Below are 53,074 nucleotides of genomic sequence, written 5' to 3'. Positions count from 1 at the left end.
AGACTTCTGCGCGCCTGTGGGGGTGCTTTCCTTCGAGCCTTCCTATAACGCATTTTCCGAGCTCTTCGAGGGAGGTATGGGTTTCCAATACTTCCTCCTCCACGGCTTCGCTCATTGCTTCGGTCACGCTCTCGATGAGCCTGCTCATGTGGATTCCTTTCTTCTCGGCTGGAACGTCTATGGTGACTTCGATGAGCGGAATGAACGTGTAAACCTTTCCTTTCCAGTTTATCTTTGCCACCGTTCTGAGGTTGGTTATTCCGACCCTTCTCAATGGTTCTTTTATCCTGGGAGTTTCTTCCTGTGTCTCGACTGACATTCTCTCACCCAGAGGTAGTACGCTGACAGGTTTTTAAACCTCTCCCGGAGAGCAAAGGGCGAGGATGAAGGATCTCAAGTTTTCGGCTGTGTCCTCATTAATAACGACGGAGTTTCTTCTGAGTAGAATCTCCTCTCCTATTACTGAAAGCTCGTATCCAAAGACTCCCACCCTTGTCCCATCGAAGAACTCGAAGGTGTCCTCCATGCGCGCGCTGAAGAGGTCCGGAATCCAATGATTGTAAATGCCCTCAAGCCGGGGGTATATAAGGATAACCGGAACCTTTTCAGAACCCCTGTACTCGCTGACGAGGCGGGAATACGTGTAAGCTTGGTACAGTTCATTACTGTTCCTAACGAGCTTTCTGTAGAGTCGATTTTCAGCCTTGTGATACACGTAGAGGTTTCTATACTTCACCTCCACGACGCATGTGCCGTTTCCCGTGCTCACTACTATATCCGGGAGTGGGTTACCCATCATGAAGAACGCTCCAAACCTTGCCTCGATTTCGTTTGCATTCTTTATAACATGGGGGAGCTGGACCTGAAACCTTACCTCCGCATCATGACCCAGGGCCGTCTTCAGCGTCTTATAGACGAGGGTTTCAAAGAGTTCATCCATTCTAATGAAAACTCCTGGAAGGAACCTCCTTGAGCCTCCTGTGCCTAGTTCGGAGTACATTACTCTTGCAAGCCTAAAGACTGTTCTAAACCTCTCGTTGAGGTGGTTGAATGATACCTTTCCAAAATCCCCTGGCCTGGGGTCATCAACATCCCCGAAGAGGTCAAGGAGCACCCCACCGACCTTCCTCGTCTCACTTAGGCGAGCCGATTTTACGGCAACTTCCAGTGCCCCTTTTAGAACCCTGTTGAGGGGGTTATCTTCGAGCAGAACGGAGTACCTGATCGGTAGATCCGCCTTCCAGGGTGGTCTTCGAGCAAGTTCACCCAACAGGATCCTGCCGCGGACTGTCTGAGAGCTCTCTTCGAGCTCCCCATATTCATAGTAAAGCCCCCTAGATAATGCCCGCGAGAGCAACAGGACGTACAGGTACCTGAAGATTTCATCTAGGGCCTTTTGTCTGCTGTATTCAAACACTATATCCTTTATTTCGCTTGGTTCTAGGCCCATCTGGTAGTACATGTTGAAAAGCTGCAAGAGGAACAGAAGGGAGTGGCCATCCTCCCGCTCGTATCTGAAGGGCTTTGGTAGGACCTGCACAAGCACAACTCCTTCATCGCTGAGATAGTATGCGAACCCAACGCTTCCGTGAGTTCTCAGGTAGTACTTGTCCCTCCGAGGGTCGTAGGTGACGGTAAAGACGGGACTGTCCCCACCGTAGAGGGCGTTTATTCCCTCGGCGAACTTTATAATCTCTCGTTCATCCACTTGAAGTCCGAGGCTCTTCAGCTCGGTTAGTGGTTTGTTCGCAAATTCGTAGAGGGTCACGATTCTAAAGTCCCTCATTTCTCAGTCACCAGCTTGCGCAGGGCCTCGATGAACTCGTCGTCGTCCATCTCGATTATCCTTCCTTTCTCGTCTATGAATCCGAACCCCGGCAGGGAGCGCCTTATTGCCTCCCAGTTCCCGTAGAAGTATTCCTGGAGCAGGGGAAGTATCTTGTAGTAGAAGATATCCTTGAGTGCCTTGGCTCTCTCCTCTGGCCTTGCCTTTGCAACCTCTCGGAAGTAGCCATGTCCTATCGTGTAGTCCTTTCCGCGTTCCTCTTCGATCACCCTGTTAAGGGTTGACAGAAGGTGCTGGAGGTTTACGTTGCCAACTTCAATGTCCCCGAGCTCCTCCGGGCGGGGCAGAATTTCAAGGAACGCGAAGCGCCTCCTGAGTGCCATGTCAAGAAAGGCAATGCTCCTGTCGGTTGAGTTCATAGTGCCGATTATATAGAGGTTGGGCGGCAGTGCAAAAGGCTCCCTTGAGTATGGCAGAGTTATTTTCGTTTTGTATTCCATACCCAGCCTCTTGTCGGGGTCGAGCAGGGTTATGACCTCGCCGAGGATTCTCGAAATGTTCCCCCGGTTTATCTCGTCTATTATGAGGTAGAATTTTCCGCGTGGTTTGAAGCTTCCTTTTTCAGTTCTAAGGTACTCAAGGACGGCCGCTTTTTTCGTCTTGTAGTCACTCTCTCTGGCATTGGGATGGAGGCTGTGGAAAATTGCCTCAACCGCAAGTCTCTTCAGAATGCCATCCTCAACAATGTAAAGCAGGTTGCCACCCTTTTCCACTGGCCTGAAACCCTCAACAAAGTCCTCGTAGCTATAAGATTGGTGGAATGTGACGATTTCCACCCTGTCGGCATCCTTTGAAAGGTCAAGGGCCAGTTTTGTCTTCCCAGTTCCCGGCGGGCCGTAGAGGATGATCCCTTTGAATCTTTTGAGCGTTTCATCAAGCTGGGTGAGCTGGCTATACGTAACTTCCCCCTCCTCAGAAACCGTCTGTGCAGATACAAAAGAGTACAGGTAGTTTGAATCCGGGCGGACGTAGTAGTAGAACCTGCCGCTGGCGCTTATTTTTCCTGAGGACTTACCCAAGATGAGAATTTCACCGTTCCTTGAGATTCCTGAGAACTTGGGATCGACGGCCTCTGGGTTGTATCTTCCAAAAACAGTCCTGTCCCTAACCTCTTCCAGTTTGAGGGAACTCTTCTGGAAGAGGTCGTCATACTTAACGAAACCTCCGTATAAGTACCCTCTGAATTGGCCAATGAGTAAAAAGAGGCCCTTCTCGGTGAACTTTGCGAACACAAGCTCACCTGGGAGTGGGATTATCTTCGCTTTCTTTGGGGTGAGGAGGTACAGCTCCTTTCCAAGCTTCGTCCCAAGGACGCCTATTGGTTCCTGATCAATTAATATTATGTCCCCTATCGCCCCCTTTGTTGGGGGTGCTGGGGAGTGGGCTGATATTGTCTTCACGCCGTCCCAGAATTCGAGGGTGGAATAGTATGGATGCGGAGGGTAAGTAATCCTCCCAAGTCTCAAAACTGGGGTATTTTTCCCTGGTTCTTTGAACGTGTGGAGGATGTAAATCTCGTCCTCGGTGTCGTGGATGGCGTGGAAAAAGGCATAGCCCCCCTGGAGCTTTGGAATAAAAACGGTGCTTACCTCCCCGGGAGCGTTGAAGTCAAGGTTCATGTCCCCGAATACAACGAGCCTTTCCATGTTCGTCAGGTTCACATATATGGGGAGCCTTGAGAAAGTTATCCTCATGACGTTTTCTTTTGGGTTTTTGTCCTTAAATGGATAAATGGTTACTTCTCCTGTTCCGCACTTCATAAACACGGCGACGTTTTCAGCGCCTAGAAAGATGACAACGTCCTCTTGGCAGGGAATCCCGATTCCGCTCTCCCACCCAGGAAGGGAATTTCCCTTCGTGTCAAAGAGGTGGAGAAACCGGGAGTCATAGTCATCCCTTATCAGTATCGAGATGTACTCCCCATTCCTTGAAATTTTCATATCCTCAATGACGTAATCAATATTGCTTCCTCCGTATTCGTCCCTGAGCCTTTCAGCTATTTTTTTCACTGCATTTTCGGAGATTTCAAACCTGCCCATAGGAAACCACCGGGATAACGTGGAAGGGCCCATATATAATTATAACTGCTAAAACTCACTTCCTCTGGGGAGTGGAATGAGGGGGAGTATCCGGGTTTGCCAGGTAGTATACCGTCCTGAGGGGAATCCCAAGGTGTTGGCTTATTTCTTTCGCGGGAGTTCCCTTTCTGAGGAGCTCTTGAACCTGCCTGACGGTTCTCTCGTCGTATTTCCTGGGTCTGCCGCGTGGGTATCCTTCGGGAACGAGCTCAACACCGAGCTGCAAGAGGGCGTTGATGACCTTCTTTGACACCTTGGGGTAGAGGCTGGGAGGGCAGCTTATTCTCCTCACGTTGGGAGCTCTCTCCAGAATGTGGACAACTATCTCCTTGGTGGGGCGGAGGTTGACGTAGACCTCAGTAACGCCGTCGTGGAGGCTCTCATCCAGCCTCCTGAGGAGTTCAAAGTTGTTCTTCGCCTTCACCTCCACCCTCATGACATCACCCCTGGAGGAGCTCCAGGAACTGCTTTGCCCTGTCGCTCTTTGGCATGAACTTTCTGAACTTCTCCGTGTCTGCGAACAGGGTCGTGTGGAGACCGGACAGCACGAACCTCCTTATGGCCTCTTCGAGCTCCTTCTCGGGTATTCCAAGGAGCTCCGAGACCTTCTTCTCATCCCACGGGCTCATTCCGTACAGGAGAACCCCCCCGAGTAGGTAGTTGGGAATCCTGTTTATGTCCACTCTCCTGCCCTTCAGGAGTTCCTCCATCTCGCACTTCCTGATTATCATCATGCTGCCGTATCCTGTCCTGAAGTCGGGCTCTTCCCTGAACGGCAGGTCGAATATCGAGTAGTGGCAGTCTATGCAGAGCCTCATATCAGGGTAGATACCCAGCCCTTCCCTCTCAGTGGAGGATGTGAGGAAGTAGTAGCGGAACAGGTCGAGGCCCAGCTTTTCGGCCCCGCTCTTTGGGTCGAGGATGGCGTACGCGAGGGCCAGATTGTCCACGGTGTAGTGGTTGTTTATGAGAACCCCCCTGGTCTTGACGAAGCTCAGAACCCTCCAGCGGAACCGTCTGCCGTAGCGCTTCCTCAGTTCCCCCTCTATATCGGAGTCCGCGGGGAGGTCCAGCCGGGCCTTCTTCAGCCTGTTGTTCTCCCAGTATTCAACTTCAATCCTCAGACCCTTTGTCTGAACCGTGCCCCTTTCCCTCAGTCTTCCCTTTATGCCCTTGAACCTCTCCCTGACCGAGAGGTTCTCCCTCGCGAGCAGGCGGAGCACGTCCCCTGAGTATGCCAGATGGGGGAGTATCTCAAGCCTCCCCAGTGTTATTGGCTTTTTGATGACCTTTACCTTTCCGAGTTCCTCTTTCTTCAGCCCCTCCACTGGAATTGGTGTCTTTCCTAGGCGGAACTCGTAGTTTGCTGTTATTGTGGAGAGGGCCATCCTGTGGGCTGTTATAGACGCCCTGAGCCTTTCGAGTGCAAGAACCCTGTTCCTCTTCTTTCGGTATATCCACTGAAGGTGAGGGTCGCGGCTTTTCTCAGATACCCCGCCGGTTGAGGGTGTTGTTTCCCCAACGCGTCTCTCAAGCTCCCCCTCCAGCTCAGACAGGAGCGTGAGGTTCTTCTGCAGGGTGTAGGAGAGGACAGGGATGTTGGGTTCCTCGAATAACCCGGCCATGTCTATCCCGATATCGTCAAGTATCTTGTTGACCTGCGCGACGAGTTCTTCCGTCGTCGTCATGGCAGGAGATCACCACTGTTTATCTTTTCGGGCAGGTATCTCCTCGCGACGAACTCAAGGGACTTGTTGGCCAGAGCCTGCTGCTCAATCCTAACCCCCATCTTGAGGGCCATCTTAAGCTGCCTCTGCCATTCTTTGTTCTGGAACCAGGGGTAGTTCATCTCCTCGATGATCCTCTTGTAGTCCGCGGTCGGACCGCCTTTTTTGTTCGGCGGGATACCCTTGAGCTTCTCAGTGACGTTCTCCAGTCCGTAGCGCTTTATGTCGTCCATCGTCATGCCGACGAACTTGGCCTCCGGCGTCGCCAGCTTGTCGCTCAGATATGCTAGATTAATGGAGCCCTGCTTTATCGTGGAGTAGATGTACCAACCGTAGGGGTCACCATCGGTGAAGACGATGATGGGCAGGCCTTCCTCGTAGTGGAGCCTGTGTATAAGCCTTCTAACACCACGGGATGCCTGTCCCTGGGACGCTATTATGAGTGCGTTCTCCTTCTGGGCGAACTTTTCCTCTATGAGACGGTCGGCCATAGCCGCGGTCTCGACGACCAGCGCGTAGTCAACGTTGACCTCCGGGAACTGGATGTGCTCAACCGTTCCTGGGACGGCCCAGCCACCGCTTCCGAGCTTGCTCGCATTGAACTCGTCCTCTCCGTCCTTGATGACGATGTCGCCGTAGATGTAGCCGCGCCTGTCCGCCGTCAGGTGCATCTCCTCACGGAGGACTCCAAACATCCTCTCCAGGTCCTCTATGATGGGGTCGCTCTCGCTCTGGTCTTCAAAGGTGTTCTCCTTGGTGCCCGGAATCGTGTGCTTGTTGGCGTAGTAAGCTTCACGAAGGCTCGCGTGTTTGCTCTCGCTTACGAGTCTCTTCACGTAGGCCATTATTACGAGGGTCTGCATGAACTTCCTCGCGTGGGCCACGTTGAGGAAGTAACGCCTTGAGAGTTTGTCACCCATTCTAATGACGCGCTTTTTCTCGTCGAAGTAGACGTTACTCAGTCCGCGCATGGGGATGTCGAAGTATGGGTTCTTTCCGGATTTAATCTCCTCAAGGATGTGCCTTCCGTACTCCTCAAGCTTCCCCAGAACCTTACTTGGGTCGTATGAGAACCTCTCCTTTGGTTTTTCGCGGTGGATGGCCTTGCGTTTAGGCATTCTCACTCACCTCCGCTGGGTTGGTCTCGCTTTCCTTCGCGGCGAAATGGCTCTCCACAAGGCCGATGAAGTAGCTGCCGACGGCTTCTTCCGGCTCACCGGTGAGCACGCTGAGGGCCCGGGCTATCTCGGGGATGTACTTCTCGAACGTCTTCCTCCTCTTTGCCTGCCTGAGGTGCCTGTGTTTTCCGCTCAGGTATGTCTGGAGCCTTCTGGCGGCGTCCATGATGGCAAGCCTTATCTCGTTGTAGATATCCTCATCGCTGGCTATGCTCTGCTTTCCGGTTCCTGTGTAGGGGACGTGGACGCTGACCACGTTTATCATAACGACGAGGGGCGTCCTGTCCGGGTCGTCAACCTTGTAGCGCTTCCAGTCTACTGAGCGAGCTGCTATTGTTGTAACACAGGAGCCTGCATCAAAGAGGAGAGGAACCCTGTTGGCGTAGCGGAAGACGTCAAAGCCCGGTGAAATCTGGCCTCCGTAGGCTACTCCAACCTCCACCTGGAAGGGGATTCCACCGGAGTAAACCTTCGGCGGCCTTGTAACGGCAGTAACGAACTCCGGCTTGAGGATGCCCTTCAAACCCCTCTCGATGTTCTTCTCGCCTATCGGTCTCAGGCCGTGAGTTGGAGGTGCCAAGAACTTTATGTACTTGAAGGCCTCGACTATCTCCTCCGCCTCGTGCCAGGTGAGCTTCTCCGGTGGCTTTTCCATTATCTTGGCCACCTGCTTGACGACCTTCGTGTACCCCCTGAAGGAGCGGAGAACCGCCTTAACATCCCCCTTGGCCAGCCTCTCGTAGAGCTGTTTCTGGACGTTCTTGTCCTTCTCAGTTTTTATGAGCCTCAGTGCAGCGACGTACTCCACCAGCTCGTCGACCTTCTTCTCACTTATCCTGGAGAACTCGCCTATGAGGAAGCGCTTCACCGTGTTCCTTCTGGTCTTCTTGGCCATCCTGTAAACGTCGTCCGTGAGAACTCCGCGCGGGTGGGGCTTCATCTCAACCGGCGGCTCCGGCACTTCCTCACTTGAGCGCGGGAAGATTATGAGCTTTCCATCGGGCTCTATGAGATCTATATGGGCGTGCGGGTTGGCTATTGCCGTTAGCTTGAGGTACCAGTAGACACCCTGCTTCGAGCGGATGTAGCGGACGTTCTTCACCTCGAACTCTATCCTGGTGCCCCTCCATCCCTTTGGATTCGGGTGCTTCTCCTTCTTGACGATTTTGCCCTCGTTCTTGTCGACGTCGATTTTAACCCACGCCTCTATGATTTTGTCATCTCCGGTGGAGGTGATGACGCGCGTTGCTTTTCCGCTCGTTATCTGGGCGAACATGACGGCGCCGCTGATACCTATACCCTGCTGCCCCCTGCTCTGGATGTTCCTGTGGGCCTTCGTTCCGGCGAGCATCTTTCCAAAGACATGGGTTATGTACTTCTCAGGGATTCCAGGGCCGTTGTCCTCGATTATAATCCTGTAGCGTTCGCTTCCGAGTTCCTCAACTTCGACCCTCACGTACGGTGCTATCCCTGCCTCTTCACACGCGTCCAGCGAGTTGGTAACTGCTTCGTGTACGAGGGTAGTCAGGGAGCGGACTTTGCCCGTGTAACCGAGCATTGCCGCGTTTCGCCTGAAGAACTCGCTTACGCTCTGGATTTTGAACTCCTTAAACAGCTGGTTCGCCTCGGCCATCTTCAATCCTCCCAAAAGTCGTCGTCTTCAAGGTTTTCTTTGGTATCAGGGGCCTTCCCCTCGATTGTCTCGTAGTATGCGGTGCTCTCAAGTTCAAGATCTTTCTTCCGCCTTTCAAGGTATTTGTACACAACTCCATGGGGGGAGCCCCTGGCGAGCTTTTCAACCGCGGTTTTGGCCATCTCTACCTGAATCGGATTGCCGATTATCGCGACGGTCTTTCCGTAGACGCTTACCTCCGCCCCGCTCATCTCCTCTATAATCTCCCTCGTCCTACCTTTTCTCCCTATAATTCTTCCTCTGATGCGGGGCAGGGCGTTCTTGTCGTTTCCTATGATTACATCGGTCAGGTTCACAACTTCAAGGGTCTCACCCTCGTTCAGCAGGCGGAACGCCCTCTGCGGTGAGAAACCCCTACCTATCGCAGTCACAATGTCTCTTGCCTTCCATACGGCCAGGGGGTCTTCGGTCTTTTCCGTGGAGCTTATGAAGACCTCCCCCGTCTCGCTGTCCACCTCAATTTTAGTCCCCGTTCTCCTCTCTATCTCCGCCTTGGTACTTCCCTTCTTTCCGATTAGGACGGCCGTTCTCTCCTTGGGTATCCTGACGAACTCCTCCTGTTCACCGTTTGAGACATAGCTTATGCCCTTCTCTTCCCTCTCTCTGGCACCGTCCTTATCAACGCGTTCGTACTTCTTGAGTAACCTCTCGAACTCGTCCATAATCTCACCCCTAAATCCCGGCCAGTTCCCTGAACTTCTCATCAGGGTCGTAGGTTCTCACTCCCTTTCTCGCGAAGTAGTTCACAACGTTCCGTATGTCCCTTCTGAGGAGTTCCAGACTCATGCGGTTCCTCTTAACGGTTGCCTGGGACCAGTCTATTACAACGGGGTCATCATGGAGCAGCACGTTGTACTCGCTCAAATCCCCGTGGACCATCTCCCCCCTCTTCCAGAGGCGCTCTATAACCGACATGAGCGTGTTGTACAGCTCTTCAAAGTCCCTTCCTTCGAGTTCTCTCTCGACGTCCTTCAGGCGGGGAGCTGGTGAATCGTCACCTATGAACTCCATGACCAGGACGTTGTTTCGGAAAACTTCCGGCTCCGGGATCCTAACTGCGTATTTCATTGCCCTCTGGAGGTTCTTGAACTCCCTTCTCGTCCAGACGAAGACGAGCTTTCTCATGTCCTTCGGGAGGTAGCCGACCCTCGGGTCCGATGCCAGGTACTCCCACATCCTCCGGAACTCGGTGGTGTAAGTCCTGTAAACCTTCACAGCTATCCTTTTCCCCTCTCCGTCCACGCCCGCGAAGACGTTGGCCTCTTTTCCTGTGCTGATAACGCCGCTGAGGGCTCCAATTTTGTCCCTCTTGTGGAGGTAAGCCAGCGTCTCCCTGGTCGTTCTGTCAAAGACCTCGTTGGCTATCTTGTAGAGCTCACTGTCCTTCTCCCGTCGTTCCTGGAGACCCAGCATGCCCTCTATTTCTCGCTCGATGACGTCCTCCCGCATGGCGCCTCACTTCGCCGTCAGAAGAGGGCTTCGCCGCCGCTTATGAAGTCCCTGCTTATCTTGCCCCTTCTGAGGAGCCAGTCGACCTGGGTTCTGGTGTATCTGTAGACAATATCCCCGCGCTCGTCGCTCTGAACATCCCAAGGTTGGACTATGACAACGTCGCCAACGCGCATCCACATCCTTCTCTTGAGCTTTCCGGGGATTCTGCATCTCCTGATCTTTCCGTCCGAACAGCGGACATCCATCCAGCCGGAACCGAGGGCCTGCTCGATTATTCCAAACACCTGGCCTTCCCGGGGGAGTGGGACGCGGATTATCTCCTCGCCTCCAGTGTTCCCTCCCCTCCCACTTCCTTTCTTCTTGTTACGGTTTCCACCACGCTTGTGGTAAGCCATGAGCATCACCTCCCAAAACTCATCGTGGCCCTTTATAAACCTGAGCCTTGCAAAAATTCTGCACTGTTGTCTCCTTGAAAGTTTTTAAATTTTTTGCACCGCGCAACTGTTATATAATCCTCACTCCCATCTCAGCCAGGGAGAGATATGGTTGTGTACCTCTTTGACTTCGATGGAACGCTCGTTGACAGCACCCAGGCCGTTGAAAGGGCCCTGCGTTTGGCGATAGAGAAGACGATGCCCGCGGTCATTGAGAGCGACCTCTACGATGAGTACTATCAGGCACTCTTTCTCTTCATCAAGGGGAAGCTCACCTATCGTCACCTTGGAGTCATACATGAGCTCGTGGCCCAGGGGACGATCCACGAGTACTACCGCCTGATGCCGGAGTTCATTCAGGACTTTCCCAACGCGCGGAGGGTCGTCCGAAGCCTTAGGAAACGGGGGAGGAAGGTCATCAGCTTCTCCGGACAGCACACCTATCCTGGGGGAAAGGTTATCTTCATGCGGAAAACGGGCTGGTACGACGAATTTGACTCCGTTGTAACCTTCAAAACGACCAGAGACATGCTGCAGAAGTTCGAGAACATACGCGACCTCCACCCTGACGAGCCGATAGCCTGGGTCGACGACAGTCCTGGTCGGTTTACCTACGTCATGGACGACAACACGCTCCTCATTCAGAAGGCCTCGCCCTACAAGCACGACGTTGCACTGCTCTTCGAGAGGGAGAACTTCATTAAGATAAAGAACCTGCGGGAGCTTCTTGAAATCGACGACGGCCTTGCCGAGCTGGAAGGTTGATTCTTTGGTAAAAACCTGCTGGGGGTTATAAGAATGAAGGTTCTTGTTCTCGGTGCTGGAAACATCGGGAAGGCAGTTGCGTGGGATTTGAGGGATGATTTTGAGGTCCATATAGCGGATATAAGCCGGGAGAAACTGGCGGAGGTCTCGGAGTTCGCGGTTCCGCTGGAGTTGGACGCGTCGAACTTTGAAAAGCTCGTCAATGTCATGAAGGGCTTCGATCTCATAGTCGGAACTCTTCCAGGTAATATGGGATACAATGCGGCCCGGGCGGCCATCGAGGCGGGAGTGGATATGGTGGACGTGTCATTCATGCCGCAGAACCCTCTTGAGCTCAGGGATCAGGCCGAGAATGCAGGAGTAACAGTTATATTTGACGCCGGCTTTGCACCGGGTCTCAGCCACGTTTTGATGGGCAGGATCTGGGGTGAGATAGACACACTCGAAGCAGGCCGCATCTACGTCGGGGGTCTACCGAAGGTTCCCAAATCTCCACTTTATTACAGAATTACATGGTCACCTAGAGATTTAATTGAAGAATACGTCCGGCCGGCGAGGGTGATAAGGGGTGGGGAGCTCACCTCCATGGATCCGCTTGGGGAAACCCAGAAGGTTACGATAGGGGATTTTGAGTTTGAGGCGTTTCCGAGTGACGGCCTCAGGAGCCTCCTTGAGAGTGTGAGGGCGGAAACTCTAGAAGAGTGGACCCTCAGATGGCCGGGGCACCTGGAGAGGATGAGGGTTCTGAAGGAGCTCGGCTTCTTCAAGGAGGAGAACGTCGACTTCACCCTGAAGGTGATAACACCCCTGATGACCTACGAGAGCCCCGACTTCTCGATAATGCGCGTGGAAGGCCTCGGTCTGCTCAACGGTGAGAGAACGAGGATGGCTTACACTGTATACGATGAGGAGAGGGGTGGGTTCACCTCAATGTCAAGGCTGACGGGTTTTACGGCTGCTTCTGTTGTGAGGCTTGTTGCCGAGGGCAGCTGCATTCACGACGTTATCCCGCCGGAGATACTCGGAATGCGCATAGACACGTTCAGGAGGATAATCCAGGACCTGAGGGACAGGGGAGTTGAAATAACGGAGGAGACCGGGAATGCTCCATCTGATACTGGCTGAATCCGAGCTCGAACTGGTTCCCCAAAGGATTGCGGGTCACCCGGCCATCCAGAGCCACGCCTGGAGGAGGAGAAAGAAGCCCATGGGGATGCTGCTCGATGCAACTTACCATCACGCCGCTATAAAGGGGCTTCCAGAGGCTGAGCGTCGCGGGAGACCTGATATAATCCACATCTCCCTCCTGAACGCCCTGGAGAGCATCCTCAATAGGGAGGGTCACCTCCGGATTTACGTTCACACGAGAAACGACGAGGTGATAACTGTAAAGCCAGAGACTAGGATACCCCGGAACTACAACAGGTTCGTTGGACTGATGGAGAAGCTGTTCGTTGAGGGGAGCGTTCCAAAGAAGCTGGGCCTTCTCAGGATGGAAAAAAAGACACTGAATGAGCTGCTGAAGGAGTTAGCCCCAGATGCGATCTTCGTCATGCACGAGGGCGGAAGACTAGTCCGGGGGCGCGAACTTGGGGAAATACTGGCGGAGATTGAGAACCCCGCGGTCATCATCGGAGGATTTCCCCACGGGGACTTTAGGAGGCTTCCACCTGGAGAGCTGGTGAGCATCTACCGGGAACCCCTGATGGCCTGGACGGTTGTTAACGAGGTGATAGTTAACCTTGAGGCGGCCATAGAATCCAATCGAAAGCCTTTTCTAGTTCAAAGTTGAACATCCAAGGGCGGTGAGTGAGATGGGCAGGTTCGAGGAGTTCCTCAGGCTGGGCAACTACAGGGGGGCCTTTGCAGAGGCGCTGAAGGAGCGGGATCCCCTCAAGAGGATTGCGCTTACGGTGGAAGTCATATCTCGCTCTTATAGAGAAGATTTTATTCCACCCCTTTTGGAGATGCTGAGAGAAGTAAAGGGCCTCAAGGAGAAAGCTGTTGCGGAATCGTACGTTGGAATGGCATTCTACGCCCTGGAACTTGAGAAGGAAGGGGAGGAGCATTTTGGAAGGGCCTTTGAGTACCTCGAAAGAATATCCTCCCCCATGGTTCGGGCGGGAGTCCTTCGGGTAATCGGAAATACCCTCGTGCTCTCCGGGAGGTACAGCGACGGTTTGAGAGCCTTTGAGAGGGCCTTTGACATACTTCAATCGGGCAGGGCTCTTTACTCAGAGGTCGTGTCAGAGATGGTCAGGCTGGCGAGGGATATAGAGCATTCCGCGGAGGAAATACCCAACGAGAAGGCCATCGACTTCTACCGCCTTGCGCGGGGCGTTTACGAGGCCCTTGGGTTCAAGCTCCAGGCGAAGGAGATAGACAATAAAATTGAACTCGCCTCGGAGGTCTTCAGGCGCGGCTCCCTTGCCGTTACCGAGCTCCTTGAGAGGGGAGAAGCCGCCACGGCACTTCAGATGGCCCGATTCCTCCCGCCGGTCGACAGAGCGATCACGATGCTGAACGTCTCTTACTGGCTTTTTATCCACGACATGAACGACCTGGCCAGAACGGTTTTCGAGGACACTACTGAAATGCTGCTGGTAGGCAAGTTCCCCGCAGGTGAGAGGGAACTAGAGGCGGTTGCCTACAAGTTCCTTAGGATAGGGAAGGCCAAGGAGGCCCTCATTCTGGCGGGGCTCCTGAGGGATGAGCGCAGAGTCTCCGAGCTCCTTGGAGAGATAGCCATCTTCCATGCCCGCCGGGGAAACGTGGATGAGGCAATGACACTTGCCAATAGAATAGGCGATATCCTTATTAAGGATAAAGTCATAAAGGCCATCAAGGAAATAAGGGGCATGCAAGAAAAGTAAGGTAACGGCGGTTGAGTGTGACGTTATGCTCCTCCGGATGGCTGCAATGGTGCCCCCGCTCTAATCAGGGTTTCCGGGGGGTGTGCCGATGATTGATCTTGACGGTTACGTGAGATACGGCCGCGTTGAGGCGGCCCTTAACGCCATCCGCGAGGAGAAGGATGGCATAATTAGAGCGGAGCTTTTGGCGGAGCTTCTAAAGCGTGTTGAAAAGAGCGCGGACTACTTTGAGGTTCGCGATGGGCTTATCAACTCCAGGCTTTTTGCCGATGACCGCAAGACTAAAGCGATAATTCTCTCTATAATAGGTGAGGCGCTGTTTTCAACCGGAGATGAGGACAACGGGTTCAAATTCCTGGAAGAGGCCGTATCCACGGCCAAAAGGATAGCCGTTCTCATGTGGCGCGCCGAGGCGTTGGTGGGGGTTGGCCTGAACCTTCTCAGGGCAGGCCTCTACGAGGATGCCTACGATCTCTTTAACCGTGCCTTTGAGGCCCTTACTGCGAGCAGAAAGGACGAACCGGACGTTGCCATAAAGCTCATCTCCAAAGCCGCCGGTTCCCTCGTGATGGGCACGGACTACGTTGAAGATGGTGAGTGGGCCGCGGCGTACCTTGAGCTCGCTGCCACCATGTACGAGAGCATAGGCCTGGAGCTACCTGCAAGAAACACCAGGGCAAGGGCAGAGCTGATACGGGCTGCTGTAGATGGTAACCTCGGCCTCATGCGCCGTCTCCTAGCTGACAACCGGGTAGACGATGCGGTTCTCATGGCCCGTTACATGCCGGGGCAGTTCCGCGGGCTGGCCATGATGGAGATAGCCTTCTGGCTCTACGCCAACGACCATCCAGAGCTTGGGAAAGATTTGTTTGAAGACGCCTACAGCCTCTTCAACTGGGCTGAGAGAAGCGGTTACGCCATCGGCGATGATAGCGTCTTCAGCCTAGCGATGGACTTCGTGAAAATCGGGGAGCCTGAACTGGCCTCTAGGCTGGCCAACTTCATCCACGACGATAAGCTCCTCTCAAAACTCCTGCACAGGATAGCCAGGGAGTACTACAAGCAGGGTGACGAGTTCCTTGCGGTCAACGTGGCACGCGCTATACCCGACGAAACCATTAAGAACATGGCCCTCCATGAACTCGGCGGTGAAGTGCATGTGGGATACAAGCAAGGACTATCGATTATCCGTGGCGGAGAAAAGCGTTGAGCTCTTCCTAAAAACCGTGGAGGGCGCCAGGTTCAAGGGTAAATGGGACAAGAAAAAGGCCGTTCAGCTCGCCAAGGAGATGGTTCCGGAAATTCAAGCCATGCGCTATTCTTACGTTGACCCGCGCGACCTCGTTGGAACTCCACAGATGAAGGCTTTGAAGGAGAAGGCCAACGGAATAGTGGAGGCCCTCGGCGGCGAGGACTGGTACCATAAGCTTCTCAGCCTGGCGGACAAGAGCGAGCGGGGGAAGGTAGAGGAAGCGGTAGCAAAGATCAAGTTCTTCCTCAACACGATTCTGAACCTTGACAAAAGGCTCGCCCTGGGAAAGATAAACGATCCGGTTATAGCGGTCGACATAAAGGTCGGGGAGGTTATGAGCGTTGCCAAGCATCCGAACGCGGACAGACTGCTGGTCACCAATGTCAACATCGGCGACAGAGCAATAACCGTCGTCACGAACGACCTTACGGTCAAGGAGGGCAATAGGGTTGCGGTGGCTCTCTTACCGCCGGCCAACTTCAGGGGGATAGTCAGCGAGGGAATGTTCCTCGGTGCCGGGGAAGGGGTCCTCAAAGACGTTAATGGTGAGGTAGGCGGCCTTCCGAAGGGAGTTCCACTGGAGGCCTTTGTCGAAACGAGAAACCTCGTAGAGGCTTTTCTGAAGGGTTGATTTTTTGCTTTTTACTCGAGAGTGTATTTGTTAGGCTGCCCAATAACTCCCCTTCCTTTCGGATTTTTATTATTTAGAATGAGAAAGATTTGTATGTCCTAGCATTAGTAAATATAATAAAAGCTCCTCACGGTGAAGCACTTGAAGTGAAAGTCTCTCTTGGTGGTCCTCATTGGCCTGCTAATGGTTGGAATGGCTACCGGGAGTTCCTACGTCTCAACCCAAAAACCCGTCCACCTTACCCAACCACAGAGGCCACTGACGAAAGTCTTCACGGGTCCTGAGGCATCACCCTATGCTCATTCTTTCGTTAAGGAAAAAGCGGTAACTCTCGCTATAAACTTCAGCGCCATTAAAGATGCAACTTTCATTGGGATAGCCTTTTGCTTCAGCTATTGAGCCCAGTGTAAACTGGAACTACGCGGGCTCGATATACTGGATAACTTCGACAACGTCATCCTCATTTGGTCAAAAGGGTGTCCTTGAGCTCAAAGGTTTTTATTATTACCACCCCGTAGACTCCAGTACGACCGAGTACTATGCCAAAACAAAGGTTCGTGGAGATGTTTCCTCATCAGACCTTGCCCTCAAGGATCTACATTTACGCGTGAGCACGCAGGGGGCACATGAGGCAGTCGATGATTTTCTCCCCGACGGATATATGGGCCCAATGACCAGCAGCTACTCAGAGGTCATAACAGTGGAACTGGATTCAGAGAAAACAGCCAAGATAAGTGCCAGTGCAGGTTACTCGGTGAATACCAACGATGGATACTATCTTAGAATGGACACACATACGCTGGATCCAAACAACTACGTGGATTTTCATGCATACGATTTTAAAAAGGACGTGCCCTGGCTACCCGACCCTCCAGCGTTTGGTAAGTCCTTTTTCTTTGAGAGCGCCGTGACAATGAAAGTTAAATCTCCCACCAGCAATGCCTGCTACTTCGGTATCTTCAACTACGACGCAAGCGCTGAGTTTTATGTGACAAATCCGCTCATAGGCATAGTACTTGCAACCCCCCTTGGCTAGTGACAGCCCCCAAAGACATAAAAATATCGGTATTCGTTTACCCACCCCATACCGTGTTCCACAGTTAGATTCCTTTCTATTTTCAATTCAGCACTCAAGATCTTCATCATCCTGCCGTCAGGGTCGCCGAGCTCATCATCTCTCATATTAACTCCATTTTTCCCTTTAAGAACTCTCTTTTGAAATCCATCGAAACGTTAAACTTTTAAGCTTACCATTTGCACCATTGATCATGAACACGCTCATCCCCGGCTCTCTCGCGGCGCTGGGTTCGGCCTTCGGATGGGCCATCGCAACCATTCTCATAAAGGTTGGAATGCGCTCAAAGAGCCCCGTTGCCGTGAACCTGATTCGGCTCTACCTAGTTTCCGTCATGTATCTAGCGGTTCTAATCCCCGCCGGGAAGCTCGGGGAAATCCTCTCCTCCAGGCTGGAATACCTCCTGGCCGCTTTCATTTCGGCCCAGTTTGGCTTCGTTATAGGGGACTACTTCTACTTCAATGCCCTCAACTGGATGGGTGTTTCGAGAACCGTCCCGATAACGTCAACCTACCCCCTCTGGACGATGCTGTGGGCCGTTCTCTTTCTCGGCCGCAGGGTTTATCTCCACAAGGTTCTCGGGGCCGTTTTGATAGTCCTCGCCATTGTAATCGTTAGGAGGGCAGAGGTTAAGGAAAAGGTCGATCCAAGAGGATTTCCCTTTGCCCTTCTCGCTCCCCTATCCTGGAGCATCGCGATAGTCATAATGGACTGGCTGACGGGCTACTTTGACTCCTTTACCCTCGCTGGCATTAGGATGCTCTCCGCGGCTATAGGGGCGAGCGTTTTCCTCCCCTCTAAGTTCGGTGAAATCAGGAACACGACGGCCAGGGAGATAACCGTCTTGACCGGGGCGGCTTTCTTCGGTCTGCTCCTCGGTCAATACCTCTTTGTCTATTCCACAAAGCTTGTGGGCTCTCAGGTTTCGGCGCCGGTTTCGGCTATAAACCCAATCATAACGGCAGCCCTCGCCATCCTTTTCCTGAAGGAGCCCCCAAATTCGAGAATAATGGAGGGCCTTCTCTTGGCGGTCGTTGGAGTTCTCTTAGTTTCCCTCTAACTCCGTTTCCATAATCCTTTTAACCTTTCGAAGGGGACTTCTCCCGGTGGTTCTCATGGTTGCGATAATAGTCCACGGCGGTGCCGGCACGATAAGGAACGAGGAGCGGATTCCGAAGGTCCTCGATGGCGTCAGAGAAGCCGTTCTCGCGGGCTGGCGCGAACTGAAGCGTGGTTCGGCCCTCGATGCGGTTGAGGAGGCAGTAAAGGCCCTCGAGGACAACCCCATCTTCAATGCCGGAACCGGGAGTGTCCTCACCCTCGACGGAAAGGTTGAGATGGACGCGGCCGTAATGCGCGGCAAAACGCTGGAGGCTGGCGCCGTTGCTGGAATCTGGGGGGTTAGGAACCCCATAAGCGTCGCCCGTAAGGTTATGGAGAAGACCGACCACGTCCTTCTTGAGGGGGAAGGTGCCGTCAAGTTCGCCCGCCTCCTCGGTTTTGAGGAGTACAATCCGGTAACCGACGAGAGACTGAAGCAGTGGGAGGAACTCAGAAAGAAGCTCATCGAATCCGGTGAGACGAAGCACTGGAAGAAACTCAACGAGCTGATAAAGGAGTACCCCGAAGTCCTGAGGAGCACGGTTGGAGCTGTGGCCTTTGACGGTGAGGAAGTCGTTGCCGGAACCTCAACGGGGGGAGTTTTCCTCAAGATGTTCGGCCGCGTTGGTGACACACCGATAATAGGAGGAGGAACCTACGCAAACGAAGTTGCCGGAGCTTCCTGCACCGGCCTGGGTGAGGTAGCCATAAAGCTGGCCTTGGCAAAGAGTGCTACCGACTTCGTCAGGCTCGGTATGGACGCTCAAGCGGCAAGCGAGGCCGCGATAAGTCTTGCCACCAAATACTTTGGCCCGGACACGATGGGCATCATAATGGTGGACTCCAAGGGCAACGTCGGCTTCGCCAAGAACACCAAGCACATGAGCCACGCCTTCATGAGGAAAGGCATGAAGGAGCCGGAGGCTGGTGTTTAGTGGGGTCATGGAAGGACATCTGGCTGCTCAATCTGGCCCTCTTCATGTATTTCCTGGGGATAAGCGTCCTCTCCCCTGTTGTTCCCCCATTCTTAGTTAGCCTACACGCCGACCCATTTCTGGTAGGCCTCGTCACGGGTTTGACTTCCGCCCTCTCCGTCCTCTCGAAGCCGATAGGCGGCCTCATTGGGGACAGGGGTTACCGCTTCCACGCCCTCATGGGTGGCACTCTATTCGGTGCCCTCTCCGGCGTTCTCTACGTTGTATCTGCCCTTACTGCCAACGTCTACCTGTTCGCCTTTGCCAGGGCATTCCACGGCTTCTCCATGGGCATATTCTTCCCGTCGAGCCTCGCGGCGGCGGTTGATTTGGCACCCGTTGGAAGGATGGGTGAGACACTGGCTTGGCGTGGCATGATGTTCTCCGTTGGCAACATAGTCGGTCCCGTTCTCGGTGGATACTCCTCGGACGTTACTGGCTTCGCAGGGGCCTTTGCCCTTACCGCCCTCTTCTCCCTCACGGGTTTTGCCTTCGCCTTCTGGGCCTGGCGCGAGGCTCCCCCAGTGGTGGCCGAGGAGCATCACAGCGAGGGAAGCTATCGGGAGCTTCTAAAGCCAACTTTCATAGCCGTTTCTTTGACACTGTTCTTCTTTTCGGTCAGCTACGCGGGCGTCACCACCTTTCTACCGGCATACTACAAGTCAATCTCGCTTAAGCAGAGCCTCTTCGGCTACTACATGATGGTCATAGGGACGTTCTCCCTCGTCACGAGGCTGATTGGAGGAAAGAGCGCCGACAGGTTCGGCCCGCTGATTCCGACGGTTATCGGGCTCTTGAGCGTCCTTGCCGGCTACATCTCCCTCCAGCTCTCCCTCCTGCCCCCCGGCTCGTACATAAGCGCCGCGCTGATAGGAACGGGCTTCGGCCTCTCCGTTCCCGCGATGCAGCTTATGGCGCTCGGCGACCTTCCCCAGAGAATAAGGACGATGGGGTCGAGCATATACACCATGTTCCTTGACCTCGGAACGCTGGCCGGACAGATAAGCCTCGGATACGTCGCCCAGCTCAGGGGTTACACGGGCGTCTTCCCGGTTCTTCCCCTCATCCTGGGGGTTTCATTTATAACCCTCTTCGCACCCTACCTACGGAGGTCTGGGGATGGTTAAGCTGGTAAGGGTCTCCTATGGAACGGCCATAGCAATGGGTCTAATCAGGGCAAAGCTGCTCGCGAGACCGACCACCGCTTACCTCATGACCTACTGGCCTGGAAGATGCTCCAACGACTGCGCCTTCTGCGCCCAGGCCCGCTCCAGCAGAGCCGACCTGGAAAAGCTCTCCCGCGTCGTGTGGCCGGCCTTCCGGGTTGATGAAGTAGTGGAGCGCCTTAAAAACGGCGATTTCGCGAGAATCTGCCTCCAGACGATTGAGTATCCCGGAATGCTGGATGATGTTTTTGAACTCCTTGAGGCATTTTCCACCATTAACCTACCCGTTTCGATCTCGGTAACGCCAGTCGATTCCGAGACCCTTGAACGCTTCAAATCCCTTGGTGTTGACTACATTGGTGTCGGCCTCGATGCCGCCAGCGAGAGGATTTTTGGGGACATCAAGCCCGATGCCTCCTGGAATGAACTGTGGGATTTTACGGCAAGGGTAGTTAATGTCTTCGGGCAGGGAAGGGCGGTTATACACATAATCGTCGGCCTCGGTGAGACGGATAGAGAGGTCGTTGATGCCTTCATCAGAGCGAGGAGGATAGGTGCCGACGTCTCACTCTTTGCCTTCACGCCGATAAAGGGAACCAGGCTTGAGAACCTCAAGCCGCCGAGCGTAGAGCGCTATAGAAGAATCCAGCTGGCGAGGTACCTCGTGAGCATCGGAGGGGAGGATACTATAGTCTTTGAGGGGGACTCTATCAGGGGGTTTACCCTTTCCGAGGAAAAGCTGTTGATGATACCCCCGACGGTTTTCATGACGCACGGCTGTCCAGGTTGCAACAGGCCCTACTACAATGAGAGACCTGGAAAAGAGCCCTACAACTACCCGTTTCCACCAAAAAGGGAAGAAGCAATGAAGACCCTTGGGCTCATCCTTTGAATAGCTGGAGGGCCTCGTTCATTTCCTCTACCGGGAACTCAACCTCCACTTCCTCCCCATTTGCGACCTTCACAAGAGCATCCAAGAATGAGCCGAGGTTCTCGTCCTCCTTAAGCAGCACCCTCATAGTGTCCATGTTCTCGGCGAGCTCCTTCTTTTTCCCGGCCTCTTTTATCAGGAACAGCATGTTTCCGAGCCTCTTGAAGCCGAGGCGGAAGAGGTCGTCGGTCGGAGCGTAGTATATAGCCCGCAGGGCACACTTGATGGCGCCCCTGTAGTTGTCCTCCTGGAGGAATATCTCCCCCAGCCTAAAGCACGCCTCAAAGTAGAGTTCCGGTTCTTCTTCCCTTGCGAGCTCCATTATCTTGTCCAGCTTCTTCTTGGCAGCGTCTAACTCTCTCCTGTTCTCCGCTTCTATCGCGTCACGGAAGAGCCGTGCTATCTCCTCACGTCTGTTTATGGGCTCATACTTAATCACCATCTCTCTCACCCCTGCTCTCCTTCCAGGCGGATTCAAACTCTCCCCAGACATCCTCAAATTCTTTCTCAACCCGCCACCTTCTCCTGAAGGCGTTTATTATAACTGTTAAGTCCCTCCTCAAGAGGTCAAGGCTGTTTGGATCCGCGGTTGTTACGTACTGGGCCCAGTCTATGATAAGGACATCGCCGTCGGTTACAACGACGTTGAACTCGCTGAGGTCGGAGTGAACTACCCCAAAGCGCACTATCTTGAGGTACTCCTCCAGAACACGGTTTAATATTTCTTCCGCTTCCTCCCTCGTGAGGCCAGAGTCCCTCATTTCCGCCAGTTCAGTCCCATCGATGAACTCCATGACGAGAACGTGCCTGTTCCACGCTAGTGGCCTTGGTACCCTGGCGATTGGACTGAGCAGGACGAGGGCATCATATTCTTTCTTCGCTATCAGGCGTGAGATGTAGAGCCAGCTCGTGTGCTTCTTGTTGGCAAAAACGTCCGAGTGGTACGCCGCTTTCCTTGAGGCGGTTCTCCCCCCAATTCTGTTGAACTTAACGGCTACCTTCTCCCCTCCTGGGGTCATCCCAACGTAGACGTCGGCGTCCTTCCCCACACCGATGTGCACGGGGCTTATTCCCTCTATAACACCTTTCTTTGCCAGCGCCCTTATCGCCAGCGTGTCGTAGCCGTGTATCGTGAGCTGGTAGCCAATGTAGCCAATATCGCTCCTCCTAACGACCAGTCCCCAGTTGTCGAGCTTTCCAAGGCGGAAAGAGGCAGTTTCGACGTCCGTTCTCGCGAACCTGGCGATGTCCTCAAGCGGCACCCACCGGTGGTGGCGCATGTTGAGCTCGACTCCCCTGAGTATCCTGAAGTCGAGGTCGCGCAGGTTTGGATAAGCATCGAGGGCGAGGAGTTTGCTGACCATGTTTCTCTCCGGGTTCTTATCGGAGGGGAGATTTATAAATCACTCGGAGGGGTTTGGAACCACGAAGTCCCACTCTCCCCCGTAACTCCTAGACCCCCTCTTCGCCACCACCTCAACGTGGAGAGAAATCACCTTCTCCAAGATTTCTGGGACTCTATCCATGAGGATTAGCTCCACGCTGCCCCTGCCGAGGTCTTCCTGAGGAAAGCCCTCAATTACCATGGCCCCGCCGTTTCTCGTTTTCTCACGGTATATCTTGAGGTTTCCTGCCCCAAGTCCGGTATCTACATAGAGGCCGTTGCCGTACTGCCTGTAAACCAGTACCTTCAACCTCTCGATGGTGTAGCCCTCTTTTGGTTCCGCTCGGACTATTATTTTCCCGGAATCCTTCATGACGCTTATCACGAAGGCATTGCTGAAGTTGGCCCATGCCGTGCCGTGGGCGGGAACCGGTGTGGGATAGAGGTGCTCGCCGCTGGAGGAGTGGTACTCGGTGGGGCGGAGGTTTACCGTGCTCTTGGAGTAGAGCATCGCGGAGGCATTTATGACAACAGCGATTATCAGGATTGCCAAAAGGAAATATTTCCTTTTCATGTTATACCCTCAAATTAAAAACATACTCATTATACAAAAACGTTACTAAGAACTCCTAAATTCGGACTATGAATTAACCGTTATCAATGAGAAACGACCACCCGTGTTGTAGAGCCTCAGTCCATTCCTCACATTGCCCCTACTCCCACCTCAGCGGGGGCTTTATCGAAGGTAAACGTTAGGATGACGCCGCTTTCTCTGCATCCGTCCAGTCCATCAATGTCGAAAACGTACTTCCCCTTCTGTGTATAGACTTTAGCAGGGGTATCTCACGGCAGTTCCAGTTTCCAGTAAACGTTACCGTTGGAGGCGGGTTTTATGGTGATCCTCGCGACTTAATGTTTGCATTCTTGATGGTGCTCAGCAGAACTCGAACGCTGTCCCCGGACCTCTGGACTCCAAGTGGTGTAACATTCTTAAAGTTCACGTAGACTGTTCCCTTTTTCACTATCGTTGCGTTGATTTAGGGAGCCGTGCTTGAATACGTGGCCGTGAGACTGACCGATATCATTATGTATGCGCTTGTGAGAACAACGACGAGTATGGCCTTCAGTGTAACCAGAGTCTTTCCCTTCTTTATCACGTTATCATAAGGATACTTAAGAAAGGGATATAAAAAAGTTGAGATCAGCCGTACATGACCTCGTGCATTGCTATCTGCTGGGTTAGCCTCTGCTCCGAACCGAAGACCTTCTCCACCGCCTTCAGGAAGTCTTCCTGCGTGATGTACTCCCTCCTGCTCCTGATGGCAAACATTCCTGCCTCCGTTGCGATGGCCTTCAAATCCGCCCCGCTTGCTCCTTCTGTCATCTCCGCTATTATGCGGAGGTCCACATCCTTCAGGTTCATCCTCCTTGTGTGAACCTTGAGTATCTCAAGCCTGCCGCGGAAGTCCGGGAGGGGAACCTCTATGAGTCTGTCAAACCTTCCAGGCCTCAGGAGTGCCGGGTCGAGGATGTCAGGTCTGTTGGTGGCTGCTATTATCTTGACGTTCCCGCTGGGGTCGAAGCCGTCCATCTCGGCCAGGAGCTGCATGAGTGTCCTGTTGACTTCCCTCTCACCGCCAGTGGTTTCGTCCATCCTCTTGGCGCCGACGGCGTCTATCTCGTCTATGAATACTATCGTCGGGGCCTTCTCCCTCGCCAGCTCAAAGAGCTCGTGAACGAGCCTTGCTCCCTCGCCTATGAACTTTCTGACCAGTTCGCTTCCAACCACGCGGATGAACGTAGCGTTCACGTGGTTGGCAACCGCCTTGGCCATGAGAGTCTTCCCACAGCCGGGTGGCCCGTAGAGTAGAACCCCCTTTGGTGGCTCTATTCCGACCTTCTCAAAGAGCTCCGGGTGCTTGAGCGGAAGTTCGACGGCCTCTCTCAGCTCTGCCAGCTGCTTCTCCAGACCGCCGATGTCGCTGTAAGTTACACTGGGTCTATCAATGACTTCAAAGCCGAGCACACTGGGGTCTTTGTCGCTTGGAAGAAGCTCCACGACCGCCATCGTCCTCTGGTCGAGGGCAACCCTAGCGCCGGGCTTGAGCTTCTCCCTCTCTATCCACGGAGCTATCCTGACGACGAACCGCGGACCGTTGTAGTTCTGGACTATGGCCCTGTCGTCTTCCAGGAGTTCTATGACCGTCCCCGCGAAGGCCGGTGGCTGCCTGAGCCTGGACATCTCCGTTCTCATATGTGAAAGCTCCCTCTCCAGCCTCTCTTTGTCGGCTTCGAGGGTTCTTATTTGGAGCTCCAGCTGCCTTATGCGTCTCTTCAGGAAGGTGATGTAGTCATCATAATCTGAATTTGAAGTTTTCACATCATCAAAACTGGACATTTCATCTCACCCTGTTAAATACTCTAAGACGACCCCTTTTTAACTCTATCCATCGTGAGAATAACCTCAGAAAAGAATGGAAAAACGAAGAACTCTTTTACTCCCCCATCCTGTCGGTTCTGGAGGCCTCTTCGTCGATTACTTTGACCATGCCAAAGCCGTACTTGGTCTTCTCGCCGAAGCCGAGGTCGTAGCCGAAGCGCGCTATCTCCCTGGAGCCGAAGTAGCGGAATATCATGAGGGAACCGCGGTAGTAAGTGTCCGCCACAAGTATTCTAACGGGCTTGAACTTTATGACCTCCATACTGAAGCTGCTGTCATCCGGTGTTCTTCCGTAGAGTTCTGAATAGCGGAGTATCATCACCTTGCGGAGCTTGTCGAAGAAGGCCGGCTCACTTGGGTAAAGGTCCCATATCTTCATCCTGTCGTTGGTGAACTTTACTGTCCTTACCATTATCGGGCTGAGGGTTGAGAATAGCATCCCATCTTTTATGACAGGCTCCTTTATGGGCTTCACGTCCTCGGCTATAAAGTCGGTCTTCCCTATCCTAACGGCTGGGCTGGCCATGAACCCCTCCACTATCGACTTGATGACTTCTGGGGAATGGGAGGCAATGTACAAAGAAACGGTGTCTGAGAGTATTCTTATTCCCCTGTCCGGGAGAAGGTCTCTCTTCCTCACCAGAACTCGGGAGAAGGTAAAGTGATCAACGTGACTTATCTCGACCTCCCTTGCCATCTCGGGGTCAACGGTGTTTATCTTCCCAACTATCTGTCGGTATACCTCGTAATTGTAGTTGAAGGGCAGTATGGGATCTTCCCCCACAGGCCTGAGCTTGACTTCAATTCTCATTTTAACCCCCTCCGGGTCTATCTACGGCCATGTTTTAGTGTACTGTTCCTAATAAGGCTTTCGAATTGAACCAGTATAGCGAAAAAATGAGCAATTCTGTGATTTATCCGATTGTGGCCATTGTAATTTTGAAAATGTCCAGCCGTTGGAAAAGTGCTGGGAAAAGAAAACTCAGGGGGGTACCCCCTTCAGCGGGGCCCCAAAGGCCCTGTCTCCAGCATCTCCTAGTCCGGGGAGTATATAGCCCCTCTCATTGAGCTCCCTGTCGATTTTAGTCACGAACATCTCAACGTCCGGGAACTCGTTCTTTATCCTTGAGATCCCCTCCGGGGCGGCAAGTACGCCAAGTACCAACGTTCTCTTGGGCTTTCCGTACTTCCTTACCTCCCGGAGCACCTTGATGATGGTCGACCCTGTGGCTATCATTGGATCCGCCACTATCACCGTGTCCTCAGGCGTGACCTTGGGTATCTTGATGTAGTTCATCTCTATCTCGAACTTCGGTGCCTTTCCGCGGGAGGCGGAGACTATGCCGACCCTCGCGTGTTCTAAGACTTTTATCAGACCCTCCATAAAGGGAATTGCCGCGCGGAGGACAGTTATTATGACCACGTTCCTCCGGTCCTTGACGACTGTCCCCCTGGTCTTCTCCAGGGGTGTCTCGATCTCGACCTCCTCCGTCTCCATGGTCTTCGTGAGCTCGTAGCCCATGTACCTTCCTAGCTTAACGAGCCCCTTCCTGAAGGATATGCTGTCGGTGTTTTTGTCCCTTAGCTCCGTCAAAATCTCCATTATGAAGGGCGAGTCCTCGAATGAGTAAACGCCCTCCCACCTTTCATCCACTCTCATCACGACCACCTCAATATCCCTCGAGTTCCCAGTAGTCCATTCTCATTATCCGCCTTTTAACGTACTGGCCGTAGGGGTAGCCCAGCGCCAGCCCGGCCAGCAGACCTCCAAGGTGGGCCACCCAGTTCACGTGGGGCATCCAGCTGTTCACGAGAAACAGGAAGAAGGCGTTGGCCAGTGCTACCTGCATGTTCCTCTTGAGGACTCCATCTATCGTGAGGAGGGCCCCGGCTATTCCGAAGATGGCTCCACTTGCACCTGCGCTTATGGTCATCGGCCCCATCATTCCCAGTGTCAGGACGTTGCCGAAGAGACCGGCCACCACGTAAACCAGGAGGTACCTCCACCTCCCAACGAGGAGCTCAAGCTGACTTCCCAGGTATATCAGGAAGAACATGTTCATCGCTATGTGTATCCAGCTGACGTGAACGAACATCGCGGTGAAGAGCCTCCACCACTCCCCGTACTCCGTCACCAGAACGTTAACCTGTGCAAGCTTTAGAAGTGCATAGATGCTTACTGTGGGGCCGCCGCTGAGGTAGAGTTCGTACCCGAAGACAGCGAAGTTGATGGCTACCAGCAGGTATGTCAGCCATGCATGCATAATCGAACGTAAAACGCTCCCCATCACCTTCCCCCCAGCTCTTCCAGGATGATCTTCAAAAGGGCCTCATCAGCTGCTGCAACGACGTTCATGTTCTCCTCGGCGCTCAGATGAACCCTCAGCTCTTTTCCCCTCTCATCAGTTACTATCCCACCCGCTTCCCGTACCAAGAGCACTCCAGCGGCTATATCGGTTGGACGGACGTAGTTCCTGGCATCCACGACCGCCTGGATGGCCCCCCTTGCGAGGTAGGCGAGCTCCACCGCTATGGCCCCAAGAACCCTGACGCGCTTTACCCTGCCTATTAGACCGGTCCCTGCACCGCGAGTGTAGAAGCTCACCGCGGCCCTTTTCGGCTCGCTGGGTGAGACGTGAATGGGGCTTCCGTTTAGGTAGGCCCCCTCTCCAGGGATGGCCTCGTAGTACCTCCCGGTCGTGAACTCGTAGAGGGCAGAGTAGACTGGCTTCTCCGTCCTGAACAGCGCAAAGCTGAAAGCGAAGATGGGTATCCCCACCGCGAAGTTGTAGGAACCGTCTATCGGGTCTATTACCGCCGTGTATTCGCTGCCCTGGTCTATTAAGCCCACCTCTTCGCTGACTATGTTTATCCCCAGGGGTTTGAGCCTCTCGATGGCCGTTTCCTCGGCAACTTTGTCAACGTATTTTGTGACATCCCCGCTGACGTTCGTTCCGATGTTCCTCCCTCCCTCTGGTGTCCCAAAGAGGGGCTTAACGAGACCCTCAATGTCCTTCGCCAGAGAATAGACAACTTCGTTCCAGGGGAGGTCTCCCCCAACTTCGTAATCTCTCCTTTCCATTTTCATGCCCCCATAAACGCTATAAGCAGGTTTCTCGTTCCCGGCCCGAATCCGAGTATGAAAATGGCCATCTTCACGAAGTTTATCAGCTCTGGATCCTCGTCCTTCATGTAGACGTCCAGGAGCCAGACTATCGGAACCAGCACCACGAGCTTCTCTATGTACATCGCCGCGGGAGTTCCAAAGAGCCCCATGAACTCCCTTGCCAGTACGTGCTGCTCCCAGAACCCAAAGAACTGGATTCCGACGAACGTTGTGGTGGCATCGTAGAAGTGGGTGTAGAATAACACCTTGTTGTTCTTAATGAGTTTGAACTTCTTTCCAAGGGCCCATATGCTCAGCTCCGCCACGAAAAGGATCGGGATAAAATATCCAAAGTAGTTCCAGTGGAATTTTGCCTTGTTCAGGTTGATGAGGAGGAGAAAGATCAACCCTCCGACAAGTACCCAGCCAAAGTCGCGGTAGATGGGGTAGAGTTTGTCCACTGGCCCAAGATGCCTCCAGACAACGAAAAGCGCGGCTATGGCAAACGCAGCTATAACGAAGTACGCGCCGGGACTCACCGTGAGGTACGTCCTGGGGAGCATTCCGGTGTCCGTCTCAGCCCTCATAAGCGGTCCCAGGATTATGTACGGCATGAGAGCGACGAAAAAGCGCTCGTCGATTTTTATTCCCATCCTTTTGAGCATTCTATAGAGGAGGAGGACGGCTATTCCAAGGATTATTGCGTATACCGTCGTGTTCACGGCGTTGTAGCCCTGGTTGTACTTTATCGGGTCAACGAAGTATTTCTGAAAGAACTCTCCTGGTCCCATTAAACCACCGGTGGAAGTAGGGAAAGGGGGTTAAAGCTTTTCCTCTCATCATCACCCAATCACTTTTAAGGTCGCCGGTCGTAATTAAGAAAGGTGAGAGAAGTGCATCTGATGGAGCTCCCCAGGGAAGTTCTGCTTGGAGAGAACCTAACGGGGGAAGTTGTCAACGTAGCCGAGAGGTTGAGGCTCGGTTCGAAGGCTCTCATTCTCTACGGCCCCCGGACGAAGGAGATAGCGGGTAAAGCTGTTGAGGAGTCCCTCTCAGAGAGGTTTGAGGTTGAAGGTGTGGTCGTCAAAGCTGCCAGTATGGAGGAAGTGGGGCGCGTTGAAGGGTTGGCAGGTGAGTTTGGAGCCGACTGGATGGTGGCGGTTGGTGGGGGAAGTATAATAGACGTCGCCAAGCTTGCATCGCATCGCCTCGGTCTTCCCTTCATTAGTTTTCCGACGACAGCATCGCACGACGGCATAGCGAGCGCCAACGCGTCTATAAAGGATTTGGGGGTCAAAACCTCCGTCAAGGCCAGACCTCCGGTGGCCGTTGTTGCGGATGTTAACGTTATAAGAACCGCCCCCTACCGCTACCTCGCCGCGGGAGTAGGAGACATAATAAGCAACCTCACGGCAGTTAAGGACTGGCAGCTCGCCCACAGGATAAGGGGGGAGTACTACAGCGAGTACGCGGCTTCCCTCTCCCTCATGAGCGCCAAGATGGTTATGAAGAACGCGGACATCATAAGGCTCGGCAATGAGGAGAGCGTGAGGAAGGTCGTCAAGGGCCTTATATCGAGCGGCGTTGCCATGAGCATAGCCGGCTCTTCCAGGCCTGCGAGCGGCGCGGAGCATCTCTTCAGCCACGCCCTCGACCAGATAGCCCCGAAACCTGCCCTCCACGGCGAACAGGTTGGAATTGGGACGATAATAACGGCCTATCTCCACGGCCTGAAATGGGAGCGGGTTAGGGAAACCTTAAAGAGGGTGGGCGCACCAACTAACGCATACGAACTTGGAATCGAACCCGAGACAATAATCAAGGCCCTCACCATAGCCCACACAATTAGGCCGGAGCGCTATACGATACTCGGGCGCGAAGGCCTCACCTGGGAAGCGGCCGAGAAGGCCGCCAGGATAACAGGGGTCATCTGATTCGATTTCACTATCATGTCTCACGGAGGTGTACGAGATGGTCATCACGCTGGTTGGAGAAAAGCTGGCAAAACCTGGGCTTGAGTTCATTTATGAGGGACCCGCCGAGCCATGTAAGACCTGCAGGCTTGCCAGGGTCTGCGTTGGAAACCTCGAACCCGGAAGGAGATACCGGATAGTTAGGGTCAGGAACATAGAGCACTCCTGCCCGCTTCACGAAGGAAAAGTCCGCGTCGTCGAGGTCGTTGAGCCCCCGATTGAAGTCCTCGTGGATCCAAGGATTGCGATAGTGGGCTCCAAGGTAACCCTGAAGTTCGTGGACTGCGACGATCCGTCCAAGGAGGAGGTGGTGAGGCCTGCTGGCCTCTTCGAAGGTGACCGCGTTAAGGTTATGGAGATACTTGAGGACGTGGAGTGTGGAGAAAAGAGGTACAAGCTCGTCAGGGTAGAGCGCGAAAAGTGATCAGTCGGCGTACTGGGCGTAGTACGCAAGCCTCTCAATGAGCTCGTTGAAGCCCTCATAAGTGACGAGCGACAGCGGTATCGCCTCCTGCTCCAGCCTCTTTTTTATGATTTTTCTGATTTCTTCCACCCTCTCCTGCGGCACGAGGTCAATTTTGTTTATCACGACTATAATCGGCTTCCCATACCTGAACTTCAGCATGTGGTGGAGCTTCTCCATGCCCCTGTGCAGTCCAACGGTCGCGTCCACCATGTGGATGATAACGTCCGCGGAGGTTATCTCGTCGAGGATTCTCCTGAACTTGTCCTCGCTGAGCACCTTACCCCTGAGCTCCCTCTGTGGGTCGAAGAGGCCGGCGGTGTCTATTAGGACGAACTCGTCCGCGCCCCCTAGCGGGTTCTTCATGCTCTTCGGTATCTTCAACGTTCCAAAGCGCCTCCTTATAACCCCCTTAGTCGTTCCGGGGAGGTTCTCAACCTCGCTGATTTTTCCGCCGATTAGAGCGTTCATGAGCGTGGATTTGCCCGCGTTCTCTGCCCCGATTATCGCAACCTTTATCACCGCCATCCCTCCGCAAGGTTTATCTTTCAAAGTGAGTATCACGTGGGGAGATAAAAAGATGTGGGGCGGGGAACATGTCCACGCGGGTTAAACTCGGCCACCATTTTTATTACACCGTAACGGTGGAGGACCTTAAGTCTGGCAGAATGCGCGGTAAAAACGTCGTTCTTGAGGGCACCGTCGAGGACAAGCCGAGGATTGAGTTCCTCCCGATGGAGCTCCCAGGTTACAGAACTGTTTTCTCAGTGGCGGGTATTCGTATAGAGTTTTCAGGCAGCCCCTGCCTGGGGAAGGGGGACAAAGTCAGGGTCTACGGCCGTTTTCTCGCTGGGGATTTAATAGCGATGGCGATAGAGACGGAGAAGGCCCTGTTCATTGCGGAGGAGTGAGCATGTCCCTCCTGAACCTGTTTTTCGAGGCAGGAAACCTTAAAAAACTGAAGAGAACGGGCTGGCTCCTTCGCGGGGTACCCGTTCCGGAGAGCATAGCGGACCATTCGTTCAGGACGGCCCTGATAACGATGTTTCTTGGGGACGAGCTCAGGAGAAAGGGAGTTGAGGTAGACGTTGAGCGGGCCGTTAAGATAGCCCTCATTCACGACCTCGGTGAGGCCAGGATAACTGACATCCCGCTCCCCTCTCAGCGCTATTTTGACAAGGTTGAGGGGGAGAGAAGGGCCATCTCCGAAATGCTGGGGGAGAACGGAATGGGAGAATACGCCCAGCTCTTCGACGAGTATGAGAACGAATCCACGCCCGAAGGGGGCCTCGTCCGCTTTGCTGACAGGCTTGAGATGCTCATCCAGGCGATTGAATACGAGGAATCTGGCTTCAGGAACCTCGACGAGTTCTGGGGGGCGCTTGATAGCCTGAGGAGGAGCGAGTTTTATCCATATTTTAAGGACATCGTTGACGACCTGGAAAAAAGGAGAAAAGGAAAGAAGGTTGTAACCCCCTGAAGCGAACCTCTGGAATGAAGCCCCTCTATCTCTTCTTTCCCCAGCTTATCTTTGCCGTCAGAACCTTCTCGCTTGAGAATATCCGCGCTGCCAGATAGAGCGTCAGCCCGGCGGCGGCGGTTAGATACGCGATGCTGATAATCAATGGCCCGTACGCACCCGTCAGGGCGTAGCGGTATGCCGCAACGGGGTATGTGAACGGTATCGCCAGGAGCCCGTAGCGTGCCGCGGGGGGCAGCTGACTGAGGTCGACGAACATCAGCAGGAACGCCGGGAAGGCTAGGGGGAGTATCACCGAGCTGACGACGGTGTTTGCGCTCTGGACGTCCTCCGCGAAAACCGCCAGTACCATCGCTAGGCTGAGGGCAAAGACTATCGTGAGGAACACCACGAGGGAAAAGAGGAGCATTCCCGTTGGAGTCATCCCAAGGCCAAGCTCGCTCAGGCTCACACCTGCCTTCGACTGGAACGTCCCCATGTAGCTCTTCAGCCCTATCATGTAAGCTAAGGCCGCGATAAGGCCCATAACGGCCGTTCCGCTTATCTTCGACGCCACTATCGTGGTCCTTTTGACGGGTAAAGTCAGGAGGGTCTCGAGGGTCTTGTTCTCCTTCTCGGCCGCCACTGCCCCCGCCGCCATCTGGGCGGTTATCGTGACCATGAGGAACACTATTAGGGGCAGGCTCGTTGACTGTGACGCTAAAACAGAGGAGACAACTGAAGGGGGAACGTTGACGATTCTACCCTTTATCACGGACTTGCTGACGGCTCCGACGGGGTTTAAAACTGCGTCCGGGTTTTCAAACCCAGCTTTCTCTATCTTTATCTTCGCCAGCTCCTGGGATAGGATATCGATGACCGCATTAATCCTGCCCTCGCTGACGCTCTCGCGGATTCCCGAGCCTATCGCGTTGAATATACCGTAGACTTCGACCTCTGCCCTCTCATTTTCCTCTATGCTGGCGCTGAAGTTCCGGGGGATTACCACAAGCACGTTCTGTTTTTGCTCCGATGCACGTTGCAGGGCCTCCCCAATAGAACCCGCCTGGATGAGCGTGACTGTGACGTTCGGAGTGGCGTTCAGCGCCTTTATCAGGGTCATTCCGTACTTTCCGTCGTCGAAGCTCACGATGGCCACGTGCGTCTCCCCCTGGGCCTTCTCAATCCCGACCTGCATCATCTTCCCCATCGCAGGATAGAGGATGAGGGGGACTATTATCAGGCCGAAGAGGAGCTTCTTGTCCCTTATCAGGTTCATTATCTCTTTTCTCGCTAGTATCCAGAAGTCGCTCATGAGCCCTCACCCCCGACGGGCTCGGGAATCTCAACCCCTATCGCCCTCATGAAGACCTCCTCAAGGTTCTCCGCGGAATACCTCTCCTTCAGCTCCGCCGGTGTGCCCGACTCAACTATATGTCCTTTATTGATGAAGGCCACCCTGTCGCAGAGGTACTCGACCTCGAGCATGTTGTGGCTGGAGACGAGGAAGGTGACGCCCTTCTCTCTTGCAAAGGCCTTTATCGTCTTCCTTATCGTGTACGCGTTGACTATGTCCAGACCGCTCGCGGGCTCGTCCAGTATGGCCAGCTTCGGCATCACCATTAGCGCCCTCGCGAGGAGTAGTTTCCTCGTCATTCCCTTTGAGTACGTGGCAACCTTGTCCTTCAGCCTCTCTCCAAGGCCCGATATCTCAACTCCGACTTCCACCATTCTCTTGGCCTTCTTCTCGTCCTTCGCGTACAGCCCCGCCATCATCCTTAGGTACTCCATCCCAGTCAGGTTTTTGTAGGCCCCGGCCTCCTCCGGGAGATAACTTATCAGTTCCCTGACCTTGTCCGCATCCTCAACGACGTCGTATCCTGCTATCCTGGCCTCTCCAGCGGTGGGCCTGAGCAGCGTGGCGAGTATCTTGAGTGTGGTGCTCTTCCCGGCCCCGTTTGGGCCGATGAGACCGAAGATTTCCCCCTCTTTGATGGAGAAGCTTATTCCCTTCAGGGCCTTGACCTTCCCGTAGTCCTTCTCAAGGCCCTCCACCTCAACCAGATTCTTCATATATGAACACCTCCTCGATTGACTTCCCAAAAAATCGGGCTATCTTAAAGGCGAGTTTAAGGGAGGGGTCGTACTTTCCCCTCTCAATGGCTATTATTGTCTGTCTCGTCACTCCGAGGGCCTTTGCGAGCTCTTCCTGCGTCAGACCCCTTTCTTCCCTCAGCTCGCGGAGACGGTTCTTCATATCACATCCTCCTGGCGTAGTACGCCCTGAATATCCAGATGCCAAAGAATACTGTCATAAAGATTATCAGGGTCGTTGTGTCCCTGGCGGCGCTGTTTTTTTGTGATAAACCAGTGGTAATACCGCAAAATTACGTCCACAACCGTAACAGCCTCAAGTGTTTTAAGAGCCGTCCTTTTATCGATTTCCAGCGCTCTCTCGTCTGGAGGAACCCCTATTTCTCTGAGCATAACCCTTGTCATCAAAACTCCGGGAAGAACACCCCCGACAATGGAGACGGCCACAACAATGGCCAATTCGTTCACTCACATCACCCTCCTGTAGTAGAGCTTAGCGCCGAACCACACTATCCCATAGGCCGCTAGGGGATAGAGGGTCATGGCATGGGTACTGATTCTTGGGAACCCCTTAAAACTCGTGCCGAGAAGGAGAATGGCGATTATTCCCACGAGCGTATCCCCAGCCAGCGCCCTGCTCCTGAGGTCTATCTCTTCTCCCCTCTCGTCGGTTATGACCGTTTTGGGCGTCAGTTTCTCTTTCTTCATTCTAACAACGAGAACAGCCGCCACAATTATGAAGATGGTGGTGATGACTGTCTGAATTGTGGAGAGGTATCCCGTCATCTGGAAGGCCCAGACGGTTGATAGGGCTGCCAATAAAGCCGACAGAACGAGGAGCTGGGCGGTACCCCAGCCGTCTCTTAAGAAGTCTGGATTCTCAATAGCCGTCCCAAAGAGGCCCCCGCCGAAGGCGACGGCGGATATGAAAACTCCAACTAGGATTGGAAACGTCCACTCTGGCATTTCCATGCTGACGGTCATCGTCCCTCCACTTGCCTCGTAGAGCCAGAGGAGATACGCGCCATAGACCAGTGCTGAAATGAGGAGCAGCCCCAGAACGTTCCTCTTCCAGCGCTCCATTCACATCACCCTTGAGTAGTAGTACTTCACACAGAGATACCCAAGTGTTGCCACAAGCGCGATTAAGAGGAGCGCATGGTATGCCGGGCTCTCTCTGTCTCCGGTTATGAAGCGGACGTAGAGTATTTCCACCACCACAAGCGTCTGAATGAGCAGGATCGTCTTCTCAGCCGCAGCCTGGTCAATTCTGATAGTCCGTTCGTCCCTATCTTCACCTGCGTTCCTGCGGTAGCCTGCGGCAATGTAAAGTGCAGTCAAAGTTCCGATTATCAGGATTGTGATGCCCAGAAATTCGTGCGTTCACATCACCTCCTCGTAGTGTGCCTTCGCGAAGAGCGGGAGCAGAGCGATGATTGCCAGAAAAAGCCCGCTCGTGATGGAGGCGCTCTTCCAGAAGGGATCGCGCTGGGAGATTATGCTCGTTGATACGAAGGTGAGGGCTATTGTGAAGCCGAGGACGCGCATGGTCAGGGCGTAGCTCTTCTCCTCAATCACCTTAACCCGCTCATCAACGATTACCTCTCCAATTCTTTCGAGGTAGCGTTCGTAGGCCGTGGCGATTATTGCTCCTAGGAAAAGACTCCCAACGGCAAGAGCCACACTGCTCCTGTTGGAGGCTTCAACGAACAGTACAAGGAGAACCGCAAATATTACCGCCCACCCGAGCCAGTGTTTTGTCTTCATGGCACTCACCATGTAAAGTTTACTTTACGTAAAGCTTCCTTTACATCCTTATAAGGTTTGCCCCCCATCGTCCCCGGACTCTTCTTCGGCCTCTACCTCTCCCTCTTCCTTCATAACGCGCCCTACGTAGCTCACCATGTCGTGAAGGGCCAGGAAGTCCAGGAACGCGATGACGCCCTTGAGGAGCGCACCGGCTATTAGGTAGAACGTTGCCATGAAGAAGTCCAGCGCCAGGTAAACGAGGGCCACCTTGACCGCGGTTCGGTTCTCGCGGTAGACCATGAGCGCTAGTACGACGTCGAATAGCGCGAACGTCCCGTATATTGCCGGACTGAGCCGGAGGTTCATCCCGTTCACGATTGCCTGGATCAGCAGAACTGCAACGGTAACCTTCAGCGTCCCGAATTTAAGCTCCATCCTTCCCCACCGGGTACTTTCTCTCGTTCTTCCTCATCTTCCTCACTAGCGCTTCGTCTGGGTCTATCCCCAGCTCGTGGGCTAGGGGGGTGAGATAAATTATCTCGTCGGCAACGGCCTCCTTTTTGGCCGGGTTCTTCACAGCCTCCAGTATCTCAGTGTCACTTCCCCACTGAAAGTGCTCCAGCAGTTCCCCCATCTCAACGGCAGCGGAAATCGCGAGGTTCTTCGGGGTGTGATAGCGCTTCCATCCACGGGAATCCCTGAACTTAACCAGAAGGGATTCAAGTTCCTTGAACTCCATGCGATCACCTCAATGACTCAATAAACGTGTGCCTCGCTCCTCTTGAGCAGTTCAAGCATTTTGACCAGTTTTTCAAGTCCCTCCGTTCCGAGGTGCTTTTCCGCATCTTCCTCAGGATCGAGCGTGTTGAGGTGCTCTCTTATCTTTTCAAGGTCCCTAAGGTCTTCGTCTATCTCTATGGCCCGCTGCGTGAACTCCATGCTCGTGTATGGGGTCTCAAACGACCTCTGCTGATTGGACACAGCGGCTATCCTCAGTTCCGCTATCGTCTCATCCACCATCTCAAGCAGTTCTCCAACCTTCATGGCACTCACTACATGGGGTATGGTGGGAGGGTATTTAAGGCCACCGAAACGCTTTTACGCTCTGAAGGATATAATCTTCCGGTGAGGGGCGTGGATTTCGCTCTCTTTATGGAACGGTACGGCTACAAGATTCTTCTGGCCATCGGTGCGCTCGTCGTCCTGGCGATTTTTGGAACCTTCGTCGCAGGCATACTGGCTATGATGAAGATTTACGGGGTAATCATCGGTGCCATAATACTGGTCGGTGCGGCTTTCTACGCATTCACCGTCACCAGGAGGTCTTCGCAGGCCTACGCCGATGCAATGTCCAAGTACTTCTACGACCCAAAGCAGGGAAGAAGGCCCTGAGCTCGAATATTTTTCGATTTTTACCCGCGTTTTTCTGAGCATAGAGTTTTAACCCTATCCACGGATAACCTACGGTGGTCATAGTGGAGACTGTGAAGAACGCTCCTTCTAACGTTTCACTTGGGGCATCGACTAAAAAAGAGAGGAAGCTCCTAATGGGCAACGAGGCTATAGCCTACGGCGCGCTTGAGAGCGGCGTTGCCTTTGCTACCGGTTACCCGGGAACCCCCTCAACTGAAGTCGTGGAGACCATAGCGCACCTCAAACCTGAAGTTTTCGCGGAGTGGGCGCCGAACGAGAAGGTTGCACTGGAGGAAGGGGCAGGTGTTGCCTACACTGGCCTTAGGGCCCTCGTCACAATGAAATGCGTTGGTCTCAATGTCGCCGCTGACCCGCTCATGAGCCTCGCCTACTCCGGCGTTGAAGGCGGAATGGTCATCCTCGTCGCGGACGACCCCGGACCGCATACGAGCCAGACAGAGCAGGACGACCGCTACTACGGCAAGATCTCTCTCCTCCCGGTTCTTGAGCCCGCCGACCCGCAGGAGGCCCACGACCTCATAAAGTATGCCTACGAGCTGAGCGAGAGGTACAAGGTCCCGATAATTTTCCGCACGACGACGAGGGTCAATCACACCACTGCCGACGTCGAGGTCGGCGAGTTCGTTGAGCTGGACAGGGAGCCTGTCTTCAAGAAGGACATTGAACGGTACGTGAGGGCCAGCATGGAGGGCAACAGAAAGAGGCACAAGTGGCTCAACGAGACGCTAAGGAAGATCGAGGAAGAGTTCAACGAGATGCCCTTCAACTGGGTCGAAGGGAAGGAAGATGCCAAGATTGGGATAATTGTTGAGGGAGCACCCTACAACTACGTGCGTGAGGTCCTGCCTGAGGTCGGTGCCGACTTCAAGATTCTCAAGCTTTCAACTCCCCACCCACTCCCGAAGAAGCTTGTGGTAGAGTTCCTCAAGAGTGTCGATGAGGTCATAGTAATCGAAGACGGCGCCCCGTTCCTGGAGGAGGAGGTCAAGATAGCGGCCTATGAGGCCGGATTGAACGTGCCGATATACGGCAAGAGAACCGGTCATCTGCCGCTTGAGGGCGAGCTAACGCCTTCCCTCGTGAAGAACACCCTTCTCAGTCTCATCGGTGAGGAAGGAGAGGAGTACATCAAACCGGAAGAGGTTGCCTACGCCGAAAGCCTCGCCCCGAAGAGGCCCCCAGTAATGTGTCCGGGTTGCCCCCATCGCGGCTCGTACAGGGCTGCCCTCGATGCTCTAAGGGACCTCAAGCTCGGCCGCTACAAGGTTCCGATTCACGGCGACATAGGCTGCTACGCGCTCTCACTCCTCCCGCCTCTTGAGGCCATCTGGACCGAGTATGTTATGGGTGCGAGCATAAGCTTGGCGAATGGCCAGAGCGTCGTTATGGACAAGAAGATAATCGCCACAATCGGGGACTCCACATTCTTCCACAACGGAATCCAGCCGCTGATAGATGCCGTCTACAAGAATCTGAATGTTCTGGTAATGATACTCGACAACAGGACGACGGCGATGACAGGTCACCAGCCCCATCCTGGAACGGGCGGAAGCGAGACCGGAAGAAAGTTCAACGAGATCGACATAGAGGCCCTCGTGAAGGCCCTGGGAGTTAAGTACGTCAAGACCGTTGATCCCTATGACCTCAAGGCAACAAGGGAAGCGATAAAGGAAGCGATGCAAATTGAAGGACCGGCAGTGATAATAGCGAGGCGCGAGTGCGTTATCCCTGTTATAAGGCGTGGAGAAATTGGAGAGAAGCCGATAGTCATTGAGGACAAGTGTACCGGCTGCAAGGCCTGCATACTCCTGACCGGCTGCCCGGCACTCGTCTACGACCCGGAGACGAAGAAGGTCAGGATAGACGAGCTCCTCTGTACCGGCTGTGGGGTCTGCAACCAGACGTGTCCGTTTGACGCTATAAAGTTTCCAAGCGAGCTGAAGGAGGAGAACTAATACCAGCCGTAGCGCCAGTCTTTTCTTCTTTCTTCACTTACCTCCGCGGAGATGATGCCCCTGAGCATAACGTTGTATAGAGCGAGGAGCACGAAGCCGACGGGAACAGCGTAGAACTCACTGATGTAGTCGGTCAACCAGAATACCCCCACAACGGGGGCTGCCGCTATTGCCGCCCCTCGAAGAATCCTTCTCCAGTTCTGGGGACCAAGGTAGCCGAGGTTTCCAACGTTGGCGGGATCAAAACGGTCGTGAAAGTAGTAGAAGAACTCCGTGCTCTTCACCCAAATGATGATCAGCTCTATTACAACTATCGCAGTATAAACAAGCGCAACTACGGGCATGAGTGGAAATGACTGTGGAAGAATAAAAACTTTGTGCTACTCCCTCCACACCTCAAGCACCATGTACCTGCGGAATAAGGGGTTTGGATAGAGCTCCCAGCCAATTCCCTCTGTTTTTGCCTCGATTTCTCCGTAGAGGCCTCCCTCGCGCGGGTCCAAACTCTCGCCGTATATTTTTCCGGGTCTTATCTCAACCTTCATGTACCTGGGCAGTCCAACGATGGCCTTTCCGTTTTCCTTCGCGTATTCTATCGCCCACTTCGCTGTATATATCCCGGAGTATATCTCCGCTATCCTCACCGGAACGCTCCACTTTCCTATTGCAACAATCTCAATGCCTGTTTCCTCCCAAAAGCTCTTTGCAAGGGGCTGAAGGTCCTTCGCGAGGTCCTTCCACACTTCCTTTCCACGGTCGGTTATCGTAAGGGCGTCGATAGTTGGTTCATCGAGCTTTCTGACCTCAATCCTCCCTATTGTAGAGTCGAGGTGAACCACGTCCGGCTTGGTCTCCTTCGCCAGCTCCACCGCCAGATACGCCTCGTCCCTTATCGCCTGCCGGCCGCTCAGGTCATAGTTGTAAGGGTCGGCATATTTCACCCTGCTAAGGGAAGCGGTTCTGTGCGGTTTCTCTACTAGGACTGCGGCCGTCGCTATGAGACCAACGAGCTCGTAGTCCTCCGTCAGGAGACCTCCCCCGGTATCTGCCGAAACGAACCTCATTCTCTCGTCCCTCCTGAGATGATTCCAAGGAACTTCTTCGCGCTTTTCTGGAGGGTCCCAACGTCTTCTTCCCCTGGTTTTGTGACGGGGCTTTTGAGCGGAGAAACCAGCTCCATGGCCTCTGGAAAGCGCATCTCGATGAACTTGACCGCTTCAGGGCCTGAAATCAGTATTCCAGTCTCCCTGTATGCTAGAATGCCTGCGAGAATCCCCAGCGCCTGGAGATGACCCGAATATCCATTTTCTGTTCTCAAGAGAGCTTTGGCCTTCCCAATGAGGTTTTCTTCAAGCTGATCCATCTTCCCACCGCACTTTTAAAGGGAAGTTATTCTTATAACCATGATGGTGTACTCCCACGGGTGAAGGAATGAGACTCAAGGACGGGATGAAGAGGAAAGAACTCGTGTTCTGGTTTGTGGTGGTTATCCTTGTCCTGTACGTATCCTGGAGAGTTATTCAGCCGTTTGTAAGTGCCCTGTTCTTTGGAATGGTTCTTGCGTACGTGTTTTACCCTCTCCATCGCAGGATGAAGGCCCGCGTTGGAAACGGCCCCTCCGCAGCTGTCCTAACTGTCACGATGGTTCTGCTTGGCCTCGCCTTTATGGGATTCACCCTTCTCTCGTCCTTAAACATCGTGAAGAGCTTCTACCACGATTTGGGCGGGATTCTCAATTGGCTGACAACTCTCAACCTACCCCATTCTATTCAGAGCTTTTTCCTGAACTTCAGGCAGCAGCTCATGCCGAGGGTCTCAGGGTACGCTTCTTCCATTACGTTTTCAGTTCCCATGTACATCCTCCAGCTCATCATTTTCATCTCGACATTCTACTACTCCCTCCTGTACTCAGACTCAATGGGGAGGTCGATCCTCAGGATGGTGCCACGTGAGCAGAAGGGAATCGTTGAGGAGATACTCTCAGGGGCCGATAAGACAATGAACGCCCTTGTCAGGGCGTGGCTCCTCCTCAACGTTGCAAAGGGATTTTTGATGACGCTGGGATACATAATCTTTGGCGTCTCGAACATCTACACCGCCATCGTGGCGGGCCTGCTGACGTTCCTCTTCAGCTTCGTTCCCCTCTTAGAAGGTTGGATGCTCTGGGTTGCCGCTGCCATATACCTCTTTGAGTCGGGCAGTCTGTTGGCGGCCCTCGGCATCTCGATTTACGGCGCCGTTCTGGTCTCTCCCCTTCCTGACTACACCATTAGGCCCATGCTGGTGGCCAAGGACGCCGATCTGGATGAAACTCTCGTTTTTGTGGGGATGACCGGGGGGACGCTTGCCCTCGGCCTCAAGGGACTCCTTCTTGGGCCGGTAGTTCTCAGCCTGGGGCTCGTCCTGCTCAGAGAGTGGAAAAATATGCAGAAAAGGAGAGCATCAGCAGGTAGGGCCCTCGAGCAGTGAGTAACAGTCTTCTATCACCGCTCCTTTCTCTTCAAGCTCTCTTATTGCCTGCTCTTCATCTTCGGGCTTTATCCCCTTAACAGCGTCCCTGAGCAGATGAACCTCGAACCCCAGTTTGAGGGCGTCCATCGCGGTGGACCTGACGCAGTATTCGGTGGCAACGCCGCACACGTACAGTTTTTTGATTCCTTTTTCCCTGAGGATTTCGGCCAGCTCAGTGCCCTCAAATCCGGAGTATGCCTCCTTATCCGGCTCGGTGGCCTTTGAGATTATCACTGTGTCGGGAGGAAGTTCCACAACGAATTCTGCTCCAGGAGTGCCCCTAACGCAGTGTCTGGGCCAGGGGCCGCCGTTTTCCTTAAAGCTGATGTGGTTGGGCGGGTGCCAGTCCCTCGTGGCCACGATGAGCGCTCCGCGCTTGGAGAACAGCTTTATGCACTCGTTGATTAAGGGTATTATTTTGTCCCCCTTGGGTACGGGGAGGGCTCCACCAGGCATGAAGTCTCTCTGCATATCGACAACTATAAGTGCCTCCCCCATTGGTATCACCGCATAAACTGGGAGGGGGAACTTAATAATCGTTTTCCCCTGCATCGAGCCGGTCTTTGAAGCGGCTCATGTCAATCCCCTTCTCCATGGCAAAGAGGTAGAGAACGAGCTTCCTGTCCAGAGAACCGTAGCGGCCTGAAAATTCATCTAGGGCAGACAGAACCTCCCCATCTTCCCACCCGAGGGAGGATGAAACGTATTCCAGCATCTCATCGAAGAGACTTCCCTCCCTGCGCACTCCGGAAAAAGCCTCCTCGTTCACCTTCAGGGTATCCCCTTCCTCAGTTAGAATACCCTGGGATAGCCACTCTTCAATGGCCTTCTTGGCCTCCCCCGGACTCATCAGACGGAGGGTGAACGATAGGAGCCCTACAAGCTCGCTTCGGGTGAACTCTGTGGAGCCCTTCACCTTAACGGCTCTCTCAAGTGGGTGCACCTAATCACCTCATAGATTATCCGCTTTATGATATAAAAACCTGTCGTGTGTCACTTTACCAATCAAACCTCAATGGAAGTGTTCTTCTCTCTGTGGTCTGGATTGGAAGGTGTTTTATATGAAACACCTGTCGGGGTTTTCGGTTAATAACTGCAAGTCAACAGAAACTCCAGGAGTTTACCCTTATCAGAGGTAGGTATAACTAATTTTTGCCATCCGTTGAGGACGCTTGAATGATAGTGGAAGCGGTGCTGAAACTTTGCAAGCAAAGTTTCATCAAAGCTTGTGGTTCTTGTCAAAAGTGCCGTTTTCAGGAGATTTTCTTTGGAAACTTGTCTTCTCATCGTGAATTCCAAATTTTTAGAGGGCTGGTTATCTGTGAGTTTGCTTTATAATCGACGCCCGAAGGCGTCAAAGTGAGGAAAACTCTTTTTAAGTAAGCAAGGATTGCAGGAATTTATTTCTCAATTACCCCGTTGTACAAGTGAAAATCACCCATAGAAGGGCATGTTAGAAGGAACACTAACTTTGATCAAACTTTTGCCAAGCAAAAGTTTGTTGTGATGGTGCGGGGGACGGGATTTGAACCCGCGAACCCCTACGGGACGGGACCCTAAATCCCGCGCCTTTGACCAGGCTCGGCAACCCCCGCGCTCACATGTCTCCATCTCAGACGGGTTAAAAAATCTTTCGGGTTCAGAGGTAGCCTGTCTTCTTCAGGCCCCGTGAGTTGAGTTCCTCGTCTATGACGCTCCTAACGGTGCCCTCAAGTACCTCCGAAACGAGCTTCTCCAGTGTCTCTTTTATGTTGTCTATGTCCTCGCGGACTCCCTCAAGGAGCCTTATGTACTCCCTGGCCATCTCAAGCTCTCCCTCCTGTTTGATGAGCTGTTCCTTGAGGTGCTCGAAGTCCTCCTTCATGACCTCGTAGCGCCTGAGCTCCCGCTGGGCTTCGTCGAGCTGCCTTCTGAGCTCGTTGTTCTCGCTCTTGAGCTCCTTCAGAAGGGTCTCCTTCTCAGCAAGGTGGCGCCTCATCTCCTCGTATTCCCCCTTGATCTGGACGAGATGCTCTATGTCCCTCAGCGGAGGCACTTTCCCGTCCCCTATCACTATGACGTCGGGCCCAACGTTCACTATGTCGGAGGGCTCTATCTTCACCTTACTCTCGTTGCTGAATATGCCCTGCCCCTTCCCAAGGTTTTCGACGACCTTCATCTTCAGGATGAAGAAGAATTTGGTGTCCTCCACCTCAACGTTGATGTCCGTAACATAGCCGAGAATTTTTCCGGTAGTCAGCGATACAACAAACTTGTTCACAAGCTGATTAGCGCGATCACCACTCTGTACCACCATCACCACCGCTCTAGATGGGGTTTTCTAATACTTAACTTTTCCGCCAACTACATTTATAACCCCCCCTTCCAACGGCGAACGGTGAGACGATGATAATATTCGTGGGACGTTCCAACGTTGGTAAGAGCACTCTGATCCACAGACTAACTGGAAAGGAGGTTAGGAGGGGAAAGAGGCCGGGGGTAACGAGAAAACCTGTGGAGGTCAACTGGCGTGGGAAAAAGGTCGTGGACATGCCAGGGTTCGGCTTCATGAGTGGTGTCCCCCGGAGGGTCCAGGAAAAGGTTAAGGACGAGATCGTTCATTTCATTGAGGAGAACGCAGATGAAATAGAACTGGCCGTCCTCGTCCTGGATGGAAAGGCGGCTCCTGAGATAATAGAGCGCTGGGAGAACAGGAACGAGATACCCATTGATGTTGAGTTCTACGGCTTTCTCAGGGAGCTTAATATTCCAACGATAGTGGCCGTGAACAAGATGGACAAAATAAAGAACCCCCGCAGGACGCTGATGTTTTTAGCTGAGAAACTGGGGATTCCCTACGGCGAGATGGGCTCTATCCTCATACCCATCTCCGCAAAGTTTGGGACCAATCTGGAGAAGTTAAAAAGCAGGATAAACGAGGAGCTGAACTCCTCAAAGAACCTCAAGGACAACGTGGGTGATTGTCTCCTTGACTCCATCCAATGATGCTATGTCTTCCAGTATCTCGTCGAGCCTGCTCTTGTCCGCCTCGACTATTAGATCTATATCACCGGTAACGCGGTATATCCTCTTTATTCTCATCTTCTTGATGTTCTCATAGACGTGCTTCCTCTTGGTTGGCTCGATTCTAACGAAGACGAAGACGTCCCCCTTTCTCTCCCCAAGGAGTTCAAGGGCTTTGCTGGTTAAATCAATAAAGCCTCTGCCTGTTCTGATGTAGCCGAGCTCCTTGAGAACCTTAAGGTGGTTGCTGAGGGCCTGCCTTGTTATCCCCAGCTCGTTTGCAAGCTCGTCCTGGGTTTTCTCAACTGTGTGAACCTCTATTGGCTTGCCCTCCTCGTAAAGTTTTTTGAGAAGCTTGACCTGTCTTGGTGTTAGGGACTCTTTCTCCATAACGACACCCCCGTATCCTTAGAGACAAGTTTCCTAATTAAACCTTTGCTTTTTGCTTTGTAAACATCCACCCCGGACTATGTGCGAGAGTTTTATAAGCCTTTCCAAAGACTCACGTGGGGGAAAGGGGAATGGAGGCATTCATAAACAAGGCCGCGTACACCAGGGAGGTTCCCGAGGACAGGACTGAGCTGGTTGATGCCCTTGCCTCAGCGGGCAAGGGGACGGTAATGTTCGTGGGCGATGTCGACAGCGGAAAGACCACCACGGTTACCTTCGTGGCCAACGAGCTTGTGGGAAGGGGATACAGAGTGGCCATCGTGGACAGTGACGTGGGACAGAAGAGCATCCTTCCTCCAGCAACGGTCAGCCTTGGGTTCTTGGAGTCCCAGGTGGAGCACCTGAGTCAGGTTAAGCCCTTTGCACACTACTTCGTTGGAATCACGACGCCTTCGGAGTATATGGGGGAAACAGTAATTGGGGTAAAAAGATTGGTTGAAATCGGAAGAAGAAATGCGGACTTCGTCCTTATTGATACGACGGGCTTTATCCGTGGAAGGGGTTTTGAGCTGAAGCGCCTTAAGGTTGAGGCAGTTCTTCCAGACCTCGTCGTCTTTATCGAGAAGGGAAACGAAATGGAGAAGCTCAAGCACGCCGTTTCGGGTCTGGCCGAAGTGGTTACTTTGAAGGCCAGCCCTTCTCTGAGGCCTCACAGTCCAGGAGAGAGGAGGGAGATTAGAAGAGCCAAGTGGAGGAGTTATTTTAAGGGTTCCAGGTTGGTGGAGGTAGACGTCTCGGGCATTCCAGTTACTGGCACCATAATGTTCAGTGGGAGGCCTCTCACTTTGGAGGAGAGGGAGCTCCTTGAAAAGCTTCAGGAGTGGGTTGTTTTTGCAGGATGGAAAGTTAAAGGCGAATACGTCGTTGCGAAAGCAGACTTAGGAAAGGGAAGAACCTGCAGAGGAAACGGCGTTCACGCGGTGGACTTTGAATCCCTGAGCAATCTCCTCGTTGGATTCATAGATGAGAACGGCCTGTGTCTTGGTCTGGGAATACTGAAGTGGCCCAGGTTCAGCGATGGGGTCTTTGAGGTTCTGACGCCCATTGACGAAGAAACCCTTGCCCTTGCATCGGAGCTCCGTCTTGGTCGACTGAGGGTTACTGAGGATGGAGAGGAGCTCTCCCTGCTTCAGAGGGACGACCTCTAGCAAAGTTTTTAAGGTCTGTGAGAACTGTATTAGGTGAGCCTAATGAAACTCAGAGCCTTCATTGAGATCACGCGGCCCCACAACTGCGTTCTGGCTGGTGTAGTGGGTATCTTGGGCTCAATAGTAGCTGCCGGACACCTCCCCAGCGCAACCAAAACCCTGCTGGTCTTCCTGGTTGTGACCCTCGGCTGCTCCGGCGGAAACACCATAAACGACTACTTCGACTACGAGATAGACCGGATAAACAGGCCCGAAAGGCCGCTTCCCAGTGGGGCCATGAGCCAGAGGACAGCCTTATGGTATGCCATTGCTCTGTTTGCCGTGGGTATAACCCTGTCTTGGTTCGTAAACGTCTACGCGTTCCTCCTGGCGGTGGCCGCGTACGTGACTATGTTCCTCTACGCATGGAAGCTCAAACCGCTTCCTTTTGTAGGGAACATAGCGGTTGCATCCCTGACGGGGGTCACGCCCCTCTACGGTGCCATTGCAGTCGGCAGGATTGGACTGGCTGGGACGCTGGCACTCTGTGCTTTCCTCGTCAACGTGGCCAGAGAGATTGTGAAGGACATAGAGGACGTTGAAGGGGACATCGAGGAGGGCGCGAGGACTCTTCCAATAATTCTCGGGAAGAAAAAAGCGGCTTATATTGCTTTGTTCTTTGGTTTTTCAACGGTGGTGGCGTCTTTCCTTCCCGTCAAAGCAGGGGTTGGCCTTGGTTACTACGCGATGGTTCCCGTTGACCTGCTCATACTCTACGCGTCCTACATTATCCTGCGAGATCAGGGGCGTGAAACCGCCCATCAGTCGCAGAAGATGTTGAAAATGAGCATATTCCTTGCCGTGATGGCTTTCCTGATAGCTGCGTTGGTGTGAGGTGATTGGAGTGAAACTCAAAGAGGAAATCGTGAAGGGACTCAAAGGTGAGGGCCTCTGGACGGTTGTAACGTTTAAGACTCCCCACGGGCCAGCTAAGACGATGGATACTCTCGTCCAGATCGTGGAAGAAGCTGGGTGGCAGGTGACGTTCAAGGCCAACTGGTGGACGGCAGATATTCCCTACGGCCTCGTCAGGATCGACCTCAAAAAGGATGGACGGGAGAAAATTCTCCTCGGGAAGTGGATACTGGGGAGTGACGTTGAGCTCCTAAAGGTCGAGAACATGCCCCTTGAGAAGGGCCGCGACGAGTTCTTTAGGATGGTAGACAGCATAACCTCGACCCTCATCCACGATCCGGTCATAAGGACAATGAGGGAGCAGTACTGAGGGTACGGCAACTCCACTGTCATTTTATCTCTTTTGCCCTTGAAAAAAAACGGCAGATAAAAAGGAAGCCCTCAGAGGGGCTCGTAGTAGCCCGTTTCGGGCTCGTAGATGTCCCCCTCTGCGAGGAGGCGGGTTATTGCCTCGTCGACGAGCTCCTCGTCGAACTCCTTTGAAAGCTTTTTGACTATGAAGCGGTGCGATAGGGGCTTACCCTTCTCCTGCAGGAGGTCGAGGACGGCCTTCTTGGCCTTCTCCAGCTCCGGGTTCTCCTTGGGAGCTTCCTCCTCCGGTACTTCCTCCTCGAAGAGCTCCTCCTCAAGGCTCCTCTGCTCGAGCATCAGGGTGTAGAGTTCGTCTATCGTCATGAGGAGGTCTTCGCTTATGCCCTTGTTCTTGGCTATGACTTTAGCCTTTGCCGTTATGCCGTACCTGTCGTAGATGTCGAAGGCCTCCCTCGCCTTGAGAACGTGCTCCGCCTTCTCCTTGAGCGTTTCGAAGCGGTGGAGGACCATCATGTTCGGTTCCACTTTCGAAACGCCCTCTATGAGAATCTGCTTGTCGTCGCGCCACTCCGCGACCTTTCCGATGACCTGGATAAGGTCACCCTTGTTAACCAGCTTGACAAAGCGGGTGTCGTCGCGGAAGGCCAGGGCCCATATTGTCCCGGTTCCGTCATCGAGCTGGAACTTTCCGTATGTCTCATCGTCGCTGAGGAAGGGCTCTCTAACCACGGTCGCCACGAGCTTGACGCGGTAGACCTTCCTCGCGTCCTTTGTTATCAAGTAGTTGGGCTCAAGGTCGCCATCGCTCTTTATGTAATATCCGTTGAGTATGTCGCTGATGTAGACCCTGCTCGCGGGAAGACGCTTCTTCATAGCTCCTCACCCCCGCTCCAGAAGGAGGCCATCTCCTCTAGTTTCTTTAGGTAGCGCTTTTCGAGGCTCTGAATTTCCTGGAGTGCGCCCATATCGACGCCCCTGAAGTCCTGTATTACCTCCCCGTAGATGTGGATGCCGTTCTCGTCCCGTATTACTCTTCCGAGAACTCTGACAAGCTGGCCGTCCTCTGGGAGGATGTTGTCCTCGCTCTCGACGAGAATCACGCCGCTCCCATCGTCCAGCCAGAACGTGTAGTCCATCTTGTCTATTTTGAAGGCCTTACCGATAAGCGCAACCCTCGTGTCTTCCTCGGTTATCTCAGCTATCTTTCTCTCAATGGCGGGCTTCCTCCGCCGGAAGGTTCTCTCTTCCACAACGGGCTCCTCCATTTCCCTCACCTCTCATCTGCCTCGTCGACCTTTTTGAGTGTCTCCATGAGTTTGCCCCTGACGCGCCCTATCTCGTGCTTCGGGTTAACCTCGTCCCATCCGAAGGCCTTTAGGATGAGCCCGAAGAACTTATCGTCGATGGCGTTTCCCCTCACTACTATCTCCTTTCCGAGAACGGTGTAGAAATCCTCCTCTGCCAGCTTTCTTGAGGCCTCCCTTGGCATCATGCCCCCATCCAGGAGCTTTTTCTGCTTCTCGTATATCTCTTCGGGGGTCGTGCCCAAAAGGTCCGCCGCCTCGTCGCCGAAAAGGGTAACTCTGATGTAGCCGGTTCCATCGTCGAGTCCGAAGTCGATGACGGTCATCTTGATAGGCTTTACCTCCCCGTGTTCCGGGCATATCCACGTATCCGTGGAGGGGTCGTAGTCCACCTTCCTCCTGCACTGGGGGCAGGCGTCGTAGACGGTAACGCGGTAGAGCCTCGCCACTGTGCCACGGAGTTCGATGAACCTCTCGCCGCCGCTGAGCTCGGCTATCTTAACGCGCTTGTAATTGTAGCTCTTGACCTCCTCAAGGGGCGGTATCTCCTCGACACGCGGGTCGTCGGTTGGGTTGAGGATTATCCTGCTCCTGAAGTTGACGTGGAGATCAACCCCATTCCTGCCCTCTCTAACTGTGGGGTCTATGACCTTGAGAGGGTCCCCGAGGTTGATCTCGGTGTAGTACTTGGCCACCTGGGAGTCCCAGAGGACGAGCCTCGCCTTCCCAGTGGCGTCGTAGATGATCAGGTTGGCAACTACCCCCTTTCTTCCGTCCTTCCTCGTGTATTCGCGCGGGGGATACTTCCTCATTACCCTTCCAACGATGTTAACCCTCTCCATGCCGGGGACGAGGTCGGCGATGTGGAGCGGCTCCTCCCCTTCTTCCATGTTAACTCCGAGTTCCTCCGCCAGAAGAAGCGCCGCGGCGTTTTCACCTATTCCTTCTCGTCTGCTTATCTCTTTGATTCTATTCTCTATTTCCTTCGCGCTCATGCCGGTTTTGGACCGGATGAGGCTCAGGATCTGGTCCTTCGTAAGTACCGCCATAAAACTCACCTAAATGGTAATCTATCGTAGGGCTATTTAAACTTTTTTCCGGCCTTCGGGGGTTACGGGGAGCCGAAGATTCTTACTACAACCACTTCCCAAGGGAAATGAGAGAAGACCTCATTGGGAAGGCTCGGTTTCCATTCTCTCCTGGATCTGGGGGGCTTCGTCCTCTGTCTCTCCTTCTTCATTCTCCTCCTTCCCCTCGAGCTTGGATATTATGTCTGTGTACTCCGCGTGCACGACCCTCTTGAAGGCCTCCTTGATGACGTTCGGGTTGTTCTCGGGGAAGCCGTAGAGCTCCGCGAACTTCTGCGTTGTCCCCAGGAGTTTGGTCCTCTCGTAGGGCTCCGCGTAAACCAATCCCATCTCAACGAGCTTCTTTATGTGCTCGTAGGCCTGGCTCCCACGGAGCTTTATTATTTTGCTCTGCTCTATCGGCTGGAGGTATGCTATTAGGGCCAGCGTTTTGAGCTCTCCCGTTCTGAGGTCAGGCCTGGGCATGAGGTGGATGACGCGCTGGCTGTACTCCTGCTTCACCTGCATGACGTACTTATCCCCGAGAACCTTCACAATCTCCACGGCGCTCTTCCTCTCCGCGTACTCGGCCGCTATAAGCTCTATGAGCTTTTCAATGTAGTCATGGGAAGTTATTCCAAGGGCCTTTGAGAGTTCCCTTACGCTCAGCGGCCTCCCAGAAACGAACAGTGCGGCCTCGACAAGGGCCTTATCTTCAAGCAGTCCCATGATTCTCACCACGGAAGGTTTGAGCATTTAGTTAAATAACTTCCGCTTGATACCGCGGATGAGTTAATGTGATTCAAAATTAAGAAAATACCAAAAAACGAAAATCACCTTCTCCTCCTTATTATCACCACGGGGATTAGGGTGGCGAGGACTACGAGCCCCGGCCCGCAGATGCTGTTCCTGTTATTGGACGTGGAGGGACTCCCTGCGGGACTTGTCGTGTCTACTGGATTCGTCTCTCCGGTGTTTGTTGTGGTAGAGGTCTTCTCCGTTGCAGTGGTCGTGAGAACCTCCGGCTCTCCGCTTAGGAAGTATTCTTTGAGCTCATTAATGACCTTCGTCGCGTTTGTGTTATTCCATGGAAGGATGTATGTTTTCCCGCCGACGAAGAGGAGTGTGCCGTTGTGCTTGAAGGCAGTCTTCACTATATCTGGTGTCGCCGAGACGTTGAACTCTCCTTCGATAACCGCTGCCAATGTTCCGTTGTATGTTATACCAATCGCCGGGACGCCCGTTATGCCCGTCAGTCTGCTTATGTTCCGGAAGATTGCGTCGTTGTGTTCATTGTCAATTAGCTCGTAGTAAGTGAACTTATTGTATCCGTATGCCTCGGGTATGAATTTCTTCATCCTCTGGCAGTGCGGGCACGTCGCCACTCCGTACATGTAAAAGTGCACCTTTGAGGCGTCGAACTTCCATGCCTCGGCCGATGCCACCGCAGAGCTCAGGAGGAGTATGGAAACGATGAGTACGAGGTATTTGTCCTTCATTCCATCACCACCTCCTGTTGGGACCCAGAACATATAACGTTTTCTGGCGGGTTAACCTTTTATATCGCGAGGTTTTCGTTGGATTAAGGTGAAAGCTATGGATATTGGCATAAGTGTGTACCCCCACTTCATAGCCAAGGACAAGACCCTGGCATCTATCCTCGCGGACGTCAAGATCAAGGACTACGACTTCGTCTCTATATTCCCCCATGCCCTCGGTCTAATCGTGAACGGACAGGTGATGGAGAAGAAGCTCAGGAACATCGAGAACACTCTGAAGGGCGTTGGAATCGACTATATCATAAGGATGCCCACCTCAATGAACCTGAGGGACCACATATACCACAGCAGGCACTTCCGCGTTGCCAAGGCCATCGCCGACGTGGCCATAAAGCTCGGCGCCAAGGTTATAGTGATGCAGAGCGGAAAGACCGGGAGGCTGGACCTGGAGATAGAGGCCATACAGAGTCTCGCCGACATGCTGAAGCCCTTCGACATAAAGATAGCCCTTGAGAACACCTACAGCGTTAAGGACACACTCTACGTTGTTGACAACGTGCAGAGGGACAACGTCGGCTTCGCCCTGGATGTGGCCCACGCTTTCCTGAGCGCCCAGGGTGACGAGAACAAGCTCCTCGATGACGTCAAGCTCGGAACCGAGAAGACGATAATCCTCATGATACACGACAACTTCGGAAAGCTCTTCCCGCAGGTAGAACCGGAGGATGCACTCGCTTATGGCGTCGGAGACCTCCACCTTCTCCCTGGAGAGGGTAGGATACCTTTCAGCAAAGTTCTCAAGCTGTTTGGGGACGTTCCAATCCTCCTGAAGGTTAAGAACCCGGAGAAGTTCGCGAAGGTTCCGACGAAGAAGGGCCTCATAGAGCTCTTAACGGGTGTTTGAGCCCTTTCTTTTCCCCACTTCTTCTGAAACTTCTGAAAAAGTGAAATTCAGAATTAAAAGGGAGGTCATTCCTCGCCGAATATCAGGCCAACGAACCACTTCTCGTCGAAGGGCCTGAGGTCGTCGTAGCCCTGCCCCATGCCGACGAAGAGTATTGGGGCGCCTATCGCGTGGCTTATGCTCAAAGCTGCTCCACCCCTCGAATCGGCGTCGAGCTTCGTCAGAATTACCCCGTCTATTCTCACGGCATCGTTGAACTGCTTGGCCTGCTCTATTATCGAGTTCCCTGCGAGACTGTCCCCAACGAAGATGACCAAATCGGGCTTGGCTACGCGGGCTATCTTCTTCATCTCGTCCATGAGGTTCCTGTTCAGCTCGTTCCTTCCAGCGGTGTCTATTAGAACCACGTCAATTCCCCTGGCCTTGGCGTGCTGTATTGCGTCGTAGGCAACCGCCGCCGGGTCAGCCCCGTAGGAGTGCTTAATGACCCTCACTCCGACCCTCTTGGCGTGCTCCTCCACCTGCTCTATGGCTCCAGCTCTGAATGTATCGCTCGCTGCTATGACGACGCTTAGACCGTTCTTCTTCAGCCAGTGAGCGAGCTTGGCGATGGTAGTGGTCTTCCCGGAGCCGTTGAAGCCCACGAAGGCTATAACGTAGGGCTTCTCGCCCTTCTTCTTTATCTCATC

At 53.5% G+C, this 53,074-nt stretch carries 68 protein-coding genes and 1 tRNA gene (2 of these 69 cut by a window edge); 24 read left to right on the top strand and 45 right to left on the bottom strand.

Annotated features, from left to right (window positions below; genetic code table 11):
• The 10 genes in view from E3E29_RS03700 to eif1A are tightly spaced (at most 55 nt apart) and all read right to left on the bottom strand, a layout consistent with a single transcriptional unit that may run on beyond the window.
• Positions 1-319, bottom strand: partial view of a GTP cyclohydrolase IV gene (locus tag E3E29_RS03700; RefSeq protein WP_167909517.1) — the 5' end (the start) only. It extends 485 nt beyond the left edge of the window; the window shows 319 of its 804 coding nt (coding positions 1-319); it begins with the start codon at positions 317-319; its stop codon lies beyond the left edge, outside the window.
• A gap of 33 nt (positions 320-352) precedes the next feature.
• Positions 353-1,786 carry an McrC family protein gene (locus E3E29_RS03695; RefSeq protein ID WP_167909516.1) on the bottom strand — a complete coding sequence of 478 codons (1,434 nt, stop codon included), beginning with the start codon at positions 1,784-1,786 and terminating at the stop codon, positions 353-355.
• Positions 1,783-3,885 carry an AAA family ATPase gene (locus tag E3E29_RS03690; protein WP_167909515.1) on the bottom strand — a complete coding sequence of 701 codons (2,103 nt, stop codon included), beginning with the start codon at positions 3,883-3,885 and terminating at the stop codon, positions 1,783-1,785. The genes E3E29_RS03695 and E3E29_RS03690 overlap by 4 nt, the downstream gene beginning before the upstream one ends.
• Positions 3,886-3,940: 55 nt before the next feature.
• Positions 3,941-4,360, bottom strand: a complete 420-nt coding sequence (locus tag E3E29_RS03685) for a DUF1699 family protein (protein ID WP_167909514.1) — start codon at positions 4,358-4,360, stop codon at positions 3,941-3,943.
• Positions 4,361-4,364: 4 nt separating this feature from the next.
• Entirely contained in the window at positions 4,365-5,612 is a 1,248-nt protein-coding gene (locus E3E29_RS03680) for a DUF530 family protein (RefSeq protein ID WP_167909513.1), read from the bottom strand.
• The gene (locus tag E3E29_RS03675) at positions 5,609-6,769 is read right to left on the bottom strand and encodes a DNA topoisomerase IV subunit A (protein WP_167909512.1); all 1,161 of its coding nucleotides are present in this window, start codon (positions 6,767-6,769) and stop codon (positions 5,609-5,611) included. Before E3E29_RS03675 ends, E3E29_RS03680 begins: the two co-directional genes overlap by 4 nt.
• Entirely contained in the window at positions 6,762-8,462 is a 1,701-nt protein-coding gene (top6B, locus tag E3E29_RS03670) for a DNA topoisomerase VI subunit B (protein ID WP_167909511.1), read from the bottom strand. The genes E3E29_RS03675 and top6B overlap by 8 nt, the downstream gene beginning before the upstream one ends.
• A 2-nt stretch (positions 8,463-8,464) precedes the next feature.
• Positions 8,465-9,184 (bottom strand): KH domain-containing protein, encoded by a 720-nt coding sequence (locus E3E29_RS03665; protein WP_167909510.1) that lies wholly within the window; start codon positions 9,182-9,184, stop codon positions 8,465-8,467.
• 10 nt (positions 9,185-9,194) lie between these two features.
• Positions 9,195-9,971 carry a serine protein kinase RIO gene (locus E3E29_RS03660; protein WP_167909509.1) on the bottom strand — a complete coding sequence of 259 codons (777 nt, stop codon included), beginning with the start codon at positions 9,969-9,971 and terminating at the stop codon, positions 9,195-9,197.
• 17 nt (positions 9,972-9,988) lie between these two features.
• The gene (gene eif1A / locus E3E29_RS03655) at positions 9,989-10,369 is read right to left on the bottom strand and encodes a translation initiation factor eIF-1A (RefSeq protein WP_167909881.1); all 381 of its coding nucleotides are present in this window, start codon (positions 10,367-10,369) and stop codon (positions 9,989-9,991) included.
• Positions 10,370-10,516: 147 nt separating this feature from the next.
• On the opposite strand from eif1A, the gene E3E29_RS03650 reads away from it, so the two are divergent.
• From E3E29_RS03650 to E3E29_RS03615, 8 genes are all read left to right on the top strand, one after another.
• A complete protein-coding gene (locus E3E29_RS03650) occupies positions 10,517-11,173 on the top strand; it encodes an HAD family hydrolase (protein WP_167909508.1) in 657 nt (218 codons plus the stop codon).
• Positions 11,174-11,206: 33 nt separating this feature from the next.
• Positions 11,207-12,298 carry a saccharopine dehydrogenase family protein gene (locus tag E3E29_RS03645; RefSeq protein ID WP_167909507.1) on the top strand — a complete coding sequence of 364 codons (1,092 nt, stop codon included), beginning with the start codon at positions 11,207-11,209 and terminating at the stop codon, positions 12,296-12,298.
• Positions 12,276-12,965 carry a 16S rRNA methyltransferase gene (locus E3E29_RS03640; protein ID WP_167909506.1) on the top strand — a complete coding sequence of 230 codons (690 nt, stop codon included), beginning with the start codon at positions 12,276-12,278 and terminating at the stop codon, positions 12,963-12,965. The genes E3E29_RS03645 and E3E29_RS03640 overlap by 23 nt, the downstream gene beginning before the upstream one ends.
• A 22-nt stretch (positions 12,966-12,987) precedes the next feature.
• Entirely contained in the window at positions 12,988-14,046 is a 1,059-nt protein-coding gene (locus tag E3E29_RS03635) for a tetratricopeptide repeat protein (protein ID WP_240922770.1), read from the top strand.
• Between the two features lie 88 nt (positions 14,047-14,134).
• Complete coding sequence (locus E3E29_RS03630; protein ID WP_167909504.1) at positions 14,135-15,256, top strand: tetratricopeptide repeat protein; 1,122 nt, start codon at positions 14,135-14,137, stop codon at positions 15,254-15,256.
• Complete coding sequence (locus E3E29_RS03625) at positions 15,204-15,929, top strand: tRNA-binding protein (protein ID WP_167909880.1); 726 nt, start codon at positions 15,204-15,206, stop codon at positions 15,927-15,929. Before E3E29_RS03630 ends, E3E29_RS03625 begins: the two co-directional genes overlap by 53 nt.
• A gap of 183 nt (positions 15,930-16,112) precedes the next feature.
• A complete protein-coding gene (locus E3E29_RS03620) occupies positions 16,113-16,328 on the top strand; it encodes a hypothetical protein (protein WP_167909503.1) in 216 nt (71 codons plus the stop codon).
• 271 nt (positions 16,329-16,599) lie between these two features.
• Positions 16,600-16,965 (top strand): hypothetical protein, encoded by a 366-nt coding sequence (locus E3E29_RS03615; RefSeq protein WP_167769459.1) that lies wholly within the window; start codon positions 16,600-16,602, stop codon positions 16,963-16,965.
• On the opposite strand, the gene E3E29_RS03610 is transcribed toward E3E29_RS03615, so the two are convergent.
• Complete coding sequence (locus tag E3E29_RS03610; RefSeq protein WP_167769458.1) at positions 16,962-17,111, bottom strand: hypothetical protein; 150 nt, start codon at positions 17,109-17,111, stop codon at positions 16,962-16,964. The genes E3E29_RS03615 and E3E29_RS03610 overlap by 4 nt on opposite strands.
• An 86-nt stretch (positions 17,112-17,197) precedes the next feature.
• Here E3E29_RS03610 and E3E29_RS03605 point away from each other — a divergent pair, with 86 nt between their 5' ends.
• The 4 genes from E3E29_RS03605 to E3E29_RS03590 are packed head-to-tail and all read left to right on the top strand — an operon-like array spanning position 17,198 to position 21,137.
• Positions 17,198-18,064 carry a DMT family transporter gene (locus E3E29_RS03605; protein WP_167909502.1) on the top strand — a complete coding sequence of 289 codons (867 nt, stop codon included), beginning with the start codon at positions 17,198-17,200 and terminating at the stop codon, positions 18,062-18,064.
• Between the two features lie 55 nt (positions 18,065-18,119).
• Positions 18,120-19,040, top strand: a complete 921-nt coding sequence (locus E3E29_RS03600; protein ID WP_167909879.1) for an isoaspartyl peptidase/L-asparaginase family protein — start codon at positions 18,120-18,122, stop codon at positions 19,038-19,040.
• The gene (locus tag E3E29_RS03595) at positions 19,040-20,206 is read left to right on the top strand and encodes an MFS transporter (RefSeq protein WP_342764655.1); all 1,167 of its coding nucleotides are present in this window, start codon (positions 19,040-19,042) and stop codon (positions 20,204-20,206) included. Before E3E29_RS03600 ends, E3E29_RS03595 begins: the two co-directional genes overlap by 1 nt.
• The gene (locus E3E29_RS03590) at positions 20,199-21,137 is read left to right on the top strand and encodes a radical SAM protein (RefSeq protein ID WP_167909501.1); all 939 of its coding nucleotides are present in this window, start codon (positions 20,199-20,201) and stop codon (positions 21,135-21,137) included. Before E3E29_RS03595 ends, E3E29_RS03590 begins: the two co-directional genes overlap by 8 nt.
• On the opposite strand, the gene E3E29_RS03585 is transcribed toward E3E29_RS03590, so the two are convergent.
• The 9 genes from E3E29_RS03585 to E3E29_RS03545 form a co-directional block, all read right to left on the bottom strand.
• On the bottom strand, positions 21,127-21,618 hold the full coding sequence (locus E3E29_RS03585; RefSeq protein WP_167909500.1) for a hypothetical protein: 492 nt from the start codon (positions 21,616-21,618) through the stop codon (positions 21,127-21,129). The two genes, E3E29_RS03590 and E3E29_RS03585, sit on opposite strands and share 11 nt — an antisense overlap.
• Positions 21,608-22,540, bottom strand: coding sequence for a serine/threonine-protein kinase RIO2 (locus E3E29_RS03580; RefSeq protein ID WP_167909499.1), 933 nt, complete (start codon positions 22,538-22,540; stop codon positions 21,608-21,610). Before E3E29_RS03580 ends, E3E29_RS03585 begins: the two co-directional genes overlap by 11 nt.
• 39 nt (positions 22,541-22,579) lie before the next feature.
• Complete coding sequence (locus E3E29_RS03575) at positions 22,580-23,134, bottom strand: hypothetical protein (protein ID WP_167909498.1); 555 nt, start codon at positions 23,132-23,134, stop codon at positions 22,580-22,582.
• A 627-nt stretch (positions 23,135-23,761) separates the two neighbouring features.
• A complete protein-coding gene (locus tag E3E29_RS03570) occupies positions 23,762-24,958 on the bottom strand; it encodes a proteasome-activating nucleotidase (RefSeq protein ID WP_167909497.1) in 1,197 nt (398 codons plus the stop codon).
• A gap of 97 nt (positions 24,959-25,055) precedes the next feature.
• Positions 25,056-25,811 (bottom strand): CRISPR-associated endoribonuclease Cas6, encoded by a 756-nt coding sequence (gene cas6 / locus E3E29_RS03565; protein ID WP_167909496.1) that lies wholly within the window; start codon positions 25,809-25,811, stop codon positions 25,056-25,058.
• 171 nt (positions 25,812-25,982) lie between these two features.
• On the bottom strand, positions 25,983-26,660 hold the full coding sequence (gene upp, locus E3E29_RS03560) for a uracil phosphoribosyltransferase (protein ID WP_167909495.1): 678 nt from the start codon (positions 26,658-26,660) through the stop codon (positions 25,983-25,985).
• Between the two features lie 10 nt (positions 26,661-26,670).
• Positions 26,671-27,288: a rhomboid family intramembrane serine protease gene (locus E3E29_RS03555; RefSeq protein WP_167909494.1), complete on the bottom strand. Its 618-nt coding sequence runs from the start codon at positions 27,286-27,288 to the stop codon at positions 26,671-26,673.
• The gene (locus E3E29_RS03550) at positions 27,288-28,082 is read right to left on the bottom strand and encodes a bifunctional fructose-bisphosphatase/inositol-phosphate phosphatase (protein WP_167909493.1); all 795 of its coding nucleotides are present in this window, start codon (positions 28,080-28,082) and stop codon (positions 27,288-27,290) included. Before E3E29_RS03550 ends, E3E29_RS03555 begins: the two co-directional genes overlap by 1 nt.
• A gap of 2 nt (positions 28,083-28,084) precedes the next feature.
• Positions 28,085-28,897: a DUF63 family protein gene (locus tag E3E29_RS03545; RefSeq protein ID WP_167909492.1), complete on the bottom strand. Its 813-nt coding sequence runs from the start codon at positions 28,895-28,897 to the stop codon at positions 28,085-28,087.
• Between the two features lie 102 nt (positions 28,898-28,999).
• Between E3E29_RS03545 and E3E29_RS03540 the strand changes: the two genes are divergently transcribed.
• Together E3E29_RS03540 and E3E29_RS03535 are read left to right on the top strand one after the other, a co-directional pair.
• Positions 29,000-30,040 carry an NAD(P)-dependent glycerol-1-phosphate dehydrogenase gene (locus E3E29_RS03540; RefSeq protein ID WP_167909491.1) on the top strand — a complete coding sequence of 347 codons (1,041 nt, stop codon included), beginning with the start codon at positions 29,000-29,002 and terminating at the stop codon, positions 30,038-30,040.
• Between the two features lie 37 nt (positions 30,041-30,077).
• The gene (locus E3E29_RS03535) at positions 30,078-30,503 is read left to right on the top strand and encodes a UPF0179 family protein (protein ID WP_167909490.1); all 426 of its coding nucleotides are present in this window, start codon (positions 30,078-30,080) and stop codon (positions 30,501-30,503) included.
• On the opposite strand, the gene E3E29_RS03530 is transcribed toward E3E29_RS03535, so the two are convergent.
• Positions 30,504-31,064: an Era-like GTP-binding protein gene (locus E3E29_RS03530; protein ID WP_167909489.1), complete on the bottom strand. Its 561-nt coding sequence runs from the start codon at positions 31,062-31,064 to the stop codon at positions 30,504-30,506. It abuts the gene before it with no gap.
• A gap of 74 nt (positions 31,065-31,138) precedes the next feature.
• Here E3E29_RS03530 and E3E29_RS03525 point away from each other — a divergent pair, with 74 nt between their 5' ends.
• The gene (locus E3E29_RS03525) at positions 31,139-31,453 is read left to right on the top strand and encodes a GTP-binding protein (RefSeq protein WP_167909488.1); all 315 of its coding nucleotides are present in this window, start codon (positions 31,139-31,141) and stop codon (positions 31,451-31,453) included.
• A gap of 2 nt (positions 31,454-31,455) precedes the next feature.
• Positions 31,456-32,022 (top strand): HD family hydrolase, encoded by a 567-nt coding sequence (locus tag E3E29_RS03520; protein ID WP_167909487.1) that lies wholly within the window; start codon positions 31,456-31,458, stop codon positions 32,020-32,022.
• 25 nt (positions 32,023-32,047) lie between these two features.
• On the opposite strand, the gene E3E29_RS03515 is transcribed toward E3E29_RS03520, so the two are convergent.
• From E3E29_RS03515 to E3E29_RS03470, 10 genes are read right to left on the bottom strand one after another with little or no spacing between them, the layout of a single operon-like run.
• Entirely contained in the window at positions 32,048-33,316 is a 1,269-nt protein-coding gene (locus E3E29_RS03515) for an ABC transporter permease (RefSeq protein ID WP_167909486.1), read from the bottom strand.
• Positions 33,313-34,074, bottom strand: coding sequence for an ABC transporter ATP-binding protein (locus E3E29_RS03510; RefSeq protein WP_167909485.1), 762 nt, complete (start codon positions 34,072-34,074; stop codon positions 33,313-33,315). The genes E3E29_RS03515 and E3E29_RS03510 overlap by 4 nt, the downstream gene beginning before the upstream one ends.
• Positions 34,058-34,258, bottom strand: a complete 201-nt coding sequence (locus E3E29_RS03505; RefSeq protein ID WP_167909484.1) for a helix-turn-helix transcriptional regulator — start codon at positions 34,256-34,258, stop codon at positions 34,058-34,060. Before E3E29_RS03505 ends, E3E29_RS03510 begins: the two co-directional genes overlap by 17 nt.
• The gene (locus E3E29_RS03500; protein ID WP_167909483.1) at positions 34,255-34,563 is read right to left on the bottom strand and encodes a DUF2178 domain-containing protein; all 309 of its coding nucleotides are present in this window, start codon (positions 34,561-34,563) and stop codon (positions 34,255-34,257) included. Before E3E29_RS03500 ends, E3E29_RS03505 begins: the two co-directional genes overlap by 4 nt.
• Positions 34,564-35,178 (bottom strand): hypothetical protein, encoded by a 615-nt coding sequence (locus tag E3E29_RS03495; protein ID WP_167909482.1) that lies wholly within the window; start codon positions 35,176-35,178, stop codon positions 34,564-34,566. It abuts the gene before it with no gap.
• Positions 35,179-35,436 (bottom strand): DUF2178 domain-containing protein, encoded by a 258-nt coding sequence (locus E3E29_RS03490; RefSeq protein WP_167909481.1) that lies wholly within the window; start codon positions 35,434-35,436, stop codon positions 35,179-35,181.
• A gap of 42 nt (positions 35,437-35,478) precedes the next feature.
• Positions 35,479-35,862: a DUF2178 domain-containing protein gene (locus E3E29_RS03485; RefSeq protein ID WP_167909480.1), complete on the bottom strand. Its 384-nt coding sequence runs from the start codon at positions 35,860-35,862 to the stop codon at positions 35,479-35,481.
• Positions 35,863-35,910: 48 nt separating this feature from the next.
• A complete protein-coding gene (locus E3E29_RS03480; RefSeq protein WP_167909479.1) occupies positions 35,911-36,279 on the bottom strand; it encodes a hypothetical protein in 369 nt (122 codons plus the stop codon).
• On the bottom strand, positions 36,269-36,583 hold the full coding sequence (locus E3E29_RS03475) for a nucleotide pyrophosphohydrolase (protein ID WP_167909478.1): 315 nt from the start codon (positions 36,581-36,583) through the stop codon (positions 36,269-36,271). Before E3E29_RS03475 ends, E3E29_RS03480 begins: the two co-directional genes overlap by 11 nt.
• Before the next feature lie 17 nt (positions 36,584-36,600).
• On the bottom strand, positions 36,601-36,888 hold the full coding sequence (locus E3E29_RS03470; protein ID WP_167909877.1) for a hypothetical protein: 288 nt from the start codon (positions 36,886-36,888) through the stop codon (positions 36,601-36,603).
• 81 nt (positions 36,889-36,969) lie between these two features.
• On the opposite strand from E3E29_RS03470, the gene E3E29_RS03465 reads away from it, so the two are divergent.
• Complete coding sequence (locus E3E29_RS03465; RefSeq protein ID WP_342764654.1) at positions 36,970-37,236, top strand: hypothetical protein; 267 nt, start codon at positions 36,970-36,972, stop codon at positions 37,234-37,236.
• A gap of 83 nt (positions 37,237-37,319) precedes the next feature.
• On the top strand, positions 37,320-39,233 hold the full coding sequence (gene iorA, locus E3E29_RS03460; protein WP_167909875.1) for an indolepyruvate ferredoxin oxidoreductase subunit alpha: 1,914 nt from the start codon (positions 37,320-37,322) through the stop codon (positions 39,231-39,233).
• On the opposite strand, the gene E3E29_RS03455 is transcribed toward iorA, so the two are convergent.
• From E3E29_RS03455 to E3E29_RS03445, 3 genes are read right to left on the bottom strand one after another with little or no spacing between them, the layout of a single operon-like run.
• Positions 39,230-39,577 (bottom strand): hypothetical protein, encoded by a 348-nt coding sequence (locus E3E29_RS03455; RefSeq protein ID WP_167909477.1) that lies wholly within the window; start codon positions 39,575-39,577, stop codon positions 39,230-39,232. The genes iorA and E3E29_RS03455 overlap by 4 nt on opposite strands.
• 36 nt (positions 39,578-39,613) lie before the next feature.
• A complete protein-coding gene (locus E3E29_RS03450) occupies positions 39,614-40,297 on the bottom strand; it encodes a DUF4152 family protein (RefSeq protein WP_167909476.1) in 684 nt (227 codons plus the stop codon).
• Positions 40,294-40,596 carry a hypothetical protein gene (locus tag E3E29_RS03445; RefSeq protein WP_167909475.1) on the bottom strand — a complete coding sequence of 101 codons (303 nt, stop codon included), beginning with the start codon at positions 40,594-40,596 and terminating at the stop codon, positions 40,294-40,296. Before E3E29_RS03445 ends, E3E29_RS03450 begins: the two co-directional genes overlap by 4 nt.
• Before the next feature lie 68 nt (positions 40,597-40,664).
• Between E3E29_RS03445 and E3E29_RS03440 the strand changes: the two genes are divergently transcribed.
• Positions 40,665-41,702, top strand: coding sequence for an AI-2E family transporter (locus E3E29_RS03440; protein ID WP_240922740.1), 1,038 nt, complete (start codon positions 40,665-40,667; stop codon positions 41,700-41,702).
• On the opposite strand, the gene E3E29_RS03435 is transcribed toward E3E29_RS03440, so the two are convergent.
• From E3E29_RS03435 to E3E29_RS03420, 4 genes are all read right to left on the bottom strand, one after another.
• On the bottom strand, positions 41,676-42,242 hold the full coding sequence (locus E3E29_RS03435) for a nicotinamidase (RefSeq protein WP_206205792.1): 567 nt from the start codon (positions 42,240-42,242) through the stop codon (positions 41,676-41,678). The two genes, E3E29_RS03440 and E3E29_RS03435, sit on opposite strands and share 27 nt — an antisense overlap.
• Positions 42,243-42,273: 31 nt before the next feature.
• Positions 42,274-42,687, bottom strand: a complete 414-nt coding sequence (locus E3E29_RS03430; RefSeq protein WP_167909474.1) for a DUF2240 family protein — start codon at positions 42,685-42,687, stop codon at positions 42,274-42,276.
• 564 nt (positions 42,688-43,251) lie between these two features.
• A tRNA-Leu gene (locus tag E3E29_RS03425) sits at positions 43,252-43,339 on the bottom strand.
• 44 nt (positions 43,340-43,383) lie between these two features.
• Positions 43,384-44,040, bottom strand: a complete 657-nt coding sequence (locus tag E3E29_RS03420; RefSeq protein ID WP_167909872.1) for a hypothetical protein — start codon at positions 44,038-44,040, stop codon at positions 43,384-43,386.
• Positions 44,041-44,129: 89 nt separating this feature from the next.
• Between E3E29_RS03420 and engB the strand changes: the two genes are divergently transcribed.
• A complete protein-coding gene (engB, locus tag E3E29_RS03415; protein ID WP_167909473.1) occupies positions 44,130-44,729 on the top strand; it encodes a GTP-binding protein EngB in 600 nt (199 codons plus the stop codon).
• Here the strand turns inward: engB and E3E29_RS03410 are convergent.
• Positions 44,676-45,137, bottom strand: a complete 462-nt coding sequence (locus E3E29_RS03410; protein ID WP_167909472.1) for an Lrp/AsnC family transcriptional regulator — start codon at positions 45,135-45,137, stop codon at positions 44,676-44,678. The two genes, engB and E3E29_RS03410, sit on opposite strands and share 54 nt — an antisense overlap.
• Before the next feature lie 131 nt (positions 45,138-45,268).
• Here E3E29_RS03410 and E3E29_RS03405 point away from each other — a divergent pair, with 131 nt between their 5' ends.
• The 3 genes from E3E29_RS03405 to E3E29_RS03395 are packed head-to-tail and all read left to right on the top strand — an operon-like array spanning position 45,269 to position 47,609.
• The gene (locus E3E29_RS03405) at positions 45,269-46,345 is read left to right on the top strand and encodes a Clp1/GlmU family protein (RefSeq protein WP_167909471.1); all 1,077 of its coding nucleotides are present in this window, start codon (positions 45,269-45,271) and stop codon (positions 46,343-46,345) included.
• 42 nt (positions 46,346-46,387) lie between these two features.
• A complete protein-coding gene (locus E3E29_RS03400; protein ID WP_167909871.1) occupies positions 46,388-47,218 on the top strand; it encodes a geranylgeranylglycerol-phosphate geranylgeranyltransferase in 831 nt (276 codons plus the stop codon).
• 10 nt (positions 47,219-47,228) lie between these two features.
• Positions 47,229-47,609, top strand: a complete 381-nt coding sequence (locus E3E29_RS03395) for a ribonucleoside-triphosphate reductase (protein ID WP_167909470.1) — start codon at positions 47,229-47,231, stop codon at positions 47,607-47,609.
• 71 nt (positions 47,610-47,680) lie between these two features.
• On the opposite strand, the gene E3E29_RS03390 is transcribed toward E3E29_RS03395, so the two are convergent.
• The 5 genes from E3E29_RS03390 to E3E29_RS03370 all read right to left on the bottom strand — a co-directional run bounded on the left by E3E29_RS03390 (position 47,681) and on the right by E3E29_RS03370 (position 51,481).
• A complete protein-coding gene (locus E3E29_RS03390) occupies positions 47,681-48,484 on the bottom strand; it encodes an OB-fold nucleic acid binding domain-containing protein (protein WP_167909469.1) in 804 nt (267 codons plus the stop codon).
• Positions 48,481-48,876 (bottom strand): replication protein RepA, encoded by a 396-nt coding sequence (locus E3E29_RS03385; RefSeq protein WP_206205754.1) that lies wholly within the window; start codon positions 48,874-48,876, stop codon positions 48,481-48,483. Before E3E29_RS03385 ends, E3E29_RS03390 begins: the two co-directional genes overlap by 4 nt.
• Positions 48,877-48,881: 5 nt before the next feature.
• Positions 48,882-49,964: an OB-fold nucleic acid binding domain-containing protein gene (locus E3E29_RS03380; RefSeq protein ID WP_167909869.1), complete on the bottom strand. Its 1,083-nt coding sequence runs from the start codon at positions 49,962-49,964 to the stop codon at positions 48,882-48,884.
• A 120-nt stretch (positions 49,965-50,084) separates the two neighbouring features.
• Complete coding sequence (gene scpB / locus E3E29_RS03375; RefSeq protein WP_167909868.1) at positions 50,085-50,711, bottom strand: SMC-Scp complex subunit ScpB; 627 nt, start codon at positions 50,709-50,711, stop codon at positions 50,085-50,087.
• A 104-nt stretch (positions 50,712-50,815) separates the two neighbouring features.
• Positions 50,816-51,481, bottom strand: coding sequence for a CGP-CTERM sorting domain-containing protein (locus E3E29_RS03370; protein ID WP_167909468.1), 666 nt, complete (start codon positions 51,479-51,481; stop codon positions 50,816-50,818).
• Positions 51,482-51,578: 97 nt separating this feature from the next.
• On the opposite strand from E3E29_RS03370, the gene E3E29_RS03365 reads away from it, so the two are divergent.
• On the top strand, positions 51,579-52,385 hold the full coding sequence (locus E3E29_RS03365) for a sugar phosphate isomerase/epimerase (RefSeq protein ID WP_167909867.1): 807 nt from the start codon (positions 51,579-51,581) through the stop codon (positions 52,383-52,385).
• Positions 52,386-52,450: 65 nt separating this feature from the next.
• On the opposite strand, the gene ftsY is transcribed toward E3E29_RS03365, so the two are convergent.
• On the bottom strand, positions 52,451-53,074 hold the 3' portion of the coding sequence (ftsY, locus tag E3E29_RS03360) for a signal recognition particle-docking protein FtsY (protein ID WP_167909866.1). Its footprint extends 423 nt past the window's final position; only the last 624 of its 1,047 coding nucleotides appear in the window; its start codon lies beyond the right edge, outside the window — the gene reads right to left on this strand; its stop codon occupies positions 52,451-52,453.

Origin of the sequence: Thermococcus sp. Bubb.Bath (assembly GCF_012027595.1) — an archaeon.
Taxonomy (GTDB): Archaea; Methanobacteriota_B; Thermococci; order Thermococcales; family Thermococcaceae; genus Thermococcus.
This window is presented reverse-complemented; position numbering and strand designations above follow the sequence as displayed.

Coding starts and splice junctions, on each gene's coding strand:
- E3E29_RS03600 (WP_167909879.1), top strand. CDS start 18,120: ATGGTTGCGATAATAGTCCACGGCGGTGCCGGCACGATAAGGAACGAG.
- E3E29_RS03370 (WP_167909468.1), bottom strand. CDS start 51,481: ATGAAGGACAAATACCTCGTACTCATCGTTTCCATACTCCTCCTGAGC.
- top6B (WP_167909511.1), bottom strand. CDS start 8,462: ATGGCCGAGGCGAACCAGCTGTTTAAGGAGTTCAAAATCCAGAGCGTA.
- upp (WP_167909495.1), bottom strand. CDS start 26,660: ATGAGAGTGGATGAAAGGTGGGAGGGCGTTTACTCATTCGAGGACTCG.
- engB (WP_167909473.1), top strand. CDS start 44,130: ATGATAATATTCGTGGGACGTTCCAACGTTGGTAAGAGCACTCTGATC.
- E3E29_RS03400 (WP_167909871.1), top strand. CDS start 46,388: ATGAAACTCAGAGCCTTCATTGAGATCACGCGGCCCCACAACTGCGTT.
- E3E29_RS03480 (WP_167909479.1), bottom strand. CDS start 36,279: ATGGAGCTTAAATTCGGGACGCTGAAGGTTACCGTTGCAGTTCTGCTG.
- E3E29_RS03680 (WP_167909513.1), bottom strand. CDS start 5,612: ATGACGACGACGGAAGAACTCGTCGCGCAGGTCAACAAGATACTTGAC.
- E3E29_RS03455 (WP_167909477.1), bottom strand. CDS start 39,577: ATGCCCGTAGTTGCGCTTGTTTATACTGCGATAGTTGTAATAGAGCTG.
- cas6 (WP_167909496.1), bottom strand. CDS start 25,811: ATGAGAATTGAAGTCAAGCTCAGGCCTGTGGGGGAAGATCCCATACTG.
- E3E29_RS03420 (WP_167909872.1), bottom strand. CDS start 44,040: ATGGTGGTACAGAGTGGTGATCGCGCTAATCAGCTTGTGAACAAGTTT.
- E3E29_RS03605 (WP_167909502.1), top strand. CDS start 17,198: ATGAACACGCTCATCCCCGGCTCTCTCGCGGCGCTGGGTTCGGCCTTC.
- E3E29_RS03485 (WP_167909480.1), bottom strand. CDS start 35,862: ATGAAGACAAAACACTGGCTCGGGTGGGCGGTAATATTTGCGGTTCTC.
- E3E29_RS03690 (WP_167909515.1), bottom strand. CDS start 3,885: ATGGGCAGGTTTGAAATCTCCGAAAATGCAGTGAAAAAAATAGCTGAA.
- E3E29_RS03450 (WP_167909476.1), bottom strand. CDS start 40,297: ATGAGGTTCGTTTCGGCAGATACCGGGGGAGGTCTCCTGACGGAGGAC.
- E3E29_RS03445 (WP_167909475.1), bottom strand. CDS start 40,596: ATGGATCAGCTTGAAGAAAACCTCATTGGGAAGGCCAAAGCTCTCTTG.
- E3E29_RS03385 (WP_206205754.1), bottom strand. CDS start 48,876: ATGGAGGAGCCCGTTGTGGAAGAGAGAACCTTCCGGCGGAGGAAGCCC.
- E3E29_RS03645 (WP_167909507.1), top strand. CDS start 11,207: ATGAAGGTTCTTGTTCTCGGTGCTGGAAACATCGGGAAGGCAGTTGCG.
- E3E29_RS03535 (WP_167909490.1), top strand. CDS start 30,078: ATGGTCATCACGCTGGTTGGAGAAAAGCTGGCAAAACCTGGGCTTGAG.
- E3E29_RS03585 (WP_167909500.1), bottom strand. CDS start 21,618: ATGGTGATTAAGTATGAGCCCATAAACAGACGTGAGGAGATAGCACGG.
- E3E29_RS03475 (WP_167909478.1), bottom strand. CDS start 36,583: ATGGAGTTCAAGGAACTTGAATCCCTTCTGGTTAAGTTCAGGGATTCC.
- eif1A (WP_167909881.1), bottom strand. CDS start 10,369: ATGGCTTACCACAAGCGTGGTGGAAACCGTAACAAGAAGAAAGGAAGT.
- E3E29_RS03570 (WP_167909497.1), bottom strand. CDS start 24,958: ATGTCCAGTTTTGATGATGTGAAAACTTCAAATTCAGATTATGATGAC.
- E3E29_RS03625 (WP_167909880.1), top strand. CDS start 15,204: ATGTGGGATACAAGCAAGGACTATCGATTATCCGTGGCGGAGAAAAGC.
- E3E29_RS03635 (WP_240922770.1), top strand. CDS start 12,988: ATGGGCAGGTTCGAGGAGTTCCTCAGGCTGGGCAACTACAGGGGGGCC.
- E3E29_RS03665 (WP_167909510.1), bottom strand. CDS start 9,184: ATGGACGAGTTCGAGAGGTTACTCAAGAAGTACGAACGCGTTGATAAG.
- E3E29_RS03520 (WP_167909487.1), top strand. CDS start 31,456: ATGTCCCTCCTGAACCTGTTTTTCGAGGCAGGAAACCTTAAAAAACTG.
- E3E29_RS03615 (WP_167769459.1), top strand. CDS start 16,600: ATGACCAGCAGCTACTCAGAGGTCATAACAGTGGAACTGGATTCAGAG.
- E3E29_RS03390 (WP_167909469.1), bottom strand. CDS start 48,484: ATGAAGAAGCGTCTTCCCGCGAGCAGGGTCTACATCAGCGACATACTC.
- E3E29_RS03525 (WP_167909488.1), top strand. CDS start 31,139: ATGTCCACGCGGGTTAAACTCGGCCACCATTTTTATTACACCGTAACG.
- E3E29_RS03550 (WP_167909493.1), bottom strand. CDS start 28,082: ATGGAAAGGAGAGATTACGAAGTTGGGGGAGACCTCCCCTGGAACGAA.
- E3E29_RS03675 (WP_167909512.1), bottom strand. CDS start 6,769: ATGCCTAAACGCAAGGCCATCCACCGCGAAAAACCAAAGGAGAGGTTC.
- E3E29_RS03660 (WP_167909509.1), bottom strand. CDS start 9,971: ATGCGGGAGGACGTCATCGAGCGAGAAATAGAGGGCATGCTGGGTCTC.
- E3E29_RS03515 (WP_167909486.1), bottom strand. CDS start 33,316: ATGAGCGACTTCTGGATACTAGCGAGAAAAGAGATAATGAACCTGATA.
- E3E29_RS03505 (WP_167909484.1), bottom strand. CDS start 34,258: ATGAAGAACCGTCTCCGCGAGCTGAGGGAAGAAAGGGGTCTGACGCAG.
- E3E29_RS03620 (WP_167909503.1), top strand. CDS start 16,113: ATGGTTGGAATGGCTACCGGGAGTTCCTACGTCTCAACCCAAAAACCC.
- E3E29_RS03470 (WP_167909877.1), bottom strand. CDS start 36,888: ATGAAGGTTGGAGAACTGCTTGAGATGGTGGATGAGACGATAGCGGAA.
- E3E29_RS03575 (WP_167909498.1), bottom strand. CDS start 23,134: ATGAAAAGGAAATATTTCCTTTTGGCAATCCTGATAATCGCTGTTGTC.
- E3E29_RS03495 (WP_167909482.1), bottom strand. CDS start 35,178: ATGGAGCGCTGGAAGAGGAACGTTCTGGGGCTGCTCCTCATTTCAGCA.
- E3E29_RS03640 (WP_167909506.1), top strand. CDS start 12,276: ATGCTCCATCTGATACTGGCTGAATCCGAGCTCGAACTGGTTCCCCAA.
- E3E29_RS03695 (WP_167909516.1), bottom strand. CDS start 1,786: ATGAGGGACTTTAGAATCGTGACCCTCTACGAATTTGCGAACAAACCA.
- E3E29_RS03590 (WP_167909501.1), top strand. CDS start 20,199: ATGGTTAAGCTGGTAAGGGTCTCCTATGGAACGGCCATAGCAATGGGT.
- E3E29_RS03510 (WP_167909485.1), bottom strand. CDS start 34,074: ATGAAGAATCTGGTTGAGGTGGAGGGCCTTGAGAAGGACTACGGGAAG.
- E3E29_RS03365 (WP_167909867.1), top strand. CDS start 51,579: ATGGATATTGGCATAAGTGTGTACCCCCACTTCATAGCCAAGGACAAG.
- E3E29_RS03545 (WP_167909492.1), bottom strand. CDS start 28,897: ATGGGACCAGGAGAGTTCTTTCAGAAATACTTCGTTGACCCGATAAAG.
- E3E29_RS03410 (WP_167909472.1), bottom strand. CDS start 45,137: ATGGAGAAAGAGTCCCTAACACCAAGACAGGTCAAGCTTCTCAAAAAA.
- E3E29_RS03610 (WP_167769458.1), bottom strand. CDS start 17,111: ATGAGAGATGATGAGCTCGGCGACCCTGACGGCAGGATGATGAAGATC.
- E3E29_RS03630 (WP_167909504.1), top strand. CDS start 14,135: ATGATTGATCTTGACGGTTACGTGAGATACGGCCGCGTTGAGGCGGCC.
- E3E29_RS03555 (WP_167909494.1), bottom strand. CDS start 27,288: ATGGGGAGCGTTTTACGTTCGATTATGCATGCATGGCTGACATACCTG.
- E3E29_RS03380 (WP_167909869.1), bottom strand. CDS start 49,964: ATGGCGGTACTTACGAAGGACCAGATCCTGAGCCTCATCCGGTCCAAA.
- scpB (WP_167909868.1), bottom strand. CDS start 50,711: ATGGGACTGCTTGAAGATAAGGCCCTTGTCGAGGCCGCACTGTTCGTT.
- E3E29_RS03440 (WP_240922740.1), top strand. CDS start 40,665: ATGAGACTCAAGGACGGGATGAAGAGGAAAGAACTCGTGTTCTGGTTT.
- E3E29_RS03435 (WP_206205792.1), bottom strand. CDS start 42,242: ATGGGGGAGGCACTTATAGTTGTCGATATGCAGAGAGACTTCATGCCT.
- E3E29_RS03685 (WP_167909514.1), bottom strand. CDS start 4,360: ATGAGGGTGGAGGTGAAGGCGAAGAACAACTTTGAACTCCTCAGGAGG.
- E3E29_RS03650 (WP_167909508.1), top strand. CDS start 10,517: ATGGTTGTGTACCTCTTTGACTTCGATGGAACGCTCGTTGACAGCACC.
- E3E29_RS03580 (WP_167909499.1), bottom strand. CDS start 22,540: ATGGTCAGCAAACTCCTCGCCCTCGATGCTTATCCAAACCTGCGCGAC.
- E3E29_RS03405 (WP_167909471.1), top strand. CDS start 45,269: ATGGAGGCATTCATAAACAAGGCCGCGTACACCAGGGAGGTTCCCGAG.